The organism is Lactobacillus melliventris, from assembly GCF_042679465.1.
Lineage (GTDB): Bacteria > Bacillota > Bacilli > Lactobacillales > Lactobacillaceae > Lactobacillus > Lactobacillus melliventris.
Genome location: NZ_JBHTMT010000004.1, coordinates 1 through 57,671, shown reverse-complemented (window position 1 = coordinate 57,671; position 57,671 = coordinate 1). Strand labels below are relative to the sequence as shown.

Annotated in this window: 43 protein-coding genes (1 of these 43 running past the window's edge); 34 read left to right on the top strand and 9 right to left on the bottom strand. The window is 35.3% G+C overall.

Features of this window, described 5'->3' with window-relative positions; translation table 11 throughout:
* On the bottom strand, window positions 1–8,243 hold the 5' portion of the coding sequence (locus ACFQ32_RS05480) for an SLAP domain-containing protein (protein ID WP_046325452.1). Its footprint begins 2,683 nt before the window's first position; 8,243 of the gene's 10,926 nt are visible here — the first part of the coding sequence; the start codon lies at window positions 8,241–8,243; the stop codon falls past the left edge of the window.
* A gap of 410 nt (window positions 8,244–8,653) precedes the next feature.
* Here ACFQ32_RS05480 and ACFQ32_RS05475 point away from each other — a divergent pair, with 410 nt between their 5' ends.
* Together ACFQ32_RS05475 and ACFQ32_RS05470 are read left to right on the top strand one after the other, a co-directional pair.
* Window positions 8,654–10,006 (top strand): MFS transporter, encoded by a 1,353-nt coding sequence (locus ACFQ32_RS05475; RefSeq protein ID WP_046325451.1) that lies wholly within the window; start codon window positions 8,654–8,656, stop codon window positions 10,004–10,006.
* 143 nt (window positions 10,007–10,149) lie between these two features.
* Window positions 10,150–11,706, top strand: coding sequence for an SLAP domain-containing protein (locus ACFQ32_RS05470; protein ID WP_046325450.1), 1,557 nt, complete (start codon window positions 10,150–10,152; stop codon window positions 11,704–11,706).
* Between the two features lie 193 nt (window positions 11,707–11,899).
* Here the strand turns inward: ACFQ32_RS05470 and ACFQ32_RS05465 are convergent, their stop codons facing one another.
* Genes ACFQ32_RS05465 through ACFQ32_RS05450 form a run of 4 tightly spaced genes read right to left on the bottom strand, consistent with a single transcriptional unit; the run spans window position 11,900 to window position 16,492 of the window.
* A complete protein-coding gene (locus ACFQ32_RS05465; protein ID WP_046325449.1) occupies window positions 11,900–12,871 on the bottom strand; it encodes an aldo/keto reductase in 972 nt (323 codons plus the stop codon).
* Window positions 12,855–13,829 carry a carbohydrate kinase family protein gene (locus tag ACFQ32_RS05460; protein WP_046325448.1) on the bottom strand — a complete coding sequence of 325 codons (975 nt, stop codon included), beginning with the start codon at window positions 13,827–13,829 and terminating at the stop codon, window positions 12,855–12,857. The genes ACFQ32_RS05465 and ACFQ32_RS05460 overlap by 17 nt, the downstream gene beginning before the upstream one ends.
* Before the next feature lie 10 nt (window positions 13,830–13,839).
* Complete coding sequence (locus ACFQ32_RS05455; RefSeq protein ID WP_046325447.1) at window positions 13,840–14,892, bottom strand: NAD(P)-dependent alcohol dehydrogenase; 1,053 nt, start codon at window positions 14,890–14,892, stop codon at window positions 13,840–13,842.
* Window positions 14,885–16,492 (bottom strand): MFS transporter, encoded by a 1,608-nt coding sequence (locus ACFQ32_RS05450; protein WP_084619595.1) that lies wholly within the window; start codon window positions 16,490–16,492, stop codon window positions 14,885–14,887. Before ACFQ32_RS05450 ends, ACFQ32_RS05455 begins: the two co-directional genes overlap by 8 nt.
* A 69-nt stretch (window positions 16,493–16,561) precedes the next feature.
* On the opposite strand from ACFQ32_RS05450, the gene ACFQ32_RS05445 reads away from it, so the two are divergent.
* The 21 genes from ACFQ32_RS05445 (at window position 16,562) to ACFQ32_RS05345 (ending at window position 39,537) form a co-directional block, all read left to right on the top strand.
* Window positions 16,562–17,938, top strand: a complete 1,377-nt coding sequence (locus ACFQ32_RS05445; RefSeq protein ID WP_046325446.1) for an MFS transporter — start codon at window positions 16,562–16,564, stop codon at window positions 17,936–17,938.
* 15 nt (window positions 17,939–17,953) lie between these two features.
* Window positions 17,954–19,030, top strand: a complete 1,077-nt coding sequence (locus ACFQ32_RS05440; protein WP_046325445.1) for a zinc-binding dehydrogenase — start codon at window positions 17,954–17,956, stop codon at window positions 19,028–19,030.
* 18 nt (window positions 19,031–19,048) lie between these two features.
* Window positions 19,049–19,903: a class II fructose-bisphosphate aldolase gene (locus tag ACFQ32_RS05435; RefSeq protein ID WP_046325444.1), complete on the top strand. Its 855-nt coding sequence runs from the start codon at window positions 19,049–19,051 to the stop codon at window positions 19,901–19,903.
* Between the two features lie 163 nt (window positions 19,904–20,066).
* On the top strand, window positions 20,067–20,819 hold the full coding sequence (locus ACFQ32_RS05430) for a DeoR/GlpR family DNA-binding transcription regulator (RefSeq protein WP_046325443.1): 753 nt from the start codon (window positions 20,067–20,069) through the stop codon (window positions 20,817–20,819).
* An 80-nt stretch (window positions 20,820–20,899) separates the two neighbouring features.
* Window positions 20,900–21,298: a nuclear transport factor 2 family protein gene (locus tag ACFQ32_RS05425; protein WP_232352207.1), complete on the top strand. Its 399-nt coding sequence runs from the start codon at window positions 20,900–20,902 to the stop codon at window positions 21,296–21,298.
* Between the two features lie 289 nt (window positions 21,299–21,587).
* Entirely contained in the window at window positions 21,588–22,952 is a 1,365-nt protein-coding gene (locus ACFQ32_RS05420) for a PTS sugar transporter subunit IIC (protein ID WP_046325441.1), read from the top strand.
* A 14-nt stretch (window positions 22,953–22,966) separates the two neighbouring features.
* Complete coding sequence (locus tag ACFQ32_RS05415) at window positions 22,967–24,067, top strand: DUF871 domain-containing protein (protein WP_046325440.1); 1,101 nt, start codon at window positions 22,967–22,969, stop codon at window positions 24,065–24,067.
* 124 nt (window positions 24,068–24,191) lie between these two features.
* Window positions 24,192–25,247 carry a DUF871 domain-containing protein gene (locus tag ACFQ32_RS05410; protein WP_046325439.1) on the top strand — a complete coding sequence of 352 codons (1,056 nt, stop codon included), beginning with the start codon at window positions 24,192–24,194 and terminating at the stop codon, window positions 25,245–25,247.
* 269 nt (window positions 25,248–25,516) lie between these two features.
* Complete coding sequence (locus ACFQ32_RS05405; protein ID WP_046325438.1) at window positions 25,517–26,410, top strand: alpha/beta hydrolase; 894 nt, start codon at window positions 25,517–25,519, stop codon at window positions 26,408–26,410.
* A gap of 13 nt (window positions 26,411–26,423) precedes the next feature.
* Complete coding sequence (locus ACFQ32_RS05400; protein ID WP_046325437.1) at window positions 26,424–27,860, top strand: PTS transporter subunit EIIC; 1,437 nt, start codon at window positions 26,424–26,426, stop codon at window positions 27,858–27,860.
* A gap of 39 nt (window positions 27,861–27,899) precedes the next feature.
* Window positions 27,900–28,796: an N-acetylmuramic acid 6-phosphate etherase gene (murQ, locus tag ACFQ32_RS05395; protein WP_046325436.1), complete on the top strand. Its 897-nt coding sequence runs from the start codon at window positions 27,900–27,902 to the stop codon at window positions 28,794–28,796.
* Between the two features lie 236 nt (window positions 28,797–29,032).
* Window positions 29,033–30,004, top strand: a complete 972-nt coding sequence (locus tag ACFQ32_RS05390; RefSeq protein ID WP_046325435.1) for a ribose-phosphate diphosphokinase — start codon at window positions 29,033–29,035, stop codon at window positions 30,002–30,004.
* A gap of 164 nt (window positions 30,005–30,168) precedes the next feature.
* Window positions 30,169–31,770, top strand: coding sequence for an ATP-binding cassette domain-containing protein (locus tag ACFQ32_RS05385; protein ID WP_046325434.1), 1,602 nt, complete (start codon window positions 30,169–30,171; stop codon window positions 31,768–31,770).
* Window positions 31,760–33,364: an ATP-binding cassette domain-containing protein gene (locus tag ACFQ32_RS05380; RefSeq protein ID WP_046325433.1), complete on the top strand. Its 1,605-nt coding sequence runs from the start codon at window positions 31,760–31,762 to the stop codon at window positions 33,362–33,364. Before ACFQ32_RS05385 ends, ACFQ32_RS05380 begins: the two co-directional genes overlap by 11 nt.
* A gap of 189 nt (window positions 33,365–33,553) precedes the next feature.
* A complete protein-coding gene (locus tag ACFQ32_RS05375) occupies window positions 33,554–34,582 on the top strand; it encodes an SIS domain-containing protein (protein WP_046325431.1) in 1,029 nt (342 codons plus the stop codon).
* 69 nt (window positions 34,583–34,651) lie between these two features.
* A complete protein-coding gene (locus tag ACFQ32_RS05370; protein WP_046325430.1) occupies window positions 34,652–35,719 on the top strand; it encodes an SIS domain-containing protein in 1,068 nt (355 codons plus the stop codon).
* 2 nt (window positions 35,720–35,721) lie between these two features.
* On the top strand, window positions 35,722–36,141 hold the full coding sequence (locus ACFQ32_RS05365) for a PTS sugar transporter subunit IIA (RefSeq protein ID WP_046325429.1): 420 nt from the start codon (window positions 35,722–35,724) through the stop codon (window positions 36,139–36,141).
* A 13-nt stretch (window positions 36,142–36,154) separates the two neighbouring features.
* Window positions 36,155–36,622 carry a PTS sugar transporter subunit IIB gene (locus tag ACFQ32_RS05360; RefSeq protein ID WP_046325428.1) on the top strand — a complete coding sequence of 156 codons (468 nt, stop codon included), beginning with the start codon at window positions 36,155–36,157 and terminating at the stop codon, window positions 36,620–36,622.
* Between the two features lie 22 nt (window positions 36,623–36,644).
* The gene (locus tag ACFQ32_RS05355; protein ID WP_046325427.1) at window positions 36,645–37,457 is read left to right on the top strand and encodes a PTS mannose/fructose/sorbose/N-acetylgalactosamine transporter subunit IIC; all 813 of its coding nucleotides are present in this window, start codon (window positions 36,645–36,647) and stop codon (window positions 37,455–37,457) included.
* The gene (locus ACFQ32_RS05350) at window positions 37,447–38,280 is read left to right on the top strand and encodes a PTS system mannose/fructose/sorbose family transporter subunit IID (protein WP_046325426.1); all 834 of its coding nucleotides are present in this window, start codon (window positions 37,447–37,449) and stop codon (window positions 38,278–38,280) included. The genes ACFQ32_RS05355 and ACFQ32_RS05350 overlap by 11 nt, the downstream gene beginning before the upstream one ends.
* A gap of 90 nt (window positions 38,281–38,370) precedes the next feature.
* The gene (locus ACFQ32_RS05345; protein WP_046325425.1) at window positions 38,371–39,537 is read left to right on the top strand and encodes an MDR family MFS transporter; all 1,167 of its coding nucleotides are present in this window, start codon (window positions 38,371–38,373) and stop codon (window positions 39,535–39,537) included.
* Between the two features lie 3 nt (window positions 39,538–39,540).
* Here the strand turns inward: ACFQ32_RS05345 and ACFQ32_RS05340 are convergent, their stop codons facing one another.
* From ACFQ32_RS05340 to ACFQ32_RS05330, 3 genes are all read right to left on the bottom strand, one after another.
* Window positions 39,541–40,278, bottom strand: a complete 738-nt coding sequence (locus ACFQ32_RS05340; protein WP_143444027.1) for a GntR family transcriptional regulator — start codon at window positions 40,276–40,278, stop codon at window positions 39,541–39,543.
* Window positions 40,271–41,008: a GntR family transcriptional regulator gene (locus tag ACFQ32_RS05335; RefSeq protein WP_046325423.1), complete on the bottom strand. Its 738-nt coding sequence runs from the start codon at window positions 41,006–41,008 to the stop codon at window positions 40,271–40,273. The genes ACFQ32_RS05340 and ACFQ32_RS05335 overlap by 8 nt, the downstream gene beginning before the upstream one ends.
* A 647-nt stretch (window positions 41,009–41,655) precedes the next feature.
* On the bottom strand, window positions 41,656–43,014 hold the full coding sequence (locus ACFQ32_RS05330; protein ID WP_046325422.1) for an HD domain-containing protein: 1,359 nt from the start codon (window positions 43,012–43,014) through the stop codon (window positions 41,656–41,658).
* 197 nt (window positions 43,015–43,211) lie between these two features.
* On the opposite strand from ACFQ32_RS05330, the gene ACFQ32_RS05325 reads away from it, so the two are divergent.
* The 9 genes from ACFQ32_RS05325 to scrK all read left to right on the top strand — a co-directional run bounded on the left by ACFQ32_RS05325 (window position 43,212) and on the right by scrK (window position 53,691).
* Window positions 43,212–44,042, top strand: a complete 831-nt coding sequence (locus ACFQ32_RS05325) for a helix-turn-helix domain-containing protein (protein WP_046325421.1) — start codon at window positions 43,212–43,214, stop codon at window positions 44,040–44,042.
* A 527-nt stretch (window positions 44,043–44,569) separates the two neighbouring features.
* On the top strand, window positions 44,570–46,174 hold the full coding sequence (locus ACFQ32_RS05320; RefSeq protein WP_046325420.1) for an ABC transporter ATP-binding protein: 1,605 nt from the start codon (window positions 44,570–44,572) through the stop codon (window positions 46,172–46,174).
* Window positions 46,175–46,302: 128 nt separating this feature from the next.
* Window positions 46,303–47,493, top strand: a complete 1,191-nt coding sequence (locus ACFQ32_RS05315) for an MFS transporter (RefSeq protein WP_046325419.1) — start codon at window positions 46,303–46,305, stop codon at window positions 47,491–47,493.
* A 112-nt stretch (window positions 47,494–47,605) separates the two neighbouring features.
* Window positions 47,606–48,010: a DUF1934 domain-containing protein gene (locus ACFQ32_RS05310; protein ID WP_046325418.1), complete on the top strand. Its 405-nt coding sequence runs from the start codon at window positions 47,606–47,608 to the stop codon at window positions 48,008–48,010.
* A gap of 47 nt (window positions 48,011–48,057) precedes the next feature.
* Window positions 48,058–48,612, top strand: a complete 555-nt coding sequence (gene rpoE / locus ACFQ32_RS05305; RefSeq protein ID WP_046325417.1) for a DNA-directed RNA polymerase subunit delta — start codon at window positions 48,058–48,060, stop codon at window positions 48,610–48,612.
* Between the two features lie 126 nt (window positions 48,613–48,738).
* Window positions 48,739–50,358, top strand: a complete 1,620-nt coding sequence (locus ACFQ32_RS05300) for a CTP synthase (RefSeq protein WP_046325416.1) — start codon at window positions 48,739–48,741, stop codon at window positions 50,356–50,358.
* 129 nt (window positions 50,359–50,487) lie between these two features.
* Window positions 50,488–51,762, top strand: coding sequence for a UDP-N-acetylglucosamine 1-carboxyvinyltransferase (locus ACFQ32_RS05295; RefSeq protein WP_046325415.1), 1,275 nt, complete (start codon window positions 50,488–50,490; stop codon window positions 51,760–51,762).
* 160 nt (window positions 51,763–51,922) lie between these two features.
* Complete coding sequence (locus ACFQ32_RS05290; protein ID WP_046325414.1) at window positions 51,923–52,549, top strand: hypothetical protein; 627 nt, start codon at window positions 51,923–51,925, stop codon at window positions 52,547–52,549.
* A 269-nt stretch (window positions 52,550–52,818) separates the two neighbouring features.
* Window positions 52,819–53,691, top strand: a complete 873-nt coding sequence (scrK, locus tag ACFQ32_RS05285) for a fructokinase ScrK (protein ID WP_046325413.1) — start codon at window positions 52,819–52,821, stop codon at window positions 53,689–53,691.
* 84 nt (window positions 53,692–53,775) lie between these two features.
* On the opposite strand, the gene ACFQ32_RS05280 is transcribed toward scrK, so the two are convergent.
* A complete protein-coding gene (locus tag ACFQ32_RS05280; protein WP_167334248.1) occupies window positions 53,776–54,594 on the bottom strand; it encodes an AraC family transcriptional regulator in 819 nt (272 codons plus the stop codon).
* A 170-nt stretch (window positions 54,595–54,764) separates the two neighbouring features.
* Between ACFQ32_RS05280 and ACFQ32_RS05275 the strand changes: the two genes are divergently transcribed.
* Window positions 54,765–56,063, top strand: a complete 1,299-nt coding sequence (locus ACFQ32_RS05275; protein ID WP_046325411.1) for a PTS sugar transporter subunit IIC — start codon at window positions 54,765–54,767, stop codon at window positions 56,061–56,063.
* A 23-nt stretch (window positions 56,064–56,086) separates the two neighbouring features.
* Window positions 56,087–57,562 carry a glycoside hydrolase family 1 protein gene (locus ACFQ32_RS05270; RefSeq protein ID WP_046325410.1) on the top strand — a complete coding sequence of 492 codons (1,476 nt, stop codon included), beginning with the start codon at window positions 56,087–56,089 and terminating at the stop codon, window positions 57,560–57,562.
* The last annotated feature ends 109 nt before the right edge of the window (window positions 57,563–57,671 follow it).

Genomic DNA, 57,671 nt, shown 5'->3' with positions numbered 1-57,671 from the left:
ATTTGCTCCTTTTGCTTTTGCTGGTCTGCTGGGGACAAACCAGATTTTTCTATTGCGTCATTTGCTTCTTTTTGAGCTTGTTCGATCTGAGAAATTGCCTCTTGTTTAGCTTTAACTATTTCGGCTTTTTCTTGTGCAACTTGGAAAATGCGGTCGATTTCTTTCTCACCAAAATTAGCAGTTTCACCTTCTGGCACTATACCTTGTTCGGCATTTTCAACTTGTGTTTTAGCATCTTCGTAGTTGTTTTCAAGCTTAATACCGGCAATGTTAGCAATGGTTTTGTTAACGGCTTCTTCCAATTGCTTTTGAAGAGCGTCAATTTGATCTTGCTCAAGGTTGGTTGCCACACTGGCAATTTCGCCTTTACTGTTAACATAGTCCTTAAACTTATTAATTTGTTTATTCTTTTCCGCAGTCAGTTTGCTTGGCAATTTTGCCTGATCAATGTTTGTTTTGGCATCTTGTTCTAACTGGGATAGCTGTTCACTTGTCCCGCCATAAATTGAACTAATACCATCATTTAAGGCCTGGTCAATGTCTTGATAGCCACTAGCGGCATCGTTGCCGGCTAAACCTATACCATCAATGTCAGCTTTGGCTTCTGCGGCGTGTTCTTTTAAGCTCTTAACGATTTGATTTTTACGATCAAAATCATCACCTAATTTGTTAATTGTGGTAATGCCATCATCTGCAGCTGTTTGAATTTGCGTAATGGTGTTCTGCTTACTGCTCCTAGCGTTAATAATCTTTGCTGCTGCTTTTTTTTGTTCCTGATCTATTTGTGCTTTCATTTGGTCAGCAACGGTGCTGTCTTCAGTTTCAGCAGCTTTAGCTTTGGCGTTGGTGGCTGCAGTTTGTAAATCATTTAGAGCTTGGGCTAGAGCTTCTTCGTTAGCAATATTATTATTGACCTTGTTAAGAGCTGTCTCACCATTACCTTTGGCAGCATTAATTTTATCCAGATCAGTGGCAGCAGAAATCTCGGCTTTAGCTGCACTTAAAGCGTCACTAATAGCCTTACTTAAGTCATCATATTGATTTTGATCAATTTTGTTATGCAAACGGTCATCGTTTAAGCGTTGGCTCAGCTTTTTAGCCTGCTCAACCAGTGAGTTGTAGGCGGCATTTTGTTCCTGCAGTAAAGCTGCGTTTTCTTTGGCATTTTGTACAATACCGGTAATGGCATTTTCAGCGCCTTGTTTGGCTTTTTCTACCTCGTCTGGACTTTGTGCCTTGTTAATATTTTGGATAGCTATCTCTTTATTTGAGTTGATTAAGTCAATTTGCTGGGCTTTCTCAGTATCACTTAGAGCTGACTGTTCGATCTTCTTGATATTATCTGCAGCTGTTTGGGCAATATTCTCTAAGTATTTATTGGCATTATTCTTAGCCGCTTGTAATTGAGCAGCGCTTAAAGCTTTGTCAATGTTGATAATACCAGTAGTCTTAGCGGATGCAATATCGTCTGTTGTTTGCTGAGCGTTAATCTGACTGACAGCTTTATTTTTAGCAGCGGTTGCCTGACTCTTATACTGAGCTTTTTCTTCAGCACTTAAGCCTGTAATTTGATCAATTTGAGCTAAAATTCCCGGAGCACCAGGATTATTAGTTTGACCGTTTAGTTCCGCTGTCAATGCTTTAATTGCTTCGTCTTTAGCATTTTTTATTTTGGCAGCATCATTAGAATCTGCTGTAGTCTTAATTCCTTTGATGTGATTAATGGCAGAATCTCTACTGCTCAAAACAGTGCTACTATCCTCAGCAGCAGTAATGGCTGAAGCGGCATTCTCTAGAATAGAATCAACACTGTCTTGATCCTTTTTATCTTTTAAGTTGTTTTTGATTTCGTCTGCGACATCTTTAATAGCTTTTCTGGCCTGTGCTTTGGTGATTGCTAAGTTACCACTTGCTTCCGCTTTATTGATTGCATTAATGGTATCAGTAGTGATTTTATTGATACCATCTTTTGTCTTGCCATTTTGTAATTTACTCTTGGCATCCGCAACAGCCTGATTAATATCAGAGATTGCCTGCTCATATTGGGAACTAGCTTCTTCTTTTTCTTCAGCGCTTAGAGTGTCATATGAAGATTTTAATCTGCTAATTGCTTCTTGAGCAGCTTGGTTAATAGCCTCTTCGCTGTGATGTTTAGTATTCTCCAAATCAGCTGTCATAGCTGTGGCTGCAACCTGACCAATAGCATCTTTACCATCATTTTTGGCTTTGTCTACGGCATCATTATTTTTTTGCAATTCAATATTTTGCTTAGCTTTAGCTCTTTCATCGTTGATTTTTGCAATGGTTTGAGTTTTATCCGCGTCAGACATCGCAGATTGATTAATGGTAGAAATTGCTTGATCAGCCTGCTTGTCGACTTCTTGCTTAGCATGATCAATATTGGTATCAAGGCTTTGCGCATCCCTAATAACTGTGTTCATATTATCAATGCCTTGCTGTTTTTCAGAATCGACTTGAGCAGCAGGAGCATTCTTTACTTTAGCAACTGCATCATTATAGTAATCAGTTAACTGTTTAATTAATCCGTCTTTAGTAGTGCTGTTAACATTTTGTAAGTTGGTAATTTGATTAGAAACATCGGTGCAGGTGTTCAACAATTCTTTAAGCGCAGCGCTTCTACTTGATTGCAATACTACTTTAGCAAGAATTTTATTTAAAGCTTCCCGACCGGCGTTTGTTGCAGTAGCAATTTCATCTTGAGAATGAGCATTTTGAATATCAGTTTTGGCTGAAGTTAAAGCAGAACTAATTTCGTCATAATAATCACTTTTTTCTTTGCCGGAAAGGTTAGGATCTTTTTCGATACTTGTCCGAATTTTCTCTGCTAGAGCATTTAGGCCAGTGTCTTTATTGGTTAAAGCATCATCTTTTTGTTGTTCTAAGTATTTTGCTTCTTCACTGGCAATACTGCTAGCAACGCTGGCCATAGCAGCAATGCCATCATCCCTATCTTTAGCCACTTGTTCAGCAGTCAAGTCGTTGTATACTTTGCTGGTTGCCGTTTCATAGAAGCCATTAATTTTGTCTGTTAGTGCGTCTTTTTGCTCGCTATTAATTTTATTATCAGTAAAAGCCTGATTAATAGTATCTAAGTCTTTTTTCTTCTCATCTTGCAACGCTATATTTGCCTGAGATTTTGCGACTATTAATTGACTGGCCGCCAAATCCTCATTAATACTGGTTTTACCAGCTTGTCTAGCAGAATTAACACCATCATTGTCTTTAGCTGCATTAATTGCTGCTTTGGCGTTAGCCAAGTCTTTATTAATAGTTTCTTGATAATGTTGTTTATCTTCTGGACTTAAAACAGTATCGTCAAAGTCGTCAATTGTACTTAAAGCGTTTTTAGCTGCTTCTTCAACTCCCTTGATTGCATCTTGACGCTGCTTATTTAAATTATTAGAGCCGGTATTAGCAGCATTTTCTTGATAACCGGTAATATTTTTAATGGCTCTGTCTTCATCTGTTGCAATTGTAGTTTCATCTTCATCTTGAGTGATTTTAGCAACACCAGCAGCAGTTGCAGTATTAATTAGTTCTTGATATTTGGTTTTTTCCTCGTCACTCAGATTTTTATTATTTGTAATCTTAGCAATAGCTTTGTCTTTAGCATCCTGAATTGCTGCAATGGCCTGATTACGTCGACCACTTAAGTTTTGCTCATCAAGTAAATTGTTTAATGCAGCAGTGCCTTCTCTAACTGCGGTATTAATATCAGCTATAGTTTCAGCCTTATCAATGCGGCTATTATAACCTTGACTTCCGGTAAGCAATTCACTGGCTTTATTGGCAGCATCGTCTTTATTCTTGGCCGTTAAATTAGGATTATTCTGAATTTTGTTAACAATGTCTTGTTTAACTGTTTCCAGTTGCTTTTTAGCAGCAGCCTTATAGGCATTTAAAACATTCTTTTTACCGTCAATAACGTCCTGGTTGATAACGGTAAGTGAGTCATGGCTAGCAATCGTGTTGATAGCATTAGTGACTGCCTCATCAATATTAGACTCTTGCTCAACCCCTAAATTGTTTTTAGCTTCAGTTGCATCTTGCTCAATTTGTGCTTTAGCAGCCGACTTATAGGCATTTAAAACATTCTTTTTGCCGTCAGTAATATCTTGCTTGATGTCAGCAGCAGAGCTATGACTGTCAATCGTGTTACCGGCATTGGTGACTGCGTCATCAATATTAGTTTCTTGCTCAACTCCTAAATTGCCTTTAGCTGTCTCTGCGTCCGCCTTAACCTGAGCTTTAGCATTTTCTTTAAATGCGTTTAAGATATTTTCTTTAGCGGCTTTTTCTGCTTGGACAATATTTGAACTACTTGCAGCATTATCCTCAATTTTATCAATTGCCGCTAGGGCATCTGTCATGGCGGTTTCGGCTTGGCCAACTTGACCAAGGACATTCTCGTAGTCCTTAGTATAACCAGCAATTTCAGCTTTGGCAGCTGCTTTGTTAATTAAACTTTCAGCAGCAGCTTTTCTCTTATTGATAATTTCACTGTCATCAGTGCCATAAATAGATTTGGCAGTATCACCAGTAGTAGCTGTTGCAGCAGCAACTGCTTCATCTATTTCATCAAGGTATGTTTTTTGTTCATCCGCTGTTAAATCAGAATTTTGAATCCGTTCTTTAGCTTGAGCAGCTGTCTCCTTAATATCTTTTGCTGCTTGGTCTTTTACTTTATCCGTATGTGTGCCATTAATCTTATCAATACCATTGTTAAGATCATCTTTAGGATTATTGCTGTTAATAATATCTTTGATAGCTTGATTTAAAGCAGCTTGAATTTCAGGTCGATCATCACCATACTGTGCTATTTGCTTTTTAGCAGCAGCTTCTAATGCTGCAATTGCATCAATAGTATCTTGCACACCTGGGAGTAGAGCTTTGGCTTCTTTTTGATGGTTATTAATAGCCGCTTCATCTTCGTCTTGATCAAGATCACCGTCAGGAGCAACAATTTCTTTTGGTCGCTTGAGCTTGTCTTTTATACCGTTAATTAACTCGTCTACCAGTGATTTAACATTCTCATCTTTTGAGACTGTGTCAATAGCATTTTCGACTTTTGTAATTGCCTGGTTAATATCAGTTTTTACATTATCTCGGTAATCTTTTCCTGCTTGATTAATAGCATTAATACCGTCATTAACAACCTGATCGATGTTAATGTTATTTGTGGCAGCAGCCTGTACTTTACTAATGGCTTGGTTTTTAGCGGCAGTGATAGATTGTTCCTGTGCAGGGAACTTTTTAACTTGCTCCTCAGCTTGCTGAGTTAGTTTGTCAATTGCAGCCGCTTTAGCTTTTTCATATTCTCCTTGACTTTGGGCTGTTTGTATAGCCTTATTGACCAAGTCTAAAGCCGTCTTTTTCCTATTATTTATTTCACTGATTGCCGTCTTGGATGATTGGACGCCATAAACTGATTTTTTAGAATCATAATTGCTATTTTTATTGGTAGCAGCATACTGGGCGGCTTCATTCAGTGCATCAGAGAATGCTTTTTCCTGATCTGCAGTCAAATTAGCCGGCTTTTTAGTTTTAGCAGCATTAATAGCATCAGTAATTTCCTGAGCTGCTTCTTGTTGTACTTCGCTAAACGGTTTGATGCCGAGACTAACTATAGTAGGGCGGTCGCCACTGGCAATGTCTAACGGACTATATTCAATGAAGTTTGCATGTGGAGTTAGTTGAATTGTGGCGTCTTTAGCCATCCTGGTAGTAATTTCGGCAGGGATGGTAATGGTGAAGGAGCCATCAGGAGCAACTTTAGCGGCAAATTTGGTAGGTAATGCTGCCAAATCATTTGCTTCACCGCGATAAGTATCAACAGTATCAGCGTAGGGATTAGCGATTGTTGAATCAATAACAGCTTGACCATTTCTGTATACACCACTATCTTTAAACCTGGCTAAAACATAGGCTTCGGTACCACCAGGTAAGATGTTTTTAAAAAAGCTGTCACTATCAGGACCATCTTTTGCAGGATCATAGTATAATACATAACCTTTGACTAGTTTTGAACCATCTTCTTGATTAATTACCGTCACATCTTCTGGGTCTATGTCTAAGAAGCCGCTTTGATTAGCCGGTGTAAATCTGATGTTATTGTAGCCTGGGTTGTCTTTATTGGAAAAAGCTGCTTCCACGATGGCTCGAAAGAGCTGGTCATAGCTTTGATGATTGTAATTTTGCAGCAATTTCTGGAAGTTTTCAGGTGCTTTACTGAGAATGGCGCTAAGCTGGGGGCTATCTTTTTTGACTTTTTCTAAGTCGAAGATCCTTTGACCGTTTAATACTTCCAGTTTGTTAACTGCGACAGTTTTAGCATTTTTTTCGACTTGTAAAACATGAAAAGGCGGCAAGACTAAGTTGCTGCCAAGAGCAGATCCATTTAACAGTTCACCAAGGTTTAAGGACTGGCGAACATTTGTCACGGTGATTTTATTATCACCGATAATACTGGTGCGATCATTGTTATTCAGATGAGCATCTAACACAAGAGAAGTAGGGTTATTAACAATCAGTTGCCCAGTATTGGCCACATCAACCAGCTTTATTGCACCAGTACCGGCATCACCAACTAATTGAATTTCAAAGCCGCCGTTTTGCACGTTAGCTGTACCGTCAATTTGCACTAGCGAACCACTATAATTGCCCATGTTTTGCCCGGTAATTTTGAGAGCACCACCTGAGTTAATGGCAAAATCGCCCCCAATATAAATCAGGCTTTGCTTATTTTTAGTTGAAATATTACCATTCGTGTTAACGGTAATTGCACCATTTTTGCTAATATTGACCTTTGAATTGGCGTTGTTTAAATAAATGGCTCTGGCCTGGCCATTATTTTGCTTGCCCGCATACTTAATTCCTTCACTTTGTCCGATGTTAATGTTCACCTGACCGTGAACAGTTACTTGCGCATCGTCACTAATAAAGATGGCACTGACTGGATTGCCGTGTTCACTGTTATTAGCACCATTTGAGCCATCGTACGTCTTAAGTGGGGTCAGGTCAACAACTGCTCCTTGTTCAACATTAAGAGAATTGCCTTCTCCTCTCATTTCAATCAAAGTTCCGCCAAATGTCGAACCGTCAAAGTGGCAGCCTGCTTTAAAAGTAATGCTGTTATTGCTATTGGTGAATTCTAAAAGCTGCTGATTATTACCGTCAAACCAACCGCCAATATTGCTTGGAATTTTGACAGTTTCAGCGTGAATTTGGCCTTCAAAAATAATGTCAGTATTATTTTTGGTATATGTTAATTGTGAACCATAAAAATCAATATTTCTAAAAGTGATTTTAGCCGTTTGCCCTTTAGTCATATTGTAAGTATCAGCGACACCATAATAGTCTGTACTTTTAAGTATTAAGTTTTCATAAGTAATATCTAAAGAAGAATTACCGGTAAGAGTAGGGTGGTTACTCTTGAAATCAAGGGTATATTTCGCATTACCTGCAGACTTAATTAATAATTTTCTACCTTGAAAAGCCTGGCGATTATGACCTGTCTCTCTGTCAGCAATAATATTATTGGTAATAGCAATTTCACTGACATTACTATTGTTTAGGGCGCTAATAAAATCCTTCCAGTTACCAACGCTTACTTTTTTACCAGCGTCTTTTGCATCTTTTGCGGTGATCTTAGACTTTGCGGCGTCCTTATTTTTATCTGTTTTGCCAGTTTCCTGCTTAGCAGTACCGTTTGTATGGGGCTCTTCTTTGTCCGAGTTATCGCTGCTAATGCCTGTTTTGTCTTCAGTGCCTTTGTTAATATCATTGTTGTCTGCACTATTTGCGTTAGGCTCTTCTTTGCCTGTATCGTCGTCATTGGCAGGGGTCTGACCTACTTGAGCAGTGTCATTTTGTTTACTGTTACTATTATTCTCCCTCAAAAACGAACTCAAGCCAGAAAATGCGGTTAAATTTGGTTCCCCTTCTGGCTTGTTTGTTTTGTATGTAGCAGTAGATGTAGCTCGTGTGGTATTTTTGTTGCTGTCTTGCGAAAAGATTTCTGCTTGAGAATAGGTATTCTTCTCAGTTAGTTGAGGTGGAACAACTGTATCAGCCTTAACTGTTTTGCTGTTTAAGCCTAAAAAAGTAAAGCCAAGCAATACAGAAGTAGTACCAATACTCAATTTACGAATTGAGAAATGGTCTTGCTTAGCCTGCTTTGCCATTTTTTTCACCCGTTCATTGTAATTATTCTTTCCTAACATAGAAATTTCCTTTCTAATTTCCATTTACTATATAATTATCAATTTAGTAGATGATGATATAAATGTCAATTATTGCGTTTTTTAAAGTATTAGTTTATAAATAACAAATTTTGCAAAAATAAGACAGCTTAAATTAAATAAAGATAACGCTAGCATTAAATTTTAGATAACAATAATTGGCTTTTATTGGCAAAAATTAGATGATGATATTAAAAAAACTGTTCAAAATAAGACAGCTAAAATTTATATATATATCTAAATAATATTGTTATATAATTTATTTGATTTGCTAAAATACGAAGAAAAAATACAGTTGCCGCAATGCATGATTTGTTATGTTTCAAATTAGTTGCACCATTTTAAGTATTGAGAAAGTTCTATGATATCCTGAAGGGGAGGAGGCATTTATGATGTTTAAATGGATTTTAAAACAGCCTGATTCGAATATGCTAGTTCCTAAAGAAAAAGTGGCACAAACATACAGATGGCGGCAACTAGGAGTTTTACTAGCAACTTGTATTGGCTATATTGGGTACTACATCATTCGCCTTGTATTTACCACAGAACAAAATGATATTATGAAAGAATATCATTTTTCTACAGCTAATATTGGTCTCATTTTGTCTTGTTTTGGTATTGGCTATGGCATAGCCAAACTCTTTATGGGGGTATTGGCAGATAGGTGTGATTCCAACCGGTATTTAATGGTAGGACTTTTATTGTCTGCAATCTTAAATATTTTTTTAGGTTCAACTCACAACCTTTATTTAATGATGTTGTTAATGTTTTTAATGGCAGTCACACAAGGAATGGGGGCTGCAGCTTGCCAAAAAATGATTCAGCTCTGGTGGGGACCAAGAATGAGGGGAACAATGTATTCCATTTGGTCTTCAGCACATAATGCCGGCTCATTTATTTGTGTAGCCATAGTGCAACTGGCGGTTTTCCTTTTTTCAGGTTCAATTCCAGCTGTCTTTTATACATCCTCAGCAGTTTCCTTTATCATTTGCATCTTAATTTTAGTTTTGGGTGCTGATAGACCTAAGGTGGTCGGGTTACCTGATATTTCTACTTATACAGGTGACAAAGTTATTCTGGATAATGGCCAAGTTTCTACTGCGGATCAGACTGATTTGAGTGTGGGCCAGATTTTTGTTAAATATATCTTGCAAAATAAATTAGTTTGGACAGTTACTTTGACTTCAATGTCACTTTATCTGGTTCGCTATGGCATTCAGAGCTGGATCCCATCTTATTTAGTCCAAAATAAAGGCTTTGATCCTGCAGCTGCTAAATGGATTATCGGCATTTTTGAATTAGCATCAGTTCCGGGAGTAATTATTATTGGAGCAATTTCAGATGCTTTAAAAAGTCGCCGTGCATTAGTTTCAATCGCTTGCGTAATTGGGACGTTAATTTGCTTAACGCTATATTTTTTCAGTAATAATCATGCTCTGATAATTGCCGCTTTAATCATAATGGGTAATTTGATTTACGCACCGTTGACACTTGTGGGTCTGATGATTAATGAAGTTGTGCCGAAATATGCAGTAGGTGCGTCAACGGGTTTCATGGGCTTTTTCCAATACATTTTTGGTGAAACTCTGGCTACTGCTTTAATCGGGATACTAGTTGATAAATTTGGCTGGATCGCCAGCAACTCAGTTCTTTACGTTGCCTCATTTGTGGCATTAATTTTCTTATTTTATACTGCTATTAGTGAAAACAAGATGCGCCAAGAAGCGGAAAGTAATAATAATTAGATTAAAAGAATTTTGCAGACATTTTACATTGATGCAAGAGTGTTAAAAAAAGGTAAGTAATGCTTTAAGCTATTTGAATTAGCGATTTTTAAGTATACAATATTATGTACCGATATAATTTTAAATAACGAGGTTGGAAACAAATGAAAATTAGTCGAAAATTATTAATGGTATCTGCTGCTGCATTAATAGGTGTCAGTCCTGTGCTTAGTGCAAGTCAAGCTGTTGTGGTTCAAGCCGCTAACAAGACTACCGCTAAGAAAAAGACGACAAAGAAGAATACCATTAAGTTGAGTCATAATGCTTATGTTTATGACAAAAATGGTAAACGCTTGAAGACCTACATGGGTAGTGCTAAAAACACTAAAATTGCTAAAGGCATTACTCTATCATTTAGTAGTAAAGTAACTATTAATAAGAAGGATTATTACAGCATTGGTAATAATGCCTTCATTAAGGCTGCTAATGTTGGCTATGTTAATGGTAAAAAGGTCACTAAAAGTGCACCAGTAGCTACTGCAAAAATTAAGCATAATTCATATATCTATAATGCTAAAGGCAAAACAGACAAGAAGAAAATTAAGAAAGGTCAAACTGTTACCGTCGACCAGTTAATTTATATTGGTAAAAAGTTGTTTTACAGAATTAGTGGTCAAAGTGATCAGTTTATAAAAGCCGCAAATGTTGGTAAAACCAGTGGTGCTAAACTAAAGCCAGTAAATAAGAAACCTGGTAAGAATGAAAATGTACCAAGCGATAATCAAAACGACCCAACTGTAATTCTTCTTAATCACAATGCATATGTCTACGATAGTAATGGTGAAACCACCAAGACTCTGATTAGGAGTGGTGAAAAGGTAACAGTTGATAAATTACAATATATAGGTAAAAAGCTTTATTATCACATTAATGACGCTAATTACCCAGGTAATGATCAATGGGTTAAAAAGAATAATGTGGGAATTGTAACTGGCAAGCAACTTGAGCCTGCAAATTCAAAGCCTGAAAGTGATGAAAATGTGACAACTGTTACTTTAGCTCGCACCGCTAATGTCTACAACAATAAAGGAGTTCTACAATCAACTAAGACCTTTGCTAAAGGCCACACTGCCCGTGTAACAGAATTGCGTTATATTTGGGTAGCTGCTGAAAACCAATCTGCACTGTTTTACAAGTTGCAAAGTGATAAAAATGGCTATCTGAGAGAATCGGATATTAGTAACGTTAATGGTGTTAAATTATCACCAGTCAACACTCCAGAAGCAGCTAAGAATGAAAATACTTTTGCTTCAGCAACCGATAAAAAAGCGTTGCAGGATGCTTTGAGTCAAGATACAACTGTTAAAGCCAGTGATGCTTATAAGCTTTCTGCTAAATCATTACGCGATGCTTATGACGCAGCTATATCCAGTGGAAGTCAGGTTAACACTGCTAAGTCAACTGTTACTCAAGTAAATGATGCTTTAAGTAAAATTAATACTGCTAAAGCAGCTTTAAATGGTAAAAAGATAATTGTTAGTGATTTAAAGAACTTGTCATTAACTGAAGCCAGTCAAATTGTTGATCTAGTTGCCAGCGTAAATGGTGTAGACAAGAGTGCTGTACAATTTAGCAACAATAATACGATACTGACAATTATTAGTGCTAATGGTTTCCAAAAACCTGTAACTATCACTGATTACGTCACGACAAATAAATAAAGTGTAAATAAAATCAGATAAACTAAAAAGAACGCAATTCACTGAAAAAGTGAATTGTGTTCTTTTTTATTTACACAAAGAGAAACATCTCTTAAAGCGTAACTAATTTAGTTTCTTGAAGTTTAGGAATACATATTTTTAAATTAAAAGGTGATTTTTTGTAAAAAGCGCGTTAATAAAAGTAGTTTATACCTTAATTGTCTAAGTCTTCTGCCATTTCTCTCATTCGTCTCAAGTCATCTGGTTCAATTATAATTTTCATAGCTTTACTATTTTCATCAAGCTGATCAATCGAAGTTGAGCCACTTAAGACGTTAATGTTATCACTTTGATTTAATACCCAAGCAATAGCCAAATTGGCTAAAGTACAATGATATTTTTCACATAAAGGTTTCCAAGAATCAAGCATGTCGTCTACTTTTGCCAGATTTTCTGGTTTAAACCATTTCTTACCATTACGTGCGGAACCTTTAGGTGGGACATAATCACGAGGAACAGCTCCGGATAAAATGCCCATTGATAACGGAGAATATGCTTGTAAAACAATATTATTTTCCTTGCACAATGGCAGCAGTTCATCTTCAACTTCTCTGTCGAGTAAACTATAACGACATTGAATAATATCCAATTGTCCGTACTTGAGGTATTCGCGTACGTCGTCAGCGTTAACATTAGCTGCACCTATTCCGCGAATAATTCCTTTATCTTTAAGTTCCATAAGGTATCTCATGGTTTCAGCTATTGGAGTTTTGTATGGCTCAACAGCTTGCCAATGAGTCATATAGATATCAATATAATCAGTTTGTAGTCTTTTTAAAGTATCAAATAGTTCTAACGAAATAGATTCAGGAGTTAGGTTCTTGTATAGTGATCTATCTCCAACTTTATTGAAGAATGCTCCTTTTCTTTCCCACGTAATACCACATTTAGTAATAATTTTATATTTTTCCCTATTACCCTTGATAGCTTCACCAACTAATTTTTCACTTTCACCAAAATTATATCCTGGCGCAGTATCAATCAAGTTGATACCGTATTTTAAGGCTCCTCTAATAGTATCTAGTGCAGCTTGATGGTTATCGTAGTCGGTAAAAGCTGGACCTCCGCCTAAAGCCCAAGTACCTAATCCTATTCTTGAAACTTGCATATTATCTCCTAAATTCATTATTATCTCCTTTTTGATAATTTTTAAGTAATTGTTCTACTTGATGTTCATTTTTTACACCATCAATAGCGCCCAGTTTTCTGACAGAAAGAGAAGCTACAGCATTACCAAACCGAGCACAGCTTTCAAAACTTTGTCCTTCAGCTAACTTAGAAATAAAACCAGCAGCAAAGTTATCACCGGCTCCTGTTGTATCTATATCGATATTTGATGGCACCTCATAGGATGGTAGATATTTTTTCATTTTCTTGTTTTTAATGAAACAGCCATTTGCCCCGGTTTTAATAACGACATTTTTAACACCGAGTTTTAATAGCAAATCAGATTGTGAGTCTAAATCAGGCTGGTTTGTCAGATCTTTTGCCTCAGTATCGTTTGGGAAGAAGTAGTCAATGTAGGGAAGAATATTTTTAATATTATCAATCGTTTCTCCTAAACGGGGGGCATCAATATCGGCACAAATTGTCATATTTTCCTTTTTGGCTTTTTGGAAAATTTTTAATATAACTTGATCATCAATTAATGGATTGTTGAAAATACTTGCCATTGATAAGATTTTACTATCAGTGATTGCCTGAAAATCTATATCATTTTCATTCATTTTCCAAAGACTACCATTTTTATTTGTCAGAAAAGTTCTTTGACCATCTGGTTTAACTAAGCCGATGTTGATTGAAGTAGTGAGATTAGGGTTGACTTCTACAGAAGAAATATTAACTTTATTTTTTTGAGCAATTTTCCTAATGTAATTTCCAGCTCCGTCATCACCAACAGCACTGATTAGAGCAACCTTTTTACCTAGCTTTGATAAGACAATGGCCTCATTTATTGCATCTCCACCTATTTTCATAGATATATCATTTAACGGGAAAGATACTTTATTTAATGTTTCTGAGCTAACAGGGTATAGTGGTATGTCAACTAAAGCAGTACCCACACAAATTACATCTTGCGTCATATAACTCACCTTATTTATAAGATTTGTCAACTATTACTACGCCTTTGATAAATTCGCTTTTATGTGTTGTAGCAAATTCAAATGCTTCTTGAATATCTTTATACATGAAATATTTATCTACAATTGACATTACATTGAATTTTCCACTTGATATCATTTTGATAGTTTTAGGATAATCGTTGACGTAACGAAATAGAGTATGAATTGTTACTTCTCTGTTAATTTTCAGAAATTCTACTGGCGTTGCTCCTGGTATAGTACCCAGAATAAAGAAGGTTCCAGTATGCTTAACAATCTTTAAGCCGATTTGTGCAGTCGCATTGCTACCAGCACATTCATATACAAAATCAGCGCCATTGGTTCCAACTACTGCTTTAATTTTATCAACTACATCTGGATCATCACCTTTAAATGTAGAATTTGCACCAAGTTCTTTGGCTTTTGCCAAGCGATTATCGACAATGTCTATTACAACAACTGTAGAGGCGCCTGCCATCTTGACTGCCATTGTCGTAAGTAAACCTTCTGCTCCTGCACCTAATATGACGACTGACTTACCAATTAAATTGCCAGCTGACTCGGCAGCGTGAATTGCCACAGAAGCTGGCTCTGTCATGGCTCCTTCAACCAGACTCATATTATCGGGTAAATGATAGGTCCACTCGGCTGGATGATTAATATAGTTTGTTAAGGAACCTTTATAGTTAGGAGCAGTTGCCAGGAAATCTACATTAGGGCAGACATTATAATGACCTGATCTGCAAAATTCACAGGTGCCATCAGGAACACCAGGTTCCATAGCTACACGATCACCAACTTTAAAGTTAGTAACATTTTTTCCAACCTTAGAAATTATTCCGGCAGTTTCATGACCCAAACCGATTTCTTGGTTTGGATCTTCAGGTGGTAAATAAGGTCCATCAGTAAAGCCGTGCATGTCAGAGCCACAAATACTAACATCACAGACTTTTATTTGTACTTCGTTATCTTTAGGATCTTCAATTTCTGCATCTTTAATGACCATTTTTCCTGGCTTTTCCAGTATTGCTTTTGTATTATGCATGATTAACCTCTCTATTACTTTCTAAATTAATGGAACTATCGATTTCATTAATTGTTTTCTTTCTGGTTTCAATACCAAATAAAATAATAATAAGTGCGCAAAGTCCTAAAAGAATTCCTAAAGTGATAAAAACAGCAACTACTCCAAAATCTGTAAGTATCCAGGCGATTAAATATGGAGATGTAATAGCTACAAATCTGCCAATAGCATTTGAAATACCTAAACCCCGCATTTTAACTTGTGTAGGCCAAAGTTCGGTTGCATACACTGCAGAGGAAAAACTATTGTAAATGTATAAGATAAAAATCATAATAAAGCCGATTATTAAAATACTCGCCTCAGACCTTTGTTGTGCATAAATATAGCCTAAAATTGCAATAGCTATGATAAAAATTCCTCCGAACAACTTTCGGGGTAAAAATTCAATAATGAATGTTGAAAAATAAGTTCCCAAAGGTGCCGCAACGATCATAATAGTGGTCATAAGAAGGGACTTGGTGACTGTTATACCGTTGTTGACAAAAATCGTGGGTATCCAATTATTTATCGTATAAAGCGCTAGGTTCATTGCAATCAGCGTAGTGGAACAAATTAATGTTCGCCTTCCTAATGCACCAAAGAAAAAATTCTTGAATGGTATTTTAACTTTTTGGCTTGAATTAAGTTTTCTGTTGTCATTTTCATTAACTGAAATATTAATTTTATGGCCTTGCTCTTTTTCAACTCTTTTAACTATTTCGTTAAGTAAGCATTCTCCTTCCTTTTTATGTCCGTTTTGTAATAACCAATGTGGCGATTCCTTGAAAAACTTATGGAAAAAGAAAAGTATAATGAAAGCACTAACCGAACAAATTATAAAAACTGATCTCCATCCAATAGTTGGAATTGCTATTAAGCAAAGCAGGGATGCAATTAAAGGTGAAAAATTGCCGAAACAAGAAAGCATGGCTTGCCATTTTCCCCTGAATTTGGCTGGCAATAATTCAGTAAATGAACCATATCCAAGTTCTATTCCAGCTCCCATACCTATTCCCATTAAGCCTCTGCTAACAATCAGCAAGAACATGTTGGGTACAAGTGCAGCAACTAATGAAAACACGGCAAAAGTCAAAATGGAAATTTCATTTGACTTTTTTCTGCCAATTTTATCGCCTAACCAGCCACCTATAAGTGATCCGATAAAAAAGCCAATCATCATAGCAGAAGAAAATGCTGCGTTTAAATAGTTATTAGACCAACCTTTATGAATTAAATCAGCTAAGATTGAATTTCCTGAAGAATTAAGAACACCGTTTATTTGAAGTCCAAACCCTAAAAGGAAAAAGTTTTCTAAATGCCATTTTGAAAAAGGCAGTTTATCGAGAACTTGTTCTGATTGCTTTGGTTCTTTCATGTCAATCCCCTTTTCTATTTCTGAAATCGCTAACATAATAATACACCCATTAATGTTCATTTGAAACATAAAATGTAAAAATAAAAAAATAATTATTTTGTTCACAATATTAAAAATGCTTTTATATAAGCAATAAAAGCTATAAATTTTGCATAAATAATGTTGCAAAAGAAAATTTATATCACAAAAAAGATTGACTTTTAACATTTTCGGCTTAGTATAATAGTTGAGTCATGACTCGATCGATAGTAAGGACTTTCTTGTAAGGAGGTCAACATGAAAAATGACAATTCGCCCTTTGCCGGGGCAAGATTAGATAGATTGCCAACTAGTAAATTTCATTGGAAAATTTTTGCAATAGTTGGTTTTGCATTATTAACCTGCTGGAGTAATGCAATAGGAGGGCTGGTCCTTGCACAATTAAAAGTAATTGGTTGGACAAACAATAGTCAGACAGCATTGTTTACTTCATTAAGCACTGCTGGTATGTTCTTTGGAGCTTTAATTGGTGGTTCCATTGGTGATAAATATGGCAGGAAAAAAACTTTTTTGCTTTTTGAAGTAATGCACATAATTACTATGTTAGTTGCAGCTGTTTCTCCGAACATGAATTTCTTAATGGTAGTTAGGTTTTTCATGGGACTGGCTTTAGGAGCGCTATTAACTATACTTTTTGCCAGTTTTACGGAATACATGCCTTCAAGAAGTAGAGGTACTTGGTCATCCCGAATTTCATTTGTGGGAAATTGGTCATATCCTATTTGCTCATTGATAGCAATGCTACTAACAGAAATTGTTGCTCCAGAAATGAACTGGAGGTTGCAATTTGTAATTCCTGCGTTACTTTCAACATTCATTTCTCTAATTGCGTGGAAAGCCTTTCCCGAAAGCCCCAGATGGTTAGAGTCAAAGGGACGTTATGCTGACGCAGAAAAAGTTTTAACCAATATTGAAAATGAGGTTTCAAAAGAGACTAATAGTGTTTTGCCTGAAATTCATAAAGACAAGACTGAAAAAAATGAAGAAGAAAAACAAAATATTTCTTATACGGAATTTTTTAAAGGAAAATTGCTTAAAAGAGTAATACTTGGTTCATTTGCTTTAATTGCTATGAATGTTACGCAATATACCTTAATAAACTGGTTACCAACTATGTTTCTCGCTCAAGGAATAGATCTTAAGAAGTCTGTTTTTCTTAATACTATGAACATGTTTGGTGCACCTGTAGGTATTTTTATTGCAACGCTAATAATGGATAAAATACCGCGCAAAGTTATGGGGATTGGTCTCTTGAGCATCATGGCCGTACTAGGCTATATTTACTCTTTTCAAAGGAGTATGTTAATGATCTCGATTTTGGGCTTTTTCCTAATGATTTCAGTTTATATGTTTGTTTGTTATGCGTCTGCTGTATATGTACCTGAAATTTGGCCAACCTATGCCAAATTAAGAGGATCTGGCTTGTGTAATGCCATAGGAAGGATTAGTGGAATAATTGTTCCTTTCATTGTTGCCAAGTTGCTTGATTCAGTTGGTATTACCGGAGTATTCATATTACTTGGAATCACATGTTTAATAACGGCAATTATAATTGGTATTTTTGGTATTGAAACAAGAGGAAAATCTGTAGAAGAAATTGGTTCAATAAAGTAGAAAGAGGATATTAAAATGAAAGCTTTAGCTCGTTATGGTAAAGAATTCGGCGGTTATAAGATGATTGATGTTCCTGTGCCAGAAGTTGGTCCAGAGGATGTCTTAGTAGAAATTAAAGCTGCCACTATTTGTGGTGCGGATATGAAGCACTATAAAGTTGATAATGGTTCAAAAGAATTTAACTCTATTCGTGGCCATGAATTTGCTGGTGATATTGTTAAAGTTGGCGACAAGGTAACAGATTGGAAAGTAGGCGACAGAGTAGTTTCTGACAATACAGGCCATGTTTGTGGTGTATGTCCAGCCTGTGATGATGGTGACTTTCTCCTTTGCCTACATAAGGTCAATTTAGGTTTAGATAATAATCATTGGGGTGGTGGCTACACTAAATACTGTTTAGTTCCCGGTGAAATACTGCGTATTCACAAACACGCATTGTGGAAGATTCCTGATGGTGTCAAATATGAAGAAGCAAGTTGTCTTGATCCTATTAGTAATGCATATAAAGCTGTTGCAGAGCAATCTGGCTTAAAACCTGGCGATGATGTAGTGATATTTGGTACAGGACCATTGGGATTATTTTCAGTTCAAATTGCAAAATTAATGGGAGCATTGAAGATTGTAATGGTTGGTCTTGATGCAGATACAAAATATAGATTTGATGTCGCTAAGAAATTGGGTGCAACAGATTGTATTAACGGCTCTAAAGAAGATGTTGTAAGCCGCTGCAAAGAGATTATAGGCGAAGATAATCTAGGCACTGTTATTGAATGTTCAGGCGCTATGGTCGCATTACACCAAGCAATTGAGATGGTACGTCCAAATGCTACGATCGTACGTGTCGGCATGGGTTACCAGCCATTTAACTTTCCAATCAATCGTATTACTGAATGGAATATTGATATTAAGGGCCACCAGGCATACAGTTCATCTACTTGGCGTCGTACAATTAAGCTGCTGGCAGCTCACAAAATTGACGTTGAATCAATGATTACTCATAGATTTGGACTATCGGAATGGCAAAAAGGCTTTGATGCTATGGCAGATAAATCGGCCATCAAAGTAGTATTTCATTATGACTATGATGATTAAGATTGGAGATAATTTGGTATGCTAGCAGATATTAGATATTGGGAAAAAATTGCACAGAAACATCATTTTGCTATTCCACATTTTAACGTTTGGAATGTCGAAATGCTTGAAGGGGTCATGGATGCCAGTGAACAAGAAAACTCTCCGGTGATTATATCCTTTGGTACTGGTTTTATTCACAATACAATATTTGAGGAATATGCTGGAATGATGGTTTCAATGGCTAAACATTCCACACTGCCTGTAATAACTCACTGGGATCACGGTCGCAGTTTTGATATTGTAAAAAATGGTTATGATTACGGAATGAATTCTGTCATGAGGGATGCTTCGAAATTACCATTTGAAGAAAATATTGCTGAAACTAAAAAAGTAGTAGATTACTTTCATCCATTAAATGTTGGTGTCGAAGCTGAACTTGGTCACGTAGCTGATCCTAATAAGTATGAAAAAGCAATGGAAGATTATCAGTATACCGATCCTTCAGTAGCTAAAGAATTTGTGGATAAAACTCATTGTGACTCATTAGCTGTAGCTATTGGTCAGGTACACGGTGTCTATACTTCTACTCCTCATCTTAATTTTGAGGTTTTGGAAAAAGTAGCTAAGGCAGTTCCTGTACCATTGGTTTTACACGGTGCTTCTGGAATTCCTGATGAACAGGTATCTAAAGCTGTATCAATGGGAATTTGTAAAGTTAACATTCATACTGATCTGGGTATTGCTGCAATGAAAGCTGCTAACGCTCATAGTGACCAACTTTATCTAGAAGTTCAAAAGTATGTACGTGAAGCTATAAAAGATGAAGCAGTTCATAAGATTCATGTTCTGGGCTCTCAAAATAAAGCTGACTTAAGGCTGGAAAACTATTAAGTTATATTTTAAAATTTATTTTATTGTCAGAATTATATAAAATAGACCAGGTTGAAAAACTTGGTCTTATTTTGTCTTTTAAAAAAATGTGAAACAATTTCATATTATATGAATTAAACATTTGCTAGAATAGTCTTATAGAACGGCGGAAGTGGGAACTAATATGGAACGAATAGAACTTATAAAAAAAGAATTAATGAACAATCACACTGTGAATATTTCAGAATTAAGTGATAAGTTTAATGTTACCAATCAGACTATTAGAAGGGATTTAAACCAATTAGAATCTGAGGGCTTCATTAATCGTACTTACGGAGGAGCGGTACTTAATGAAGCAAAGGTTGATTTTGCAGTTCCATTTTATCGGCGTTTATCTAAGAATAAAGATGGTAAGGATAAAATTGCTCTGCAAGTGATACCACTTTTAGTTAATTGCAATAGTATATTTGCTGATTCAAGTACTACTGTTGTTAATGCAGTGAAATATTTACGTGACTCTGATTTAACTGTAGTTTCTAATTCCGCTGAAGTTCCAAGACAACTATATACGGGAAGTGCAAACTTTATTTGCTCAGGAGGAATATTAGATCGACACAGTATTTCTTTTCATGGTGCGATAGCTGAGCGGACTTTGCAAAACTATAATGTCGATGTAGCCTTAATTAGCTGTAAAGGTTTAGATATGGAGCAAGGGGTAACAGACTCAACTGATTCTGAAGCTATAATCAAAAAAATAATGATTAAACAAGCAAGTGAAGTTTATTTGCTAGTGGATTCAACGAAGTTTGATAAAAAAGGTTTCGTTCATTTGATTGATGCTTCAAAATTAAGTAATGTGATTACAGATAAAAAACCAAGTGTAGAATGGTTAGAGTACTTTAAACAAAAGAATATTAAACTTATTTATCCGAAATAGTTCGCTATAAAGCTCTTTAACTTTAAGCTTATAATATTGATAGATTCTGAAAGTCAAAATGAAAACTGGCAGGAGGCAAAATGATGCACACAACTGAGCAACTTTTCGCTGAGGAAAAGATTATTAGAGAATATTTTAATTCATGGCTAGAAAGCGATTTTAGTAGACTTGATAACTGGTTTAGCCAAGATGTCTATTACCGTGAATGTTATGGTGCTACTTATGAGGGATTAAATGAGCTAAAAGCCTATATCAATTCAAAGTCTAAAGAGCAGACAGTTTTAAAATGGGATATTTTGAGCATGGCTTATACTTCCTCTAACCAGTTTGTAGTTACTTGGTTTTTTGATGCTAAAGAAAAGCAAGAATATTGTTTTGACGGTGTTTCTCTAATAGCTTTTTCTGATAACAAGATAAAAAGTATAGTGGAATATTCAACCAAACATGAGACATACCGACCATACAAGGACAAGGTGTAACTAAGAATTTGTGAACATGATATATGAAGCTCATGGTTGGATACAATATAAATTTAATAATTTCTTTTTTAATTGCATAAAGAAAAAAGTTAAAAATTTTTTGAAGAAAAATATGGTATATACCATTTATATTCAAAAGCTATAAATATATTGAAATACAAGACTAATTTGGTTTATACCAAAGCTCTAAGCCTTACTGCCACAACATTTTTCACCGATTTATAGTAAAACGTTTCCATTTAATGTGCTATAATACAATTGTAGTGAAATATTAGTAGGAGGAAATATTATGAATGCTATAATTAATTGGCTAAATAAGCATCTAGTACCTGTTGCAGCCAAGATTGGTTCAATTCGCTGGCTTGTGGCTTTACGTGATGCCTTTATTTCGATAATGCCAATAATGTTAGCTGGTTCTGTTGCTAGTGTATTGAATGCCATTTTTAGAGATGTTCCCACCAACTTAGGCTGGATGGGTGTTGTTAACTCAATGCAATGGCTGATCAGTATCAATGCAATGGTCTGGACAGGATCAACTGCTATTTTGGGCTTGCTGTTTGCCTTTACCTTTGGTTATCAGATGTGTGTACAGTATAAAGTTGAACCAATTGCGGGTGGTCTTCTTACACTAGGCACATTTATTATGAGCTTGCCTCAGAGCTTTTCAGTTGATTTGAAAAATGCTCTTACTAAAGGTGATATAAAGACCTTAACTGATGCTGGTACAGCTGTTGTCGGTAAAAATGTTAGTGCCTGGGGCTGGTTTAACTTTAACAAGTACTTTGGTGCTTACGGCTTCTTTACCATAATGATTATGGGTGCCATTTCAGTTGCAGTTTATATTGCTTTAGTTAAGAGACATATTACTATTAAGATGCCTGAAAGTGTGCCACCTGCAGTTTCTAATGCTTTTACTGGTATTATTCCAGCAACTGCTGGTTTGTTCGTTGTCGGTATTATTGATTATCTATTTAGTTTAAAGAACACTACGGTTATTGACCTAATTGCTCAAACAATTCAAGAGCCATTAATGAAGATGGGTCAAGGCTATGGTTCATTATTATTAATTGTATTCTTAGTACAACTGTTCTGGTTCTTTGGTATTCATGGTACCAATGTTCTTGCTCCAGTTACTGAAAGTATTTGGACAACAGCATTAATCGCTAACGTTAATGCCCACAAGATGCAAAAAGCTTTACCATATATGTGGACTAGAAGCGACTTCGACCTTTACGTTTGGATTGGTGGTGCAGGTTCAACACTGTTACTTATCCTAGCTGTTCTTGCCTTTTCAAAACGTGAAGATGAACGTGCTGTTGCTAAGGTTTCTCTTGTACCTGGAATCTTCAACATTAACGAGCCTATGATGTTTGGTATGCCAATTGTTTTGAACCCAATTTACATTATTCCATTCATTCTTGCTCCATTAGTTATGGTATCAATTGCTTACGGTGTTCTAAGTCTCGGCTGGGTAAGTCCGGTTGCAGTACAGACTACTTGGGCAATGCCGCCATTTCTTAACGCAATAATCGCTACGATTGACTGGCGTTCAGTTATCTTACAAATTGTTAATATGGTTGTTGGCTTCCTAATCTATGTACCATTCGTTATTGCATCTAATAACATGGATCCTGAAAAAGTTAATAAAGTTTAAGGAGCAATAATTTTATGAAACAGTTAGGTATTTCCCTTTATCCCGAACAAAGTACATTTGAGCAGGATAAAGAATATATGGATTTAGCTCACAAGTATGGCTACAGCAGAATTTTTTCTTCACTCTTGCAATTAAAGAGTGCCAGCGGTGAAGATTTACTTGCCAAGTTAAAAAAAGACGTTGCTTATGCAAATGATTTAGGGTTTAAAACCCTAGTTGATATTAATCCCGTTTTATTTAAAGAATTAAAAATTGACTATAATGATTTAGTCTTTTTCCATGACTTAGGCGTTTGGGGCTTAAGATTGGATGAAGGCTTCAGCGGTATGGAAGAAGCCGCCATGACTCATAATCAATATGGGTTAAAAATAGAACTTAATATGAGTCGTGGTACCAATTATTTGGATAGTATTATGGCTTATGATCCAGAGATTGATAATCTAATTGGTTGTCATAACTTTTATCCTCAAGAATACACGGGATTAAGTGAGAAAATTTTTAATGAATATTCACAAAAGTATCGTGACTATGGTTTACATACCGCTGCGTTTATTTCATCTAAAAATGCTCAATTCGGTCCGTGGCCTGTTCACGAAGGCTTACCAACAATGGAAAGCGATCGTCAAAGAGACATTTTTAGTCAAGTAACACATTTGCGCTTGAGTAAAAAAATTGATGATATTATTTTTGGCAATGCGTTTGCTAGTGAAGATGAACTAGCTGCTGCTGCAAAAGCTTTTAACAGTCCATTTCCTGTTCTAGGAAGTGAATTTGAACAAGATATTTTGCCAATTGAGAAGACAATTTGTCTTAAAAAGCCGCATTTGTATCGCGGTGATGCTTCGGAATTTTTGTTGCGTGATACCCAACCCCGTGTCGTTTATGCTAAAGAAGATATTCCTGCACATAATAACGATAAAGCCTCTTTTGAAAGAGGAGATATAGTTGTTGTCAATGATAAATATCCACGCTACAAGGGAGAATTACAAATTGTTTTAACTCCATTTGCAAATGACGGCAGACGTAATCTTGTTGGTCATATCTGTCCAGATGATTTGGACTTGTTGAAAGGCATTGCGCCTTGGAGTACATTTATATTACGAGAATCTAACTAAGTTAATTTAATTATTAAAGCCATGAGCAATTGCTCATGGCTTTTTATTGTGCAATTTTTTAAGAATAAAATAGTATAATTGTACATGTAAGTGATTTCATATAAAGGAAGAGAATTAGAATACTATGCTAGGTTTTTCAATGTATCTCAACCGCGATTTTACGGCTGATGACTATAATTATTTGCTAGCGATGCGTAATGCTGGTTTAACTACTGTTTTTACTTCATTGCACATACCAGAAGATGATCAAAAAGTTGTTTTGAAAAGATTAGCTGAATTAACCAAGTGGTGCCAGAATTTAGAAACAGATATCATTGCTGACGTTTCTGAGAAGGGATTAGAGCAATTAGGTATTGCACTAGATAACGAAAAGCTGGTTGAAAGTCTGGGATTAACTGGACTAAGAGTAGATGACGGTGTATCCACAGCTACTATAGCTAAACTTTCGCAGAAAATGCCAATTGCTTTGAATGCCAGCACTATAAATAAAGATGACATCACAGCTTTACGAGAACACGGCGCCAGTTTTGAAAATTTACAAGCTTGGCATAACTTTTATCCTCGTCCGGAAACCGGCTTAGATGCAAATTGGTTGGAACAAAAAAATAATTGGTTACACCAAATGAATTTGGAAACTATGGCGTTTGTTGCGGGCGATGATGTTCTGCGTGGACCTATTCATGCTGGACTGCCAACTCTTGAAAAACAAAGGGGTGAGAATCCTTTAGCTGCCACATTGGAATTAAAACAGCTTGGTTGCGACCATATTTTTATCGGGGATCCCTCTTTAACTCCAGACATGATTAACTGTTTTAAAAATTATACTAAACAGCAGACTATTACACTTCACGTTGATGGGAACCTGCCTGAATTATTCAATTATGAATGGAGTAATCGTCTGGATGTGGCGCGAGATGTGATTAGATTGACGGAGGGGCGTAGCCGCCAACTTTTTAACATAGAACCAGAGACAAAAGTAAGTTCACGTCCTCAAGGAACAATTACCTGTGATAACAAATTATATCTGCGTTATCAGGGTGAGTTACAAATAACTAAGCGTGATTTACCAGCAGATAAGAAAGTTAACGTTTTAGGACATGTCGTGCCTCAAGACTTACCGCTTTTGAATCAAATTGGTGCAGGCCAAAAAATTCATTTTGTGGAACTGAAAAAAGACTAGGGATTATTTGTGTAAAATTAAAAAGCCTGCTAGCAGGTATGCCTTGCTTTTCCAGCTAAAATATTTGGTAAAGCAATCTATTAATCAAAAAATTGGTATAGTACAATTATGGCTTAAAATTTAGATAATAAGTTTATAATATTGATAATTGGTATAATTAATACTATACTTACTTTGTGCTGACATTGTTCTGAGTAAAAATTTTATCGAAGGACATAAAAATATTCACTTAAAATTATTTTTCTGTAATTTTATTAAAGGAGTCGAAAATGAAAATTAAAAAATGCGGATTAGCCATTTTAACGCTACTTCCGATTGTTTTCTTCTTAGCTGGTTGTGGCAGTAAAAAGAAGGCAGCTAATCCTGCTGTCAAGCCAAATCAGAGTCAAGTAGTTACTACTACGATGTATTCCAAAAAAATGCACTTGGACTGGAATTATGATGTCTATCTGCCAGCGGGTTATGACCCTAGTGGCAATAAAAGATATCCTGTTTTATACATGCTGCACGGTGTAAACGGCAATCACAGGAACTTACTTGAAAGGTTTAATTCTCAACAGATCTTGGATGGGTTAATCCACCGCAAGAACAAAAAAATGATAGTGGTTTTTGTAGATGGGTTTAACAGTTTTTATGTTAATCAAAAAGACGGTTTGCCAATGGAAGATGCCATCGTTCACGACATGGTGCCGACAATTAATAAACTTTATAAAACTAAAACAGATCCTGATCACACGGCAATTGGTGGGATTTCAATGGGCGGCTATGGAGCAGCTAGATTTGTTTTGAAATATCCTAACTTGTTTGGTAAGGCGGTTTTGATTTCACCTTCAGTGTGGTATAACCTGCCTAACACTAACCCTATTAAAATGAGCATGCACGCGTTTACTGATGGAAAAAAGAGCTGGTCGGATAAAGTTTACCAGTCTTTATTCCCGACAAATTATCTGGGTGATCAATCAGCCAAAAGCAAGTTTTTTGTCGAAACCACTTCATCAGATACTACTGTGCCGGTAAAAGATGTTAATCGCTTTGTGAAAAAATTGCAAAGTAACAATATCAGCGTTAAATATATTAAAGACAGTGGCGATAATCACAACTGGACTTATTGGGCCAAAGCTGCACCAAATGCCTATAATTGGGCTTTGGATGAAATGAACTAGTGAGGTGAGCAAAATGACAAAAAAATCTGATCAAGATTTAGCACAAGAAATATTAGAATTAGTCGGTGGAAAATCAAATATAAGTGAAATTGTTTCTTGTATGACAAGGCTGCGCTTAACTGTCAAAGATAATTCACTAGTTAATATTGATGCTTTGAAAAAAGTCGCTGGTGTTTTAGGAGTTGTGCAATCAGAAACGCTGCAAATTGTTTTAGGACCCGGAAAAGTTACGAAAGTAGCTCAAATAATGGCTAATTTAGCTGATATCAACCTCACTACTGAAAATGGTAACAGTGATTTAGCAGAGGTTAAAAAACAAGCGCAAGAAAATAAAGCTGTCCAAAAGGCTAAGCACGACAAGCCACTCCAAAGAGGGTTACATCATATTGCTAATGTCTTTGTACCGCTCTTACCAGGTATTATTGCCGCAGGACTGGTAAATGGTATTACTAATGTTATTGATTACCAAACTGGCAGTGCATTTGCTAATGACTGGTGGTACATGGCTATTAAAACGATTGGCTGGGGTCTATTTGCCTTTTTACCAGTATTTGTAGGGATGTACGCCGCCAAAGAATTTAAAGGTAGTCCAATCCTTGGCGGTATTGGCGGTATCTTCTGTTTAAGTCTAGGTTTACCAACATTCCCTTTAGCTTCGCTTGCAATTTCTATGCCCTTCACAAATAAACCTTATGTTACGGGTGTCGGTGGCTTACTGACCGCTTTATTTATGGGTATATTTATCGCACTGACGGAAAGATGGATTAGAACATGGATGCCTAATATATTCGATACATTTTTCACTCCGATTTTGACACTGATTTTCTGCTGCTTGATTTCAGTAGTTTTCCTGCAGCCTGTCGGAAATTGGCTAACAAATATTATTTATGTAGTCCTTGATTTCTTATATACCAAATTAAGCTGGATCGGTGGTTATCTGTTATCCTCAACATTCTTAGGCTTGGTTTCTGTAGGATTGCATCAAGCTCTAACTCCTATCCATGTTATGTTGAATGATCCTACTGGACCTACTCACGGAATTAACTATTTATTACCCATTTTAACAATGGCCGGTGGCGGTCAAGTTGGAGCTGGATTTGCTTTATACTTCAAGAGTAAAAACAAACGGTTTAAGAAACTGGTCATGAGTTCAATTCCAGTTGCGATTTTAGGTGTTGGCGAACCTTTAATGTACGCTGTCACACTTCCATTAGGCAGGTCCTTTGTTACTGCCTGTTTAGGTGCCGGCTTTGGCGGTATAGCAGCCTCACTCTTTCATTTAGGGACTGTTTCTCAGGGAGTTTCAGGAATTTTTGGTTTACTAATAATTCAACCAGGACAGCAGTTACAATTTGTGATTGCCATGTTAATCGCATATTTAGGTGGTTTCATTTGTACTTGGTTCTTTGGTGTTGATCAAAGCCGCATTAATGAACTATTTCCAGAATAAGATTTAACTATGTCAATTAAAAAATAAGTTAGGAATAATATGGAAATAAAAAATTTAGTGACTGAAACTCGTAATCCAGCTACGACTCACATTGATACCATGTCCACACTTGATATGGTAAAGACGATTAATGCAGAAGATCAAAAGGTAGCTCAAGCTGTTGCACTTGCAGAAAAGCAAATTGCACTTGCGATTGATGAAGCTGCAAAAAGATATGCGCAAGGTGGCCGCTTAGTATATATGGGTGCTGGCACCAGTGGCCGTTTAGGCGTACTGGACGCTGCAGAATTAGTGCCTACGTATGGTATTAAACCGGAGAGAGCAGTTGGCTTAATTGCCGGTGGTAAAGGTGCAATGTTTTCTGCCGTAGAAGGTGCAGAAGATTCTACTGTACTGGGCAGCACTGATTTAAACAAGATAAAAATAGCTGCTAATGACGTGGTTATTGGATTAGCTGCTAGCGGTCGCACACCTTATGTTGTTGGCGGACTGGAATATGCCAAGAAAAAGGGTGCCTTAACCATTGCAGTAGCTTGTGTGCCAAACTCAGTTATTGGTCAAGCAGCTGAGATTGCGATTGAGGCAGTAGTTGGACCTGAAGTCGTCACAGGTTCAACACGCATGAAAGCCGGTACAGCACAAAAAATGATTTTAAATATGATTTCAACCGGTGTAATGATCAAACAAGGCAAAGTTTACCAAAATGTGATGATTGATGTGCAACCGACTAATGCGAAGTTGGTTGACCGTGCCTGTCGCATTATAAGTGAGACTACAAGTGTTACCACTGAGGAGGCTTTAGTTTACTTAAAACAAGCCGATAACAAAGTTGACTTAGCGATAATAATGGCAAAAACTAAAAAAGATAAAAATGCAGCTGGCAAGTTGCTCACAAGATATCATGGCAATGTTAGCCGTGTATTACAGGGAGAATAAAATGTTTGGCTACGAATAATTTTGGCTAACCTTTCAGATGGTATTTAAACCAACTGAAAGGTTTTTCTGTGATAAATTATGAATTATTTTGTTAAAAAGTCCTATTTTACGGTTTAATCTAGTATTCAAGGCTTGAATGTCATTCATTAAAGTTGAATAATAATATAGGAAGTAACTTTTTCAGACAACTTTTGGTAAAATAATAAGTTGTTAACAATTTTAATACGGAGGAAATTATGTCTTATAAAGACAATATGATGTTGTTTGCCCTTAATTCAAACGTTCCGCTGGCCCAAAAAATTGCGGAACGTGTGGGAGTGCCCCTAAGTAAGTCCAGCGTTCAACGCTTTAGTGATGGCGAAATTCAAATTAATATTGATGAATCTGTCCGGGGCAAAGATGTATATTTAATTCAGTCAACCAGTGTGCCGGTTAATGATAACTTAATGGAGTTGCTAATCATGATTGACGCTGTGCGCCGTGCCAGTGCACAGACGATTAATATTGTAATTCCTTACTATGGTTATGCTCGTCAAGATCGTAAAACAAGACCCCGTGAGCCAATCACTGCTAAACTAGTAGCTGATATGTTGCAAGAAGCTGGTGCAACTAGAGTTTTGTCACTTGATCTTCACGCCCCACAAATTCAAGGATTCTTTGATATCCCAGTTGACAATTTAATGGGTGCACCTTTACTTGCTGATTACTTTTTAAGAAATAATTTGCAAAAAGATGCCGTGGTAGTTTCACCTGACCATGGTGGTGTAACTCGTGCCCGCAAGTTAGCCGAGTTTTTAAAGACACCAATTGCAATTGTCGATAAACGACGTCCACGAGCCAATGTTTCAGAAGTAATGAATATTATTGGTAACGTTAAAGGTAAACGCGCTATCATTATTGATGACATGATTGATACTGCAGGAACTATCACGCTTGCTGCTCAGGCTTTAATAGATGCTGGAGCTACCGAAGTTTATGCCAGTGCTACACATGCGGTTTTATCAGGACCCGCTATTCAAAGGTTAAACGATTCTCCGATTAAAAATTTGGTGCTAACTGACTCTATTAATCAACCTGTAGAAAAGAAACTGGAAAAAACTCTTCTAGTTTCGGTTGGCCCGCTTATTGGGGATGCAATTAAATGTATTCAAAAACACGAGCCTCTTAGTCCATTGTTTAACACCCGCTATGAAAAAGATAAACATTAATAGGTTAAAAAAGATAGAAGATCTGCTTGAAATAAGGCAGATCTTTTAGTTTGAAAGAATTACCACTTAGTTTACTTTATTAACCTCTTAGTAAAATTCTATTGATTTTGAAATAAAATTAAAGTTTAATAAAAACATACTTAAAATGAAAGGATCAAAGGGTTATGTCACTGAAAGAACTTTTGAAAACCAATATTCCCCGTAGTGTGTTTATTCTAATCGTTTTCTTAGGTTATGCCATTTGTGGAACACTAGGAACATATCTTTTTAAATATGCAATTAATGATTTAACAAAGGGGCATTGGGACAGATTTGTGTTTTGGCTGGTTGTTGATTTTGTCATATCAATCTTTTCCGTTTTGCTTTTACCAGTAGGAACATTTTTATTTAATAAACAAATTCAAGAATGCTTGCATAATATTCGTGCAGAACTCATGCGCCATTATTATCAGTCAAATACTTATAAAGTTTCAAATATTCAAAACCAGTTGAACAACAATCTCAAAATTTTAACTGATGATTACGCCACTCCCTGGATACAGGTCTGGACTAATTTGTTAAGTATAATTATGGCAATAGGTACATTGCTTACACTTCACTGGTCATTAATTTTATTCGTTGCCATAGCAGCGGTCATTGTGCTGACATTACCAAAAGTAATGACTAAAAAGTTATCGAGCTCAACAGCTGAAGCGTCAAAGAAAAATGCCGAATTTTTAAATACAATTGAAAATTGGTTTTCTGGTTTGAGTGAATTGCGTCGTTATAGTGCAGGCGCTCGCTTGGACAGAGCACTTGGTCAAGATAGCAGAAAACTGGCAGCAGCCAATGTTAATAGAAGAAAAATCCAAGGAATTTCTATTAGTATTAATGGCTTGGGTAATGCTATTGGTCAAATTGGTGCAAGTTTATGGAGTGGGCTGCTATTTTTTGCACATATTATCACCTTAGGTGATTGGTTTATAGCGGGCAGCTTTGCTTCGACAATTTTTAATGGTCTCTGGTCAGTTATTAGCGCAATGACGCAGATGAGATCTACCAAAAAGTTGCGTCAGGAAATAGCTAATTTGACAAATGATATACCTGAAAAGAAGCCTGAAACAGTTGTTTATGGCGTTGAATGTCATAATTTGAAGGTACAATATCAAAATGGTGAAAGTATATCCTATCCTGATTTTACGATCAACAAAGGTGATAAAGTCTTACTTTCAGGTGACTCAGGTACAGGTAAATCGACTTTATTCAAAGTTTTATTGGGGCAACTTAAACCCGAAACAGGTGAAGTATATTTCACTGCTAAAGACGGCACCAAAATATCACCTCAAAAAGCTCAACTGGGTTATGTAGCTCAGGATGCAACGCTTTTTCCTGATACTATTGCTAATAATATTACAATGTTTAACCGCAAATTGACTGGCAAACTAAAAGAAGTTACACAAAGAGTTCAGTTAGTGCCGGATTTAGCCAAGTTTCCAAAACAAATTAATACAACAGTTGATTTAGATCAAGGCAATTTATCAGGTGGGCAAAGACAAAAAGTGGTTTTAGCCAGGGCTGAAATTCATGAAGAACCATTTCTGTTACTTGATGAGGCAACTAGCGCCATTGACAGTAAAACTACCAATGAAATTATTGGTAACTTGCTCGATACTGATAAAACAGTTTTGATGATTGCACATAACTTTAGTCCTGAACTAAAAGGTATGTTTGATTATCAGATCCATTTAAAATCAAACAAAAAGCTGGGTAGTAAAAATGACAATTAAAGAATTTTACAAAACCAATCCTTTGCGTTTTATTGTTTTACTATTAATCAATATTAGTTTTTATGCTCTGCTAATTATTGGCACAGTATTCAGTATTATAGAAACTACGGCAATTCAACAGGGCAATTTTAAAATCTTTTTAATTACTATTTTATGTAGTTTTGTATGTGTAATGGCAGATTATTTAATGCAAGGTCTGACAAACTACCTTTTGTCTTGTCAGGAAGAACAGTATAATATCGCCATCAGAGCGAAAACCGTTAATCACTTTTATGAAGATCAAAAAGATCACACAGTGGCACAAGTTCAAAATCGGCTAACAAATGATGTAGTCCAAAGTCAGCAAAATTATATCACTCCTTTTTTTAGTTTAATTGGCGGAGTAGTCATCATAGTTTCTGCTGTTATATTATTGATTTCATTGCATTGGAGTTTGCTTGTTACTATTGTAATAATGGTGGTAATTTCTTTACTTTTACCCAAGCTGTTAGAGAAACCCTTGCAAAAGTCAATGCTTCGAATTTCTCAAAGTAACCAAAAATATCTTGATTGTCTGGAAAAATGGCTAAATGGACTTGCAGAAATACAGCGTTATTTTAGTGGGGCAAAACTATTTAGGGTAACAGGTAGCGCAGCTAAAGAATTAGAAGATGCCAATGTTAAGCAAAATGGTGTCATGCAATTATTAACTGTTATCAACGGCTTAGTGTCTGTGGTTTTCTCACTGATTTTATTTTTATTAGCCGGATATTTGTTTCAGCAAAAATTAGTAGTGTTTGGCGTCATTACCGCAGTAGGTAATTGCTTAAGCTACTTGAAACAAGGAATTCAGTTTATAGTAACTTCTTATGGGCAAATGAAGGCAACGGCATCTCTAAATAAAGAAATTGTTAAAACCGCAAAACCAGTAAGAAAAATTCAAACTGAAAAAATTGTGACTCCAGCAGCGATTAGCACATCTAATCTTAGTTTACAGTTTCCCAATGGTGAAAGTTTAACGTTCCCAGATATGGAGGTGAAACCTGGAGAAAAGATATTATTAACCGGAGACTCTGGAGCTGGTAAGTCAACGTTGTTTAAACTCATCTTGGGAGAAATCAAACCAAGCTCAGGGCAAATTATATTTAAAGATAAAGATGGTGCAAGGATTAATCCAGATATGAGTAAAATTGGCTATATTCCGCAAGACCCTGTGCTTTTTCCGGTAACTATTGCTGATAACATGACGATGTTTTCCGATAGATTAAAAAAGACACTGCCACAATTAGTTGAAAAAGTTCAACTTGCTGGCGATATTGCCAAATTTGATGATGGCTTAGAACAAAAAATTGATTTAAACAAATTGAATATTTCTGGTGGTCAAAGACAAAAGATTGTTCTAGTACGAGCTTTAGTCCATCAAAGTGAAATTTTTTTGATTGATGAAGGAACCAGTGCCATTGATCAAGAAGCAACAATGCAAATCTTGCATGAAGTTACTTCAACCCCTGCTACAGTAGTCTTCATTGCACACAACTTTAGTGACAAAATGAAAAGCCTATTCGATAGGGAAATTCACTTAGTTAAAAATGTTAAAGCTAAAAGTAAAAATTAAGAGAAAAAATCAATAAGTAAATGACTAATTCAAAGCTAGTTTTGGATTAGTTTTTTTCTACCAAAATAATTGAAAGCGATTTAAAAAAAGTGTTGATTTATTTCTAAAAACTGGTACACTTAAAAGTGAAATCGGACTTATTAAATATCCAATTTTGTTTATCTTATTTTTTTACTTGGGAGGTAAAAAATGGAAACAGAAAAAGTAGAACTAATTAATTTTAACCCAGATGCCTATCTAAAAGACGGCGAAATGGTCTATTCCAAGAGGTCAGAAATTGAAGAGTTGGCTGATAAGCTAACCCAAGAAGGATATAAAAATATCTATCTGATGGGAATAGGCGGAACTGAGTTTGAATTGTACCAGTTTGCATATGCGGTCAATAGAATGTCAGATTTACCTGTTAAAGTGATTAATGCTGCGGACTTAAATGCAGTTCATCCACGTGATTTGACTAAAGATACAATTGTTATTACTGCAAGTGACAGTGGTAATACCCCAGAGATTATTGAAGCTGCACAGTGGTTGATAAAAGATAATATTAGACTAATTGCGTTTACTAAAAAGAGCGGTGAATTAGGTGGAATGGCACCAACTGTAATTGAAGTAAATGGCTCAACCGGTTCTGGACAAAACTACTATATGGCAGAAGCTATGTTAGTTTACAGCTTGCTTTATAAACATGGTGATTTTCCAGACTACCCTCAGTTTGCTGATCAACTGAAAAATGTCTTTAAAGATTTACTCGACATCAGAAAGAAGTTTGAACCAAAGGCTGATGAGATTGCTCATAAATGCTACAAAGCACCTTACACTATTTTCACAGGCTCAGGAGCTCTATGGGGTGAAACTGAATTATTCGCTGAATGTCTGCTTGAAGAAATGCAATGGGTAAGAACACGCCCAATTACCAGTGCAAAATTCTTCCATGGTACTCTGGAGCTGGTTGAAAAAGGTGTACCAGTTTTCATTGTCGAAGGTGAAGACGAATTTAGAAAGCAAGACGTTCGCGTACAACGTTTCTGTGAGAAGATTGGCGCCGAGCATTACGTAATTGATACAAAAGAATATAGTTTAAGTGTTGATGATAAGTTTAGACATTTGGTTATTCCATGGATTGTTAACTCTCTGTTAACAGACAGATTAACAAATCACTACCAAGTTTATACAAAGCATAATAAAAACTACAGAAGATATTATCGTCAATTCGAATATTAGTATGATAAAAAGACGGGATACTTGTGTATCCCGCTTTTTATTCAAATTTTTAGTTTGGAAGTGAATATGATGGAAATGCTTGATTATGTTAAAGCGTCACCACAAAAAGTTAAAGAAAACATTAATGATAAAGAAAGTTTAGTTACACCATTAGTAAAACTTTTTTGTGATCAAAATTTTGTAAGCGTTATCATAGTTGCGTCTGGATCATCTATGAATGCTGCAAAAATGGCACAACCATATATGGTTAAACGTTTAGGATGTCCTGTATCGGTAATAACCCCTGAATTGTTTGAACTGATAGAACCAATTAATTTTAACAAAACATTCGTATTCTTTATATCTCAAAGTGGGGCTTCTACCAATATTCTGCATGCGATGAATTACATGAAAAAGTTAAGCCACCAAACTATTTTATTGACAGGTAATGTTCATAGTCAGGCTGCTGGTAATGCTGATTACGTAATTGATTATGGTGTAGGCGTAGAAACAGTTGGTTATGTGACTATTGGTTTGTCTACCTTAATTCTTTATTTAGCCCTTTTTGCAAATGAAGTTGCTATTAAAGGTGATCGTGAACATAACTCTGATGATGAATTTATCCAATTAGCTAATGTTATGTCTAGCACAGTAGATAAGGGAATTGATTTTGTCAATGAGCACTTCCTGGAGCTTGCTGAAATGGGTCCAACGTTTATTTGCGGTAATAATATGAACCTGGGTGTTGCCAGAGAAGCTGCTCTTAAATTCCAAGAAACTTTGAAAATTCCTACGATGCATTATGAAGTTGAAGAATTTATGCATGGACCAGATATTCAGTTAAGCCCAAAATACACGGTGTTTTTAATTGATAATCTGCAACATAGCTCACGAATTTCTAGTATTTATGAAAAACTAGCTGTAGTAACTTCAAGAAGATACTTGATCACGTTTGGCAGTGAACCAAAAGAGCAAAATGTTATTAATATTACCAAGCCGGTGATTAAAGATTTGTGTTCTATGGCTGTAATACCATTTTTCCAAGTTATTGTTGCCTCTATGATGCCCGCACTGAGTACGGAAAAATCTCATCCATTGGCAGATAAATTTATGAACGCAATTACTACTAAAAATTATAGTCAAAATAACAAGGAGTAAAAATGGTTCAAGTATTGATATGTACGCATGAAGAGATGGCTGTTGGCGTGAAAAAGACAGCGGAATTCATTATGGGTCCGCAAAAAAATTTACATGCTATAGCAGCTTATACTGATGAACATTTAGATTATCAAAAAATGATTGCTGAGTTTTTAGCAAAACATTCTTCTGAGCCTGTTGTTGTGCTAACAGATATCCTTGGTGGTAGCGTTAATACAACATTAGGGAAAATGTTAGATCAATACCAGAATCTGCATATCATCTCGGGAGTCAATTTACCAATGATAGTACAACTATTATTGTCAAATGAAAAAACCTTGGATGAAACAATCCAAAAGACAATTGCAGAAGCAAAAAATGGGATTCAGTATGTAAATCAAACACTCACTAAACAAACGAGTAGTTTAAGTGATGATTTCTAAGGGGATGTTTTAAATGATTAAAATGATCAGAGTTGATTACCGTCTATTGCATGGCCAAGTCGCTGTGTCATGGACAGGAACTCTTGGGGCTGATGCACTCTTGCTAGTTAGTGACACTTTGAAAAATGATAAGTTAAGATTGCAAATGCTTGCTTTGGCTAAGCCCAGTGGTGTCAAGGTAGTAGTAAAGGACACACAAGGTGCAATTGATGTCATCAAGAGTGGCAAAACCGATCGCTACAGTCTATTCATTATTTGTGAAACTGTTGAAATAGCGGCTAAGTTAGCTCGTGAATTTAATATTAAATCAGTTAATTTGGGCAACATCTCATTTGGTGACGGCAAACAAAAGATTAGCAAGAGTATTTATATTAATGAAGACGAAAAACGAACAATTAAAGAATTAATTGATGAAGGGGTTGATGTCTTTATACAAATGGTACCTACAGAAAATAAGATTGAGGCTAAAAACGTAATTTAGAGCGGTAAAGGAGATGTTCTAAATGATTTTAAAAACATTTTTGATTTTCATTGTGGCTTTAATAGGCTATAGTGATGCTTTTACTGGTACGAGTTTAATTCAACGTCCACTAGTTATGGGGATGTTAACAGGACTTGTATTGGGCGATTTAAAAGACGGCATCATTATGGGCGGTGCCATGGAACTCGCCATGGTAGGTTCAGTTTCCATTGGTGCTTATATTCCGCCTGACATGGTTTCTGGAACTATTTTAGGAACTGCTTTGGCAATTCAAGCACATGCGGATTCAGCAGCTGCTTTAACATTGGGTATTCCAATTGCTACTATAGTATTGGCTTTAGAAACTGCAATTGGTCAGCCACTAAAGTTGATCTTTGTTCACAGAATTGATAAAAATGCCCAGGATGGAGATACTAAGGCAATTGCACGTAATATGATCCTTGGTGGTTATGCTGGTAAATTACCGGGCTTAGTTATCGTACCAACCGCATTTTACTTTGGTCAACATGCGGTTACTACTTTACTCAGCAATATGCCTAAATTTATCTCGACGGGGATGACTATTGCTTCAGGGTTACTGCCAGCATTAGGATTTGCCATGTTAGCACAAATGATAATGAACAAGAAAGTTGCTGTGTTCTTTTTCATTGGTTTCTTCATGGTTGCTTACGGTAACTTATCAACAACAGGTGTAGCTTTATTTGCTGCTTTAATCATCATTGTAATGTACATCTTTGTTGAGAGAAAAGATGATAAGAAAGGTCAATCTGCAGCCACTGAACCCGCCACAGGACAAGCAACAGAAGAACAAGGAGATGGTTTCGATGAGTTTTAAAATACAGCCTGAATATAAAGGTAAAATTACTAAAAAGGATCTACAAAAAGTATTTTGGCGCAGTATTCCAACAGAGCATTTGTGGAACTACGAAAGAATGATGAATGTTGGCTATACTTTTGCCATGATTCCAATCTTAAAGAAACTTTATCCTAAAAAAGAAGATTTATCAGCTGCATTGACGCGAAGTCTAGAAGTTTATAATGTTACTCCGTATATTATTACTTTACCAGAAGGCATTGCTACTGCTATGGAAGAGCAAAATGCGAGTGATCCAGATTTTGATACGCAATCAATTTCGGCTGTGAAACTCGCTATGATGGGTCCTTTATCAGGAGTTGGTGATGCTTTCTTCTGGGGAACATTAAGAATACTAGCTACTGGTGTTGGTACTTCCTTAGCAATGCAGGGAAATATATTGGGACCTTTACTTTTCTTGATAATTTTTGATGTACCACATTTTATAATCAGATATGTCATGACTTTTTTAGGATACGGTCTTGGCTCAAACGTGATTGATAAACTAAAGAAGTCCGGTATTATGGATAAGGTTATGGAATATGCTTCAATCATGGGGATCATGGTTGTTGGTGGCATGACGATGAGCATGTCAAAAATTAACTTTATTACAAAAATAGGTTCCGGTAAGGGCGCCCAGACGATCCAAGGACTACTTGATGGTATCGCCCCGGGACTAGGTGTCTTAGCACTATTTGGTGTGATGTACTGGATGCTTAAGAAGAAAATGAATCCATTGTTAATTATGTTGATTGTCTTAATCGTAAGTATAGCAGGAGCTTACTTTAATATATTAGGAGTCTAACTAATATTTAATTTAAGAGTCATCAAAAAGAAATGAGATTAAATAAACTCATTTCTTTTTGTTTTTTAAATAAAAAACAAGGTGAAAAAAGTGTTAAAAAAAAGACAGTCTATTTCTTTAAAGTGGCTACTTCTTGGTGTTTTAATTACTAATACTGCAATGAGTTTTATTTGGCCTTTAAACACAATTTATATCCATGAAACATTACATAAAAGCTTGGTAATTGCAGCATCCGTCCTATTTTTAAATCAGTTTGCCACTATGTTAGGTAGTTTGATAGGTGGAAAATTGTTTGATAGTTGGAGTCCCTATTACTCTATTTTACTGGGAATAGTTTTAAATATATTTGCTTTAGGCGGACTTATCTTTTTTCATGCTTGGCCGGCCTATGCTTTATTGCTCATTTTGTCTGGTCTTGCAAACGGTATTTCTGTAACTTGTGAAAATTCTTTGGCGACTAGAGTCGGAAATCATCGTTCAAGCTATGTATTTAACCTCTTATACTTTGCGTCAAACTTTGGTTTAGTTTTTGGAACGCTCACAGTCGGATATATTATGCCTTTGGGAATTGGCTACGTATTTGCCATTGCAACAATAATTCAAATACTATTTTTAGTGGTAGCTGTTATTAATTATAATATTCAGTTTAACCAAACAATGGGCGACAGAAAGCAAGCAATAAAAAAGGGAAAATTAACACCCAAGATTTTAGGCGCTCTTGTCATGGTTTTAATTTGCTGGCTCATTTATGAACAATGGCAGAGCAATCTTTCAACTTTTATGGTAGAAAAAGGCTTTAAAGTTAAAAGTTACAGCTTTCTCTGGACATTTAATGCAATTCTGATCGTCCTATTTCAACCTGTTGTTACTCATTTTGATGAATTATTGTTAAAACATATTAGAGGACGATTAAATATAGGTATTTTATTATTGCTGGCATCATTTGCACTTTTATTATTACCTTTTAAAGACAATTATGGTCTTTATGTGACATCTATGTGTTTACTCACACTAGGAGAGATATTGCTTTTTCCAGGGGTTGCCAGCTTTGTAGACATTGAATCACCAAAAAATTTAACTGGTTATTATCAGGGCAGAGTTCAAATGTTTAGCGCTCTAGGTAAAGCAATAGGCCCACTGTTTGGAGCACTGATTATTGATAATTCCAATTACGAATTTTTATTCTTAATCTGTATATTAATGGCTTTATTTGCTTTGGTTATTTTTTCCTGGCCGGTATTTTCTAAAAAAATATAATTTTTACTTACTGAGGTCTATGTGATAACGGATTGAGCCTTCGCTTGCAATGACGTAGCTTTCAGTATATTCAATGATATCTTGATTTTGATCGGCGGTTGAATAACAAGATTTGAAAACAAATGAGTTGGTACTAATTTGTAATAGTTTTGCTTCTACTGGCATCAAGGTTTCGAGTTGCTGATAAGTTTGATGTGCCTTTAAAAAGTGTCCCATGCTTTCAATATAATCGTATAAACCGATATTATTAAAATCAATTTGATAAAAGTTAGGGAAGAACTTTCCCGGAACAAAGGAATTTTCAAGTGCAAAGGGTTTGCCACAATGTAACTTTAAACGTTGAACCCCATAAACGGGCTCAGTTTCATTAAGAGCTAATTTTTGCCGTAAAAATTTTGAATCAATATTAGTAAAAAATTTAATTTGTTTGTTTGTGATAATAATTCCTTTAAGAGACATTGAATTGGTCAGGGAACGGGAACTGTCAAATGAAATATTAAAGCGTTGGTCAATACCACTGACGACGAAAGTTCCTTTTCCCAGTTTTCTCACTAATAACCCGTGTTCAACTAAGGAATTGATAGCACGCTTTGTGGTAGTCCTGCTTATTTTATAGTGTTCAGCTAGTTCACGCTCACTAGGTATTTTTTGCCCCGGTAAATACTCTTGAGTTCTAATTTTTTCGTATAAAAGGTGTTCAATTTGTTCGTATAAAGGAGCTTTATAAGAAATTTTATTCATTAAATGTACCAAGTTTTTCACTTATTATCTGAGACGGCATAATACTTACCGTATTTTTGGCGTCACTATATTGTTCTATAAAAAAACAAGTCTGATTGCTTGTAGTGGTAAATGTAGTTTCAACAGATAGCAAAGGATCCTGCACTTTGACGTGAAGAGCTTTAGCAATTAGCTTATCAGCAAAACAGAAGCTTAAAGTAACATCTGCATCTTGTGCTGTTTGTAATTTTTCTTTGATTTTATTAAAAATTATTTCTTCTTTATTTGTTGAAAAATTTTTGTCAGTTGGTAAAAAAATTCTATAAACTACATAACCGTTTGATTCTTTTTCAACAGATCTGAGAGTTATTAGTAGAATTTTTGTTCCCAATAACACCTTTAATTTTTCAGAAAGCTCTTTGTCGGTGTCAATGAATTTATGTCTCAGTATTTCATATTTGGTGTCATGTTGAGAAATATTAAGGTAATCAAGTTTATTTGAAAAAGAATTAATCAAATTTAAAAGAGGTTCATGTTTACGGTAGTTAACAAAGTAACCTGCTGCCGGTTTGCGAGAGATCAACCCCTGCTTTTCCAGTCTTTTTAAAGCCATTCTGGCAGTTCCGCGAGACACTGAATAATTTTTGGCTGTAGTACGTTCAGTCAATTTTTGTTCATATTTAATGAAGCCTTGTTCAATTTGGTATTGAATATCTTTAGCTATCAATTCTTCTTTCTTTATAGCCGACAAGATAGCCACTCCTTAGATAGATTAATTCGGAATTAATTGAAAACATTTAATTATATTTAAAGTAATTTTATCAAATTTATTTTGATATAGATGTGATGTGTTGATAAATTATCAAAAAAATCACTTCTTTATAATGCAAAATTTATTATATCATGATTGAAAAAAGTATTGTGTTAATAAGTTAGACAGTGAACAACTTGTGTATTGTTAAAAAAGCCTTATTTCGTTTTAAAAAGCGAGATAAGGTTTTTAAATGTTCGAGCCATTAAATCTATATGTATATAAGTCAGGGTTATAGTATGAAACAAATACTCCTAGAGGTACCCGCTTACCAGATATGGAAATTGTATCAACGTTAGCTAAAGTTTTTAAAAGAAAGTCAACACTCAAATGTAATAAGCTTTGTTGCTCTTTTGTGGCTCTAACTGCGTTAATTTCAGCGTAGTTCTCAATTAGTGGTAACTTACATTTTTTTAAATATTGGTATTTTGATTTTTCAAAAGAGCCAAATCAATATTTTGCATTATATCGAAATTTAAATATTCTTCATTAATAGCTATAGGCTGATTATTACCTGTTCTAAGTCTTTTTAAATAATGAAATTTTCACCTTTTTGTTAAATTGGAAGAATAATTTATGAATATTTTTTATTTCTTAGGCTTTCTTATATATCTTAACGCACCATTTTTAACGTAACGTTGGAATTTTTGGTATAGGGGATCAAAAATTTGGGGTTCATCACTATTTGACATCATTATTTTTGGAAAAAAGAAACGTTCATCGCCTTGAAGTGTGCCATTTAATGATCTTACAAGTGGACTTAATTGTGACAATTCAATCAATTGTCCGTCATCCTGCATGATTTCAATTTGACTGTTGGCATTTTTGCCTGATGGCTTATAGGCATCGTATGGCTCGTCAAAAGCCGAATTGGTATCTGTATAATAGTTTGGATCAAAACCTGCTTGTTTAATCAAATCTTTCAGTTTGGGTAGTAAATTTTTGGTTTCCTGATCAATACAAATACTGGCTAAGGGTTGTCTAAAAAGGTAGCGTTTGGTTAGATCCGCCAAAATTGGGTCACTAACTTTAGTCCACATTGAAAAATTAGTTTCCATTACGCCATCATCTAGCTTCAAATAATCATCAAGCGTCCAGTCATTGGCTAAGAATTTGGCTAAACTTGGTGTTACTGGCAAATTACCCTGCTGGTAAATAATTTTTGCTCTTTCAAGCAAATGTTGTAAAATTACTTCCATTGAACGACCAACTCTATGAAAGTAAACTTGTTGATACATTTGATAACGGGAAACAATATAATCTTCAACAGCATGCATACCTGCCATTGTGAAGCAGATTCCCTCATTGTAGGGACGAATTTCCTGTAAAATTCTTGATAAATCGAATTTACCGTAGGTTACACCAGTAAAATAAGCGTCACGTTGCAAATAGTCCATTCTGTCAGCATCTGCCTGACTGGATATCATTTTTACCACCTGTGGATTAGGATAAGTTTTGGCAATAACGCTAGCTACAAGAGCTGGAAAATTGGGTGAAACAGATCTCAAAACCTGATTGATTTCGGTATTTGGATCAGTGATAATTTTTTGACCGATTTTTTCGTGATTTGTACCAAAAAGATGCTCGAAAGTATGTGAATAGGGGCCGTGACCAATATCATGCAGTAGTCCCGCACATTCAACAAGGAGTCTGTTGTTATCGTCCCAGAGACCATCACCTGAGCGTTGAGAAGGATATTTTTTGGCAAAAATATTACAAATTCTGCGTGTCAGTTCATAGACACCTAAATTGTGTTCAAAGCGTGTATGAGTTGCACCAGGAAAAACATATGAGATTGGCCCGAGTTGCTTTATTCTCCGCATACGCTGAAATTCTTTGGTTTTTAAAATATCAAGTATTACCTGATCTTCAATATGGATGTATTCATGAACCGGATCTCTTAAAACTACTTCTTTTTTAAGTTTTTGGCTGTAGAAATTTGGCATATAAAATCCTCGAAAATTACTAGATTAGTCTTTAAAGGTTATTTGATACCTAAATTATAACAAACTTAAGCCTTTTAGTTTAATACAGTTGCCGTTAATATTATTTTTATTAAAATTAAATAATGAGTTTTGCCAGTTGTGGCAAAACTGTTCATAATTGTAAAGGCACTAATATTATTAAATAGATGGGAGATCATATGAACTATATAGGCAACAAATTAAAAGCCTTACGTCAGGAATTAGGCTTAACTCAAACAGAAATGGCAGCTGGTGTAATTTCCGTTTCCTTTTATTCAAAGGTCGAGCGAGGCTTAAATGACATTGGTGTAAATGATTTTCTGGAAATTTTACAGAAGCACAATGTTGACCCACAAGAATTTTTTGATGAATTTAAGGGCATAAAAAATAATAAAAAAACAGTAACAGCTTTAATGAACAAGTTAGTAAGGGTTGCTAATGAGGACAATGACGTAGCTATTAATAGTATCATAAATAAACTTAATAAAATAACACCGCAAACACCCTTTATTAAGTTTGCTATTTTACAAGCAAAATTAATTTCTAATACACATGATGTTAATGCTTTAAGCAACTTAACAAATAGTGAAAAAAAGCAAATAAAAAAAGTTATATTTCAAAGGGATACGGAAGAAAACGAATATTATCGATTAATATTAATTACAAATATTATTCAAATTTATAGTATTGAAGAATCTAACTTTTTAATTAGTAGTATTATTCGTCGCTATAAGGATACTGATAATTTGGATCGGAAAACTGTTGTTGTTTTAGGTGCGTTAATGATTAATTTTGTTGATTGGAGTTATAGGAAGGATAAAAAAGAATTTTGTTATTTACCATTAAGTTATTTAAGATCTTTACCTAACATAATTGAAGTTGCCTTTCCCAAAATCTTAGGCGTGTATTTTGAAAACAAAATTGGGAATAAATACGACGAGGCGAATGAAATAAAAAATATTCTAAAAAAAGCAGGATATGATACATTTGTAAATAAAATGAATAGGTGATTTTCAAATATGAAAAAATACCCACAATTTATAAAAATAGAATTAGAATAGTAATTAAGAATTTATTTAATATGTAAAGGAGTAAATTATGGATTTGTTAAGAACTCTAATTGTCGTTGTTGCTGAAGAATAGTTTAATTAATATGTTAAATTAGTTAATATTAAAAAGAGACCTTTAGGTTTCTTTTTTTTTTGAAATTTGATTGCCTAAAGTATTGATAGAACAGGAATTTAGAAATTAGAAAATATTTCTTAAGTTGTTATAAACTTATTTATAATTAGAGCTTGCAGAACCTCTGCTATTTGAAATTGTATCAAAATAATTAAATTTAATAATGAAATTAGAAGATTTAAAACTAAAATAAACCAGTTTTCCATCCAGACAGGGTTTCAAAAGTTTATTAACTTTCGGAGCCTTTTTATTTATTAAAATTTTTTACAAAAAATAATTTATTATTAAAAATTAATGGTAAAATGAAACAAAAGTAGTTTTTAATTTTAAGATGATGTTCCTAAGGTAAAGTTTTATGAAAAATTTGTTTAAATACGTTAAACAAGAACCGGCAAAAGTAACTTTGGTAGTAATTCTCCAACTGATTTGCTCAGCTTTTCGGGTTCTTAATTCATTAATTAATGTTTTCATTTTAAATAGTTTAATTAAACTTGATTTTCAAGCATTTTTTAAATACATTTTGCTCAATATCTTATTGTTTTTGGTAATGACTGTATTCTTAATTAGTGAACAAGTATTGAGCGTAAAAACGGTGCAGTTTCTTAGCTTAAGGTTACGTCAGGATATTATTGAACACATAGAAGATTATTCGGTTTCCAGGTTTGAAAAACATGATACTGGAGTTTACACATCATGGCTGACTAATGACATGAATTTAGTTGAAGAAAATGGTTTTACAAATTTATTCTCAATGGTACAAATTTTTGGTGATTCCATCTTTTCTCTAATTGCATTGATAAAATTTAATTGGACTTTTCTGCCTCTGGTAGCCATTTTGACCCTTTTTACTTTGGGATTACCTCAGCTTGTGCGAAAGAAAGTCGCCACCAGCAACTTCACTACTAGTAAGGAAAATGAAAAAGTGGTTAATGTAATTAATGATTGCTTACAAGGGTTTGCTACTTATAATATTTTTACTTCAGAACAACAAATAGAAAAGCGTATTACTGATGCTATAAAAAAATTAATTGGGGCGAAAGTACGACAAGCAAAGTATAGCTCATATAATGGCAGTATAGCTGGGGCCAGCAATGTTATCAGTCAAGTAGCTATTCAAGCTTGGACAGGTTTTCTGATTTTAGAAAAGCAGGTAACTATTGGGGTAATTAATTCATCTACTTCGCTTGCCTTTAATGTTTTTAATTCATTAGCGGTTATTGCACCGATATTGACTGAATTGCAGGCACTCAATCCGATTTTTAGCAAATACCAATTAGACAAGCCACTTAAAGCTCATACTCAAGGCGGTAGTAAAATTGCTGACATTAATATTACAGCTAAAAATTTACAAATTGCTTATCATCCAGGTAAGCCAGTATTTAAAAAGCCACTCAACTTTACCATTCATGATGGTCAAAAAATTGCTGTTGATGGAGAATCAGGTAGTGGTAAGAGTACGCTATTAAAAATTTTAGCTGGTAGGTTGACCGACTATACAGGTGATCTTCAAATAGACCAAACCGAGATTAAAAATATGGATAATTGTACATTACGGTCTAACATTGTTTACATTGATCAAACAGCATATCTTTTCAATGCTACTGTGCGCTATAATCTGGAACTTGGCCAGCATTTTACTGACGAAGAAATAAAATCTGCATTGGAAAAGGCTGATCTATGGGATTTTGTCAGCACTTTGCCTCAGAAACTAGATACCCCAGTTGGCGAAGGTGGCGCTAGTTTATCTGGTGGGCAAAAGCAACGTTTGGCTTTAGCTCGAGGATTGTTACGCAATCGTAAGTTATTCTTACTGGATGAATCGACTAGCAGCTTAGATAAAGCAGGAGCCATCAAAGTTGAAAATGACTTTTTAAATCAACCTAAGATTACTGTTGTGTTTGTTAGTCATCAGTTACATGAAGAAAATAAAGATAAGTTTGACCAAATCATAACTGTTTAACTTATTAAAAGAAACTCTTTTGTAAATCTAACTTAAATATGACTTGAAACATTTAAAGAACAAACGATTATATATTTTAAACACTTTTTTAAAACGATATTAACAAGCTAAGCTTTAGAGGAAAAATCATGTTAGAAAAAAGACCGTACTTACTTTCCCGATTAGTCAGTGGTTTAGGCAACTCTCTTTTTGGTATGGTATTTATTTGGTGGATCCAAATACAATCTAAGAGTTCATCTGTTGTTGGTATTACCAATGCCATTTTCACAATAACTGCAGCCCTTTCTATTTTTTATGGGCCATTCATTGACAATCATTCTTTCAAGAAAACCAGTATTTATTCAATGGTGATCCAAGTAGTCCTACTTTTTATGTTAACAGCTGCAATGATTTACTTTAGTAAATATTACGCTTTTGCCATTATTATTGCTGGGCTTCTGTCCATTTGTGATGAGTTTTTTGGTCCCGCTGATCGGGCTATTTTAAAAGAATCTGTGTTAGACGAAAGCGAAATGACCAGTATCATTTCCCAGATTAATATTGTTGATCAGCTAGTCAATGTTGGTGGTACTGCACTTTCTGGCGCATTACTGGCCTTTTTGACAAGTGGAGATATTATTTTAGCTTGTTCATGCTTAAGCTTGCTCGGACTTTTATTACTAATTAGAGCTCTAAGAAATATTCCTGTTCACAATGTAGTTAAAGAAAAAGAGAATAAAGATGAAGGCTTAACAAAATATTGGCAAAAAATTCTCAACGGATACCGTTACATAAAGGGAAACAGCTTTTTGTTTCACTATCTTTGGTCCAGCGTACTATATTCATTTGCAGAGCCTGCACTGATCTTGATTTTGCCTCGTATAGCCGCAAAGGCAGGACAACCGGCACTTTATAGCACTTTTTACATTTGTATACTGGTAGGAATAATTCTTGGTGCTGTCATCGGTGGCAAAATGAAAGCCAAAATTAAAACAATTGGTTGGGCCTGGATTATTAGCGCTATACCTATCATTATTATGCTCTTTTTCCTAAAGAATATGGTTATGCTTTGTATCCTGCTTTTCCTGTTTGGCCCTGCAACCAGTATTCATAATGTCCTTGAAGAATCTATTATTCAAACTTCGACCTCTGATAATTACTTAGGACGAGTTTTGACGACTATCAGGACATTTGCCAATATTGGTGGACCGATTTCGTCAGTTGTTGCCGGAGTAATTCTTGATCATCTTGGTGAAAAATTTATTGTTGTTATTAGTACAAGCCTAATTATAATTGGTGGTATTAATATTTTGCTGTCAGCACCTAAAAAAACTAATTAGTGGTGTTAAAAAATAATTTGTTTTATAATATTTTCTGCTAAAATTAAGAAGGATGTTAAATTATATTAGCTAATCGTGATGGTTGGCTTTTTTATTACAAAGAATCAGATAGATGACTAAAGTAAAAATTGATTTTACTAGTAGAATAACTCAAGGAAAAGAAAACGAAACTTTTACTAAGAAATGCCAAGGAGAACTAATTGAATCAGGTGAAACTACTAGAGTTTCATACTTGGAAGATGGCAAAGTACCGGTTAAAATACTGATTAGAGAAAATAATGTGATTATTAGGCGTGGCAGAGATCAGAATAATTACTCGCAGTTACATTTTATAGTTGGCGAACGTAAAGATTGTCGCTATGTGGCACAAGGTTATCAAATGGATCTGCAAAGTACAACTGAATTTATTAAATTTTTTTCTAAAAATAATAATTCCCGTGAACTTCAGATTGAATATAACCTTTACAGTGGTCTATACTTAATAGGTAATTATACCGTCACATTGATTTTTACATGAACGCCTAGTAAAATAAAAAAGACTGTTTAAAAGAGAGGAATACAATTGTGGGATTAAACGACTTTAAAGACAAAAATCGCAATGAATTATCAATGATTGAAGTTGCTCGCGCAATTTTAGAAGATAACAATAAGAGAATGGCTTTTGCAGATATTGTTAACGCTGTGCAAAAGTACTTAGGTGTGAGCGATGAAGAAATAAGGGAACGTTTGCCCCAATTCTATACTGACATGAACACCGATGGTGAATTTATTTCAATGGGTGAAAATGTGTGGGCTCTTCGTTCATGGTTCCCGTATGAATCTGTAGATGAAGAGGTTAATCACCCTGAAGATGAGGATGAAGAAGATACTCGGACTCACCATAAGAAAGTTAATGCCTTTTTGGCAAGTGCTACTGGCAGCGATGATATTATTGATTACGACAATGATGATCCAGAAGATGAAGACTTGGATGCCACTGCTGATGATGAGCCTGATGACTTTGATGATGACGATGATTATGTCAATACTGATGATGACGATGACGAAGACTTACCAGATGGTATTGAAGGTCAGTTATCAGAATTAAACGATGATGACGACGAAGATGACAATGAATAATTTTCTTGACTTTGCGTCCTAAAATAGATAGTATTTTATTTGGGCACGTTATGTGCGTTTAAGCTCCCGTGAGGGAGCTTTTTTATTTTTTGATTATTCTTATTTTTTGCAAAGGAGTTTGGGCTAATGACAAAATATATCTTCGTTACTGGCGGTGTTGTTTCTTCACTGGGTAAGGGAATTACCGCTTCTAGCTTAGGTCGATTATTAAAAAACCGCGGTTTAAAGGTGACAATGCAAAAGTTTGATCCCTACATTAACATTGACCCCGGAACAATGAATCCTTATCAACACGGGGAAGTGTTTGTCACTGATGATGGTACTGAGGCGGACCTTGATTTAGGACACTATGAAAGAATTGTTGACGTACGTACCAGCAAATATTCCAATGTTACTACCGGTAAAATTTATAAAGAAGTACTGGAAAAAGAGCGGCGCGGAGACTATCACGGTGCCACTGTTCAAGTCATCCCCCATATCACAGACATGATTAAGCAAAAAATTATGCGTGCTGGTCTTACTACTGATTCAGACGTTGTTATTTCAGAAATTGGCGGTACTGTTGGTGATATTGAATCTACTCCTTTTATGGAAGCTATCAGACAGATGCGCCGTGAAGTAGGTGAAGAAAATGTAATGTACATTCATTGTACGTTAGTACCTTATTTACATGCGGCACAAGAAATGAAAACTAAGCCTACCCAACATTCTGTCGCTGAACTGCGCAGTATTGGTATTCAGCCTAATATGTTGGTGTTACGTGCTGAAATGCCAATTGATCAGGAGCATAAGGATAAAATTTCCAACTTCACTGATGTGCCGGTTGACCGTATTATTGAATCAATTAACGCACCATCGCTTTTTGACTTGCCGTTAGCTTTTCAAAAACAGGGAATGGATCAAAAAGTCTGTGATTTTCTCCATATCAAGAGTCCTAAGGATGAAGCTGATATGGCTGAATGGCAAAGGCTTGATGAACGGGTTAAAAATTTACAACACACTACCACAATTACTCTTGTTGGTAAGTATGTTGAACTTGAGGATGCATACATTTCTGTTACTGATGCGTTAAAACATGCTGGTTACGCCTACAATACTGATGTCAAAATTAATAAGGTGCAGGCAGAAGATGTGACTGAAGATAATATTGCCGACTTTATGGAAGGTTCCGATGGTTTAATCGTTCCTGGTGGCTTTGGCTCCCGCGGCTTTGAGGGAATGATTACCGCAATTAAGTATGCCCGTGAAAATGATATTCCGTTTTTAGGAGTTTGCCTGGGGATGCAAATGGCGACTGTCGAATTTGCGCGTGACGTTTTAGGATATAAGGATGCTAATACCACCGAAGCAGATCCTAAGACTAAGCATAATGTAATTGATATTATGGCTGATAAGCGTGACGAAGAAAATATTGGCGGAACCTTGCGTTTAGGTCTTTACCCAGCAACCTTGAAGAAGGGCACAAAGACTGCTGCTGCATATGATAATCAAGATGTCATTCAGGAGCGTCACCGTCACCGTTACGAGTTCAATAATGAATATCGTGAAGCATTTGAAAAAGCAGGAATGACTTTTGCCGGAGTATCACCAGATAACCACTTAGTTGAAATTATTGAATTAACTAAAAACAAATTCTTCATTGCTGCACAATATCACCCTGAATTTTTGAGTAGACCGCAAAGGCCGGAAGGATTATATAAAGCATTTATAGGTGCTGCATGTGGTCTTCCTGAAGAAAAGCTTTAATTGGCAAAGTTGAATAATACAAAAACCAGATTTTTGGGTGAGGGAAGGCAAAGGTCTTCTCTTGTTTTTTCTGTTAAATTCCTATAACATTATTATGACTAAACGAAATAGAAAAGGATTTTTTCGCCAATGAAGCAAATGATAATTCATGGTGGAAAGCCCCTGCAGGGTGATGTCTGGATTGGTGGTGCCAAAAATTCAACGGTCGCATTAATTCCAGCATCTATATTGTCGCGTACACCAGTAACTTTGGAAGGTGTTCCAAAGATTGCAGATGTTGACAACTTAATGGATCTGCTCAGTGAAATGGATGTTGTGAGTGATTTTCACAATACAACATTGCGTATCAATCCAGAACACATTAAGATGAGCCCATTGCCAAGTGGTAAAATCAAGAGTTTGCGTGCATCTTATTATTTTATGGGTGCCCTTCTTGGTCGTTTTGGTAAGGCTGTTGTGGGCTTCCCTGGTGGAGATGATATTGGTCCCCGCCCCATTGACCAACATATTAAGGGATTTGAAGCCTTAGGCGCATGTGTAAAAAATGAGAATGATCAAATAAAAATTACTTCCCCTGCAGAAGGGCTCCATGGTGCTACTATTCATTTAGCAATGCCTTCTGTAGGCGCAACAATGAATATAATTATGGCATCAGTAACCGCTAAGGGACAAACTATTATTGATAATGCTGCTAAAGAACCTGAAATAATTGACTTGGCTACGTTTTTAAATAATATGGGAGCAATTATCAGGGGTGCCGGAACGGATTCGATTAGGATTGAAGGAGTTAAGCAGCTGCAAGCTAAGACCCCCCACACTATAATTCCTGATCGAATTGAAGCGGGCACTTATATTTCCCTTGCCGGTTGCATTGGCAATGGCATCTGTATTCATAATATTATTGAGGAGCACCTTGATTCCTATTTAGCTAAGGTAGAAGAAATGGGTGTAGTAATTGATGCAACTGAAGATTCCCTTTATGTTTATCCTGCTGGCGATTTAAAAATGACACAAATTCGCACGTCTTCTTATCCAGGATTTGCGACAGATTTGCAGCAGCCGGTGACTCCGCTTCTGCTTTCTGCCAAGTCCGGTGAAGGCGTGATTATTGACCAGATCTATCCTAAAAGAATCGGTCACATTGAGCAGTTGCGTAAAATGGGTGCGGACATTAAAGTGGAAGATAATATTATTTTGATTCATCCAACTGCTAAACTTCATGGTACGAATGTTTCAGCTGGTGAAATTCGTGCAGGAGCCTGCTTAATGATAGCTGGTTTGATGGCAGATGGCGAGACTGTAATTGACAATGCTGATAATATTCTCCGTGGTTATGATCGCGTGCAAGAAAAACTCCGGCTACTTGGTGCGGATGTAAAAATCCAGGATGCACCTAATGAATAATTTAATAGTAACTGAATAATAATTGAGTGGGCTAATCATAATGATTAGCCTTTTTGTTTATATTTTAAAATTATAAAAAGTACATTATTGTTTCTTTTGTAATAAGAACGTAATATAATTACATTATTATTACTAAAAGATGAAATAATGAGGTATAAAAATGAAAAAGGACTTTCATAAATTTTCTAAAACTGTCATAGCTGCGGCTTTGCTAAGCCTTCCTGTCGGAGCAGTTTTTTCTGTAAACAATGTTGGAGCAAAAACTGTTACAAGCGCAGAAAAACTCTTTCACTATTCAAAAAAGGCTTTGTCCAAAAAGTTTGCTAAGGCCGGTTATGTTTTTAAACTAACTGATGCCACAAAGGGAGCCTTATATAAGTCTACTGGTAAACCCTATAGTACTAAAGTCATTAAAAAGATTGTAAAGAACAATACACTTTTTAAAGTTAAAAAAGTTACGCCAATTCATAATGGCATGTTTGTTGATTTAGTTTCAAAAGATGGTAAATATAAGGGTTCTACTACATATCTAACTGGTATATATAACAAAAATACAGAAGATGAAAAGCTGAAACCTTTGGTGCAGGCAGAGCTGGATGTTACGACAGCTAGAGATAATAATAAGCCAACTGCAGAACTATTAGCTAAAGCTGAAACATTAGCTAATGAATTGAAAGGACACGAAAAGAAAATCGCACTGACATCTATCAAAGAACTAAAAGAATTCGTTAAGTATGGGACTATGGGAGAAATACCAGTGCTATTAATTGGAAAGTATCCTGATTAATTAAAGGAATAGATCAAGTATAGAATTATGTGGTAATACAGCTACTACTGATTGAAAATTGTTCAAAGACTTAATATAGATAAGATAAATAATATAGTTTAAGAAAAATATAAAGCCTGAAGTATGATTGCTTCGGGCTTTTTTATTAAATAATTGTTTGTATGGCTTGCAGGAAGACGCACTTTTTATTTGAGAAAAAAATTTTTTATTCTGATTGAGAGTTATAATAAAAAAGTAACTAAAATGAAAGGTCAATTAAGGAGTTATAAATGCTATTAGGTTCAATAGAAGCTGGCGGTACCAAGTTTGTTTGTGCAGTCGGCAATGAAAATTATCAAATTAAAGATCAAACAACTTTTCCCACCACGACACCAGAAGAAACTTTGCAGAAAACAGTGGATTACTTTAAGCAATTTGCCGTTGATGCCATTGGAATTGCATCTTTTGGACCGATTGAGGTGCGGAAAACAGCACCTAATTATGGCTTTATCACTGATACACCCAAAAAGGGATGGAACAATACTGACTTTGTCGGATTTTTGACTAAAACAATTAAAGTCCCAGTTTTCTTTACTACTGATGTTAATGGTTCGGCTTTTGGGGAATACGTGATGTCACAGTTATCAAACGAAGATGTTGACTCTCTTGTTTACTATACAATTGGTACTGGAGTAGGTGGCGGAGCTATTATTAATGGTAAGTTGGTAGGCTCTTTAGGCCACCCTGAAATGGGTCACGTAAAAGTTAAACGTCATCCAGATGACTTGGATTTTGCAGGAATTTGTCCTTTTCATAAAGATTGCCTTGAAGGTTTAGTTTCAGGTCCTACTTTTGAAGCTCGCCTTAATAAAGCCGGTAAAGATGTGCCGCTTTCAGATCCTGTTTGGGATATTATGAGTTACTACGTAGCTCAGGCTGCCTTGCAAGTCACCTTAATTTTACGTCCTGACAAAATTGTTTTTGGCGGCGGTGTTACTAGTGAAAAATTTCTAGAAAAAGTGCGGCGTGATTTTGCGACATTATTGCATAATTATGTCCACGTGCCACCATTGGAGCAATACATCACTATGCCGGAAATTAGTAATAATGGTTCTGCGACTGTTGGTGACTTTGCTTTGGCGAAACGGGTGTTGAGAGAATAATTCATTTTAGTAATTTTACAAAAATAGCGAAACCTGAAATTAATTTTTTTAATTTCAGGTTTTTATTATGGAACATATTTTTACTCAGTGGATTTCTAGCCTGTACTTTTTTGGATTGTAACCGTATTGTTTTTTAAAATAGGAACTAAAAGACCTAGAATTTGAAAAACCATTTTTAAAGGCAATTTTATTGATTGATAAGTCTGTCATTGTTAAGTCAAAGTATGCATGTTTTAAACGCACTTTAGTTAAGTACTCTGAAAAAGAAATACCTGAATGCTTTTTAAAAAATTTAGAGAAGTATGTGCTAGAGTATGAAAATAATTTGGCAGTTTCCGCTAATGTTATTGGATAATGATAATTTTCTTCTATATAAATCATTATTTTTGATAAAATTTCTTCGTATTTTTGAGAGGTATTGATCATCTGTGTATCAAAATCTCCTACTTTAAATTCGGTCAACAGTAAAAAAATGATGTCATTAATACAAGCTTTTATCCTAAAACTTAGCTCTAGCCCTTGATTTCGTTCTTGAATAATATTTAATTCTTCCATATAATTTCTTAATTTTACTAAGGAAATATAATTTTTATCAGATAGTTTTGTGTCAAATTCATAAGTACTAAAAATATCTTTATATTCACACAAACACTCTTTTTCAATGGTTAGCCGTAATAGTTGAAATGGCACTTTTGATTTTATTGAATGACTTTTAAGACTATTTATAAAAAGTATTCTATTTTTTGTCAAATTATGATTTTTAGAACCAATTTTAACTGTTGCATTGCCTGAATAGCAAAGTAATAGTTCAAAAGAATTATGCCACCGACTTGATTGTGAAAAATTATTACTTTTATTTGAAATAATATTAGTCGAATATAATTGCTTAACCTTATAGTTCATCGGCATGTAACTCATTTTTGTTTTCCTTACTTAATTATGTTGTAGCAAAAGTTTGCACAAAAGAAACTAATTATTTTGTTTTTGGTAGCGCTTTATTTTAATAAACTAAATTTAGATTAAGTGCTTAATTATTTTTTGTCAAAACAATTTTTTTAGAAAGGAAAAATAGAATGAACGAAAACAAAGCGACATTAACTGACAGATTTACTGCTGTGGCAGCTAAAATTGCTAATATTACTTACCTTAAGATTTTAAGGGATGCTTTCCAAGTTATTATGCCAATGTTTATCTTAGCTGGTATTGGTACATTATTAAATAGTGTAATTTTTCCAGCTTTAACGAATGGCGATTTGTTAGCAAAATTGCAAGTATTTGGAACTTTAATTAGTAATGCAACATTAAATATTTCAGCAATGCTCGTTGCGCCGATGATTTCATATTATTTAGCAAAGGCTAGAAAATTTGATTCCCCAATGTCTGCAGTGATAGTTACAATTGGTAGTTTGTTTGCCATTATGCCAATAATTAATCAGGCTACGATAAAAGGCACCGATAAAGTGACAGAAGTTATTGGAGTAGTAACTTTTGACAAAATTGGTACTAACGGTATGTTTGCTGGCATTATTATTGGCTTTGTGGCGACAGAAATTTTTATTAAATTGTCAAAATTAAAGGCTTTAAAAATTAATTTAGGGCAAGGAATTCCTCCTGCTGTTGCTACTAGTTTTGAATTAATGATACCAATTTTCATAACCATTTTAATTATCTGTTTAGTATCAACTCTCTTAGTTGATTTATGGAATACAAGTGTAATTGATTTTATTACAATGGCTATTCAAAAACCTTTAACTAAAGTTGGTAATAGCTTTATTGGTTTTACATTTTTATTTGCGCTTGCGAATTTTGTGTTTTCAATTGGTATTCACCCTTCAACCATTACAAGTTCAATTATGAAAGCTCCTCTTATGGTTGCTATGAATGAGAATATGACTGCAGCAGCAGCTGGTCGTCAAGCTCCTAATATAATTAATTATTCATTTAGACTTGTTTTTGGTCAAATGGGAGGTACGGGTGCTACACTTGGTCTTTTAATCGCTATTTTATTATTTACAAAATATAAGCCGTTTAAACAGGTATCAAAATTAGCTCTTGCTCCTGCAATCTTTAATATTAATGAACCAATTGTATTCGGACTTCCAGTAGTATTTAATGTTTCTTTGATGATTCCCTTTGTCTTGGGGCCAATTATTGGAACAACAATAGGTTACGTAATGACAGCTATAGGTTTTATTAAGCCACTAACAGTATTAGTTCCATGGACTATTCCTCCATTCGTCAATGGTTTTTTAGCCAGTGGAGGAGATTGGAAAGTAGTTTTAGTGCAAATTATCATAGTAGCAGTTCATATTATTTTATATCTACCATTTTTGAAAGTATCAGAAAAGATAGCAAAACAACAAGTTGACTAAATATTTATAGTTTGAGGAACATCATGAATAGTAAAATTTTTCCAGAAAATTTTTTATGGGGTGGAGCAGTTGCCGCTAATCAGATAGAAGGTGCCTGGCATGAAGACGGCAAGCTACCAAGTGTAATTGATACAGTCGTTGGCCTTCACTCCCGAAAACCAAGTATCAAATGGAATAAAAATAAGAAAATATGGGAACTTAATCTAGATCCTACAAAAACTTATTTGACTCATGAAGCGATCGATTTTTACCATCATTTTGATGAAGATTTAGAGCTAATGCATGAGCTTGGCTTGAAAGCTTTTCGAACAAGTATTGCTTGGTCTAGAATTTATCCAAAGGGTGATGAGGATAAACCAAATGACAAAGGATTAGAGTTTTATGATCAGCTTATTGATACCATTATTAGTAAAGGAATGGAACCAATAATAACGTTGAGTCATTATGAAACTCCATTTAATTTGGTAGCTAAATACGGCGGTTGGACTAACCGTAAAATGATCGATTTTTTTATTAAGTATTGTCAAACTGTTTTTCAGCGATATAAAGGGAAAGTTCACTATTGGATGACTTTTAATGAAATTAACAATTTGATGAAATATCCTTATGTAGCGGGTGGTATATTACCGATACCACCTAGAAATCTAGATGATCCTCTATCTGATATAAGTTTAAAAGATTGTTTTCAGGCTAGTCATAACATGTTTGTGGCAAATGCAGGAGCTATTCAGATATTAAGAAAGATTGACAGCAAAGCAAAGATGGGACTAATGTGTAGCTTTTCTCAGCTTGCACTATATCCTAATACCCCAAATCCCAAAAATGTTTTTGGTGCTTATCTTTTTACCAGAAAATCATTTTTCTTTAGTGATGTAATGTGCCGGGGACATTATCCTATGTATATTATTCGTTATTGGAAAGAAAATAATTTAGCTCCAGAAATTGAGCAAGGGGATTTAGAACTAATTCAGAATTTTACATGTGACTATATCGGATTTAGCTATTATAAAAGTAGTGTCTTTGATGTAGATAAAAAAATGAAAGTAGATACTGGAGGGCCGATTGGTATTGAAAATCCCTTTTTAAAGCTGAAAGCACCACAACCTTGGAACTGGCCGATTGATCCCGAAGGGTTACGTTATGTTTTAAACATATTAACCGACCGTTACGAATTACCCCTTTTTATTGTAGAAAATGGTCTAGGTATGGATGAACATCCAGATAAGAAAGGTTGCATTTATGATAAAGAACGATGTGACTATCTTAAGATGCATATTGAGCAAATTGCTAAGGCAATTCAAGATGGTTGCAATGTAATTGGTTACTTATGGTGGGGGCCTATTGACATTGTTTCAGCTGGTACAGGAGAAATGAAAAAACGCTATGGTTTTGTTTACGTTGATAGAAACAATGATGGTAGTGGTACTTTAAGAAGAATCAAAAAATTTAGTTTTAGCTATTACAAACAAATCATTGAATCGAATGGGACAGATCTTTGATAAAATTGTTACAAACAAAAACGGCAGAGCTGTGAAGCTAACCCCTAAAACTGGACGTTAGTTTTATATCGTTTTACTTAAGGCTTGATTCCGATATTGAATCGGAGTT

Excerpts from the sequence above, each read along its gene's own strand:
- ACFQ32_RS05375 (WP_046325431.1), top strand. The coding sequence starts at position 33,554 with ATGGAAACAGAAAAAGTAGAACTAATTAATTTTAACCCAGATGCCTAT.
- ACFQ32_RS05470 (WP_046325450.1), top strand. The coding sequence starts at position 10,150 with ATGAAAATTAGTCGAAAATTATTAATGGTATCTGCTGCTGCATTAATA.
- ACFQ32_RS05410 (WP_046325439.1), top strand. The coding sequence starts at position 24,192 with ATGCTAGGTTTTTCAATGTATCTCAACCGCGATTTTACGGCTGATGAC.
- ACFQ32_RS05445 (WP_046325446.1), top strand. The coding sequence starts at position 16,562 with ATGAAAAATGACAATTCGCCCTTTGCCGGGGCAAGATTAGATAGATTG.
- ACFQ32_RS05365 (WP_046325429.1), top strand. The coding sequence starts at position 35,722 with ATGGTTCAAGTATTGATATGTACGCATGAAGAGATGGCTGTTGGCGTG.
- murQ (WP_046325436.1), top strand. The coding sequence starts at position 27,900 with ATGGAAATAAAAAATTTAGTGACTGAAACTCGTAATCCAGCTACGACT.
- ACFQ32_RS05370 (WP_046325430.1), top strand. The coding sequence starts at position 34,652 with ATGGAAATGCTTGATTATGTTAAAGCGTCACCACAAAAAGTTAAAGAA.
- ACFQ32_RS05355 (WP_046325427.1), top strand. The coding sequence starts at position 36,645 with ATGATTTTAAAAACATTTTTGATTTTCATTGTGGCTTTAATAGGCTAT.
- ACFQ32_RS05360 (WP_046325428.1), top strand. The coding sequence starts at position 36,155 with ATGATTAAAATGATCAGAGTTGATTACCGTCTATTGCATGGCCAAGTC.
- ACFQ32_RS05275 (WP_046325411.1), top strand. The coding sequence starts at position 54,765 with ATGAACGAAAACAAAGCGACATTAACTGACAGATTTACTGCTGTGGCA.
- ACFQ32_RS05420 (WP_046325441.1), top strand. The coding sequence starts at position 21,588 with ATGAATGCTATAATTAATTGGCTAAATAAGCATCTAGTACCTGTTGCA.
- ACFQ32_RS05425 (WP_232352207.1), top strand. The coding sequence starts at position 20,900 with ATGATGCACACAACTGAGCAACTTTTCGCTGAGGAAAAGATTATTAGA.
- ACFQ32_RS05465 (WP_046325449.1), bottom strand. The coding sequence starts at position 12,871 with ATGAATTTAGGAGATAATATGCAAGTTTCAAGAATAGGATTAGGTACT.
- ACFQ32_RS05455 (WP_046325447.1), bottom strand. The coding sequence starts at position 14,892 with ATGCATAATACAAAAGCAATACTGGAAAAGCCAGGAAAAATGGTCATT.
- ACFQ32_RS05340 (WP_143444027.1), bottom strand. The coding sequence starts at position 40,278 with ATGAATAAAATTTCTTATAAAGCTCCTTTATACGAACAAATTGAACAC.
- ACFQ32_RS05405 (WP_046325438.1), top strand. The coding sequence starts at position 25,517 with ATGAAAATTAAAAAATGCGGATTAGCCATTTTAACGCTACTTCCGATT.
- ACFQ32_RS05290 (WP_046325414.1), top strand. The coding sequence starts at position 51,923 with ATGAAAAAGGACTTTCATAAATTTTCTAAAACTGTCATAGCTGCGGCT.
- ACFQ32_RS05390 (WP_046325435.1), top strand. The coding sequence starts at position 29,033 with ATGTCTTATAAAGACAATATGATGTTGTTTGCCCTTAATTCAAACGTT.
- ACFQ32_RS05320 (WP_046325420.1), top strand. The coding sequence starts at position 44,570 with ATGAAAAATTTGTTTAAATACGTTAAACAAGAACCGGCAAAAGTAACT.
- ACFQ32_RS05460 (WP_046325448.1), bottom strand. The coding sequence starts at position 13,829 with ATGACGCAAGATGTAATTTGTGTGGGTACTGCTTTAGTTGACATACCA.
- ACFQ32_RS05315 (WP_046325419.1), top strand. The coding sequence starts at position 46,303 with ATGTTAGAAAAAAGACCGTACTTACTTTCCCGATTAGTCAGTGGTTTA.
- ACFQ32_RS05440 (WP_046325445.1), top strand. The coding sequence starts at position 17,954 with ATGAAAGCTTTAGCTCGTTATGGTAAAGAATTCGGCGGTTATAAGATG.
- ACFQ32_RS05380 (WP_046325433.1), top strand. The coding sequence starts at position 31,760 with ATGACAATTAAAGAATTTTACAAAACCAATCCTTTGCGTTTTATTGTT.
- ACFQ32_RS05270 (WP_046325410.1), top strand. The coding sequence starts at position 56,087 with ATGAATAGTAAAATTTTTCCAGAAAATTTTTTATGGGGTGGAGCAGTT.
- ACFQ32_RS05415 (WP_046325440.1), top strand. The coding sequence starts at position 22,967 with ATGAAACAGTTAGGTATTTCCCTTTATCCCGAACAAAGTACATTTGAG.
- ACFQ32_RS05350 (WP_046325426.1), top strand. The coding sequence starts at position 37,447 with ATGAGTTTTAAAATACAGCCTGAATATAAAGGTAAAATTACTAAAAAG.
- ACFQ32_RS05330 (WP_046325422.1), bottom strand. The coding sequence starts at position 43,014 with ATGCCAAATTTCTACAGCCAAAAACTTAAAAAAGAAGTAGTTTTAAGA.
- ACFQ32_RS05450 (WP_084619595.1), bottom strand. The coding sequence starts at position 16,492 with ATGTTAAAAGTCAATCTTTTTTGTGATATAAATTTTCTTTTGCAACAT.
- ACFQ32_RS05310 (WP_046325418.1), top strand. The coding sequence starts at position 47,606 with ATGACTAAAGTAAAAATTGATTTTACTAGTAGAATAACTCAAGGAAAA.
- ACFQ32_RS05295 (WP_046325415.1), top strand. The coding sequence starts at position 50,488 with ATGAAGCAAATGATAATTCATGGTGGAAAGCCCCTGCAGGGTGATGTC.
- ACFQ32_RS05435 (WP_046325444.1), top strand. The coding sequence starts at position 19,049 with ATGCTAGCAGATATTAGATATTGGGAAAAAATTGCACAGAAACATCAT.
- ACFQ32_RS05430 (WP_046325443.1), top strand. The coding sequence starts at position 20,067 with ATGGAACGAATAGAACTTATAAAAAAAGAATTAATGAACAATCACACT.
- scrK (WP_046325413.1), top strand. The coding sequence starts at position 52,819 with ATGCTATTAGGTTCAATAGAAGCTGGCGGTACCAAGTTTGTTTGTGCA.
- ACFQ32_RS05300 (WP_046325416.1), top strand. The coding sequence starts at position 48,739 with ATGACAAAATATATCTTCGTTACTGGCGGTGTTGTTTCTTCACTGGGT.
- ACFQ32_RS05280 (WP_167334248.1), bottom strand. The coding sequence starts at position 54,594 with ATGAACTATAAGGTTAAGCAATTATATTCGACTAATATTATTTCAAAT.
- ACFQ32_RS05400 (WP_046325437.1), top strand. The coding sequence starts at position 26,424 with ATGACAAAAAAATCTGATCAAGATTTAGCACAAGAAATATTAGAATTA.
- ACFQ32_RS05325 (WP_046325421.1), top strand. The coding sequence starts at position 43,212 with ATGAACTATATAGGCAACAAATTAAAAGCCTTACGTCAGGAATTAGGC.
- ACFQ32_RS05385 (WP_046325434.1), top strand. The coding sequence starts at position 30,169 with ATGTCACTGAAAGAACTTTTGAAAACCAATATTCCCCGTAGTGTGTTT.
- ACFQ32_RS05475 (WP_046325451.1), top strand. The coding sequence starts at position 8,654 with ATGTTTAAATGGATTTTAAAACAGCCTGATTCGAATATGCTAGTTCCT.